Origin of the sequence: Acinetobacter johnsonii, assembly GCF_048551975.1 — a bacterium.
GTDB lineage: Bacteria > Pseudomonadota > Gammaproteobacteria > Pseudomonadales > Moraxellaceae > Acinetobacter > Acinetobacter johnsonii_A.
On the sequence record NZ_JBIMCF010000004.1, the window covers coordinates 1 to 57,671 of the forward strand.

48 protein-coding genes, 6 tRNA genes and 2 pseudogenes are annotated in these 57,671 nt (G+C 41.7%); 27 read left to right on the top strand and 29 right to left on the bottom strand.

Annotated elements, in window-relative coordinates:
* The first annotated feature begins 503 nt into the window (after window positions 1-503).
* The 3 genes from ubiH to ACG9ZB_RS04930 all read left to right on the top strand — a co-directional run bounded on the left by ubiH (window position 504) and on the right by ACG9ZB_RS04930 (window position 3,380).
* Window positions 504-1,712, top strand: a complete 1,209-nt coding sequence (gene ubiH / locus ACG9ZB_RS04920; RefSeq protein WP_419324534.1) for a 2-octaprenyl-6-methoxyphenyl hydroxylase — start codon at window positions 504-506, stop codon at window positions 1,710-1,712.
* On the top strand, window positions 1,709-2,953 hold the full coding sequence (locus tag ACG9ZB_RS04925) for an FAD-dependent monooxygenase (protein WP_419324536.1): 1,245 nt from the start codon (window positions 1,709-1,711) through the stop codon (window positions 2,951-2,953). Before ubiH ends, ACG9ZB_RS04925 begins: the two co-directional genes overlap by 4 nt.
* A 175-nt stretch (window positions 2,954-3,128) precedes the next feature.
* Window positions 3,129-3,380 carry a hypothetical protein gene (locus ACG9ZB_RS04930; RefSeq protein ID WP_004694228.1) on the top strand — a complete coding sequence of 84 codons (252 nt, stop codon included), beginning with the start codon at window positions 3,129-3,131 and terminating at the stop codon, window positions 3,378-3,380.
* Between the two features lie 114 nt (window positions 3,381-3,494).
* Here ACG9ZB_RS04930 and ACG9ZB_RS04935 read toward each other — a convergent pair whose 3' ends face one another.
* The 5 genes from ACG9ZB_RS04935 to ACG9ZB_RS04955 form a co-directional block, all read right to left on the bottom strand.
* Window positions 3,495-4,112 carry a DUF2238 domain-containing protein gene (locus ACG9ZB_RS04935; RefSeq protein WP_419324538.1) on the bottom strand — a complete coding sequence of 206 codons (618 nt, stop codon included), beginning with the start codon at window positions 4,110-4,112 and terminating at the stop codon, window positions 3,495-3,497.
* A 136-nt stretch (window positions 4,113-4,248) separates the two neighbouring features.
* Window positions 4,249-5,637 (bottom strand): adenylosuccinate lyase, encoded by a 1,389-nt coding sequence (gene purB / locus ACG9ZB_RS04940; RefSeq protein WP_419324540.1) that lies wholly within the window; start codon window positions 5,635-5,637, stop codon window positions 4,249-4,251.
* 57 nt (window positions 5,638-5,694) lie between these two features.
* On the bottom strand, window positions 5,695-6,426 hold the full coding sequence (gene hflD, locus ACG9ZB_RS04945) for a high frequency lysogenization protein HflD (protein WP_419324542.1): 732 nt from the start codon (window positions 6,424-6,426) through the stop codon (window positions 5,695-5,697).
* Between the two features lie 13 nt (window positions 6,427-6,439).
* Window positions 6,440-7,573, bottom strand: coding sequence for a tRNA 2-thiouridine(34) synthase MnmA (mnmA, locus tag ACG9ZB_RS04950; RefSeq protein WP_419324544.1), 1,134 nt, complete (start codon window positions 7,571-7,573; stop codon window positions 6,440-6,442).
* 4 nt (window positions 7,574-7,577) lie between these two features.
* On the bottom strand, window positions 7,578-8,063 hold the full coding sequence (locus ACG9ZB_RS04955) for an NUDIX hydrolase (protein ID WP_419324546.1): 486 nt from the start codon (window positions 8,061-8,063) through the stop codon (window positions 7,578-7,580).
* A gap of 142 nt (window positions 8,064-8,205) precedes the next feature.
* Between ACG9ZB_RS04955 and ACG9ZB_RS04960 the strand changes: the two are divergent.
* Window positions 8,206-8,388 (top strand): annotated as a pseudogene (locus ACG9ZB_RS04960) (LysR family transcriptional regulator); the annotation flags it as partial.
* Between the two features lie 78 nt (window positions 8,389-8,466).
* Here ACG9ZB_RS04960 and ACG9ZB_RS04965 read toward each other — a convergent pair.
* The 6 genes from ACG9ZB_RS04965 to ACG9ZB_RS04990 form a co-directional block, all read right to left on the bottom strand.
* On the bottom strand, window positions 8,467-9,003 hold the full coding sequence (locus tag ACG9ZB_RS04965; RefSeq protein WP_205666899.1) for a gamma carbonic anhydrase family protein: 537 nt from the start codon (window positions 9,001-9,003) through the stop codon (window positions 8,467-8,469).
* Window positions 9,004-9,098: 95 nt separating this feature from the next.
* The gene (dacC, locus tag ACG9ZB_RS04970) at window positions 9,099-10,247 is read right to left on the bottom strand and encodes a D-alanyl-D-alanine carboxypeptidase PBP5/6 (protein WP_205666898.1); all 1,149 of its coding nucleotides are present in this window, start codon (window positions 10,245-10,247) and stop codon (window positions 9,099-9,101) included.
* A 117-nt stretch (window positions 10,248-10,364) separates the two neighbouring features.
* Window positions 10,365-10,751 (bottom strand): MCR_0457 family protein, encoded by a 387-nt coding sequence (locus ACG9ZB_RS04975; RefSeq protein WP_205666897.1) that lies wholly within the window; start codon window positions 10,749-10,751, stop codon window positions 10,365-10,367.
* Window positions 10,752-10,949: 198 nt separating this feature from the next.
* Window positions 10,950-11,318, bottom strand: a complete 369-nt coding sequence (locus ACG9ZB_RS04980) for an MCR_0457 family protein (RefSeq protein WP_419324548.1) — start codon at window positions 11,316-11,318, stop codon at window positions 10,950-10,952.
* A 245-nt stretch (window positions 11,319-11,563) separates the two neighbouring features.
* Window positions 11,564-11,839 carry a putative quinol monooxygenase gene (locus ACG9ZB_RS04985; RefSeq protein ID WP_419324550.1) on the bottom strand — a complete coding sequence of 92 codons (276 nt, stop codon included), beginning with the start codon at window positions 11,837-11,839 and terminating at the stop codon, window positions 11,564-11,566.
* Complete coding sequence (locus tag ACG9ZB_RS04990) at window positions 11,832-13,001, bottom strand: catalase family protein (protein WP_419324552.1); 1,170 nt, start codon at window positions 12,999-13,001, stop codon at window positions 11,832-11,834. The genes ACG9ZB_RS04985 and ACG9ZB_RS04990 overlap by 8 nt, the downstream gene beginning before the upstream one ends.
* A gap of 299 nt (window positions 13,002-13,300) precedes the next feature.
* On the opposite strand from ACG9ZB_RS04990, the gene ACG9ZB_RS04995 reads away from it, so the two are divergent.
* The 4 genes from ACG9ZB_RS04995 to ACG9ZB_RS05010 all read left to right on the top strand — a co-directional run bounded on the left by ACG9ZB_RS04995 (window position 13,301) and on the right by ACG9ZB_RS05010 (window position 17,197).
* The gene (locus ACG9ZB_RS04995; RefSeq protein WP_419324790.1) at window positions 13,301-13,897 is read left to right on the top strand and encodes a DUF1003 domain-containing protein; all 597 of its coding nucleotides are present in this window, start codon (window positions 13,301-13,303) and stop codon (window positions 13,895-13,897) included.
* A 532-nt stretch (window positions 13,898-14,429) separates the two neighbouring features.
* A complete protein-coding gene (gene surE, locus ACG9ZB_RS05000; protein ID WP_058869283.1) occupies window positions 14,430-15,200 on the top strand; it encodes a 5'/3'-nucleotidase SurE in 771 nt (256 codons plus the stop codon).
* Between the two features lie 153 nt (window positions 15,201-15,353).
* On the top strand, window positions 15,354-16,172 hold the full coding sequence (locus tag ACG9ZB_RS05005; RefSeq protein WP_419324554.1) for a peptidoglycan DD-metalloendopeptidase family protein: 819 nt from the start codon (window positions 15,354-15,356) through the stop codon (window positions 16,170-16,172).
* 95 nt (window positions 16,173-16,267) lie between these two features.
* A complete protein-coding gene (locus ACG9ZB_RS05010) occupies window positions 16,268-17,197 on the top strand; it encodes a LysR family transcriptional regulator (protein WP_419324556.1) in 930 nt (309 codons plus the stop codon).
* A 215-nt stretch (window positions 17,198-17,412) separates the two neighbouring features.
* On the opposite strand, the gene rsmI is transcribed toward ACG9ZB_RS05010, so the two are convergent.
* On the bottom strand, window positions 17,413-18,258 hold the full coding sequence (rsmI, locus tag ACG9ZB_RS05015; protein ID WP_348960020.1) for a 16S rRNA (cytidine(1402)-2'-O)-methyltransferase: 846 nt from the start codon (window positions 18,256-18,258) through the stop codon (window positions 17,413-17,415).
* A 332-nt stretch (window positions 18,259-18,590) separates the two neighbouring features.
* Between rsmI and ACG9ZB_RS05020 the strand changes: the two genes are divergently transcribed.
* The 3 genes from ACG9ZB_RS05020 to ACG9ZB_RS05030 are packed head-to-tail and all read left to right on the top strand — an operon-like array spanning window position 18,591 to window position 20,616.
* Complete coding sequence (locus ACG9ZB_RS05020; protein WP_419324792.1) at window positions 18,591-18,998, top strand: YraN family protein; 408 nt, start codon at window positions 18,591-18,593, stop codon at window positions 18,996-18,998.
* Between the two features lie 60 nt (window positions 18,999-19,058).
* Window positions 19,059-19,742: a BON domain-containing protein gene (locus tag ACG9ZB_RS05025; protein WP_281963515.1), complete on the top strand. Its 684-nt coding sequence runs from the start codon at window positions 19,059-19,061 to the stop codon at window positions 19,740-19,742.
* Window positions 19,732-20,616 (top strand): alpha/beta hydrolase, encoded by an 885-nt coding sequence (locus ACG9ZB_RS05030; RefSeq protein ID WP_419324558.1) that lies wholly within the window; start codon window positions 19,732-19,734, stop codon window positions 20,614-20,616. The genes ACG9ZB_RS05025 and ACG9ZB_RS05030 overlap by 11 nt, the downstream gene beginning before the upstream one ends.
* 42 nt (window positions 20,617-20,658) lie before the next feature.
* Here ACG9ZB_RS05030 and nudC read toward each other — a convergent pair whose 3' ends face one another.
* The 3 genes from nudC to dnaQ form a co-directional block, all read right to left on the bottom strand.
* Entirely contained in the window at window positions 20,659-21,435 is a 777-nt protein-coding gene (nudC, locus tag ACG9ZB_RS05035) for an NAD(+) diphosphatase (RefSeq protein WP_183175268.1), read from the bottom strand.
* Window positions 21,435-23,078, bottom strand: coding sequence for a chemotaxis protein (locus ACG9ZB_RS05040; protein ID WP_419324560.1), 1,644 nt, complete (start codon window positions 23,076-23,078; stop codon window positions 21,435-21,437). The genes nudC and ACG9ZB_RS05040 overlap by 1 nt, the downstream gene beginning before the upstream one ends.
* 126 nt (window positions 23,079-23,204) lie before the next feature.
* Window positions 23,205-24,629, bottom strand: coding sequence for a DNA polymerase III subunit epsilon (gene dnaQ, locus ACG9ZB_RS05045; RefSeq protein WP_419324562.1), 1,425 nt, complete (start codon window positions 24,627-24,629; stop codon window positions 23,205-23,207).
* Window positions 24,630-24,837: 208 nt separating this feature from the next.
* Between dnaQ and ACG9ZB_RS05050 the strand changes: the two genes are divergently transcribed.
* From ACG9ZB_RS05050 to ACG9ZB_RS05075, 6 genes are all read left to right on the top strand, one after another.
* Complete coding sequence (locus tag ACG9ZB_RS05050; RefSeq protein WP_419324564.1) at window positions 24,838-28,083, top strand: LysM peptidoglycan-binding domain-containing protein; 3,246 nt, start codon at window positions 24,838-24,840, stop codon at window positions 28,081-28,083.
* A 35-nt stretch (window positions 28,084-28,118) separates the two neighbouring features.
* Window positions 28,119-29,960 carry an extracellular solute-binding protein gene (locus ACG9ZB_RS05055; protein ID WP_419324566.1) on the top strand — a complete coding sequence of 614 codons (1,842 nt, stop codon included), beginning with the start codon at window positions 28,119-28,121 and terminating at the stop codon, window positions 29,958-29,960.
* A 21-nt stretch (window positions 29,961-29,981) separates the two neighbouring features.
* Entirely contained in the window at window positions 29,982-31,043 is a 1,062-nt protein-coding gene (locus tag ACG9ZB_RS05060; protein WP_419324568.1) for a microcin C ABC transporter permease YejB, read from the top strand.
* The gene (locus tag ACG9ZB_RS05065; protein ID WP_419324570.1) at window positions 31,043-32,056 is read left to right on the top strand and encodes an ABC transporter permease; all 1,014 of its coding nucleotides are present in this window, start codon (window positions 31,043-31,045) and stop codon (window positions 32,054-32,056) included. Before ACG9ZB_RS05060 ends, ACG9ZB_RS05065 begins: the two co-directional genes overlap by 1 nt.
* Complete coding sequence (locus tag ACG9ZB_RS05070; protein ID WP_419324572.1) at window positions 32,031-33,620, top strand: ABC transporter ATP-binding protein; 1,590 nt, start codon at window positions 32,031-32,033, stop codon at window positions 33,618-33,620. The genes ACG9ZB_RS05065 and ACG9ZB_RS05070 overlap by 26 nt, the downstream gene beginning before the upstream one ends.
* Window positions 33,621-33,738: 118 nt before the next feature.
* Window positions 33,739-34,983: an NADH:flavin oxidoreductase/NADH oxidase family protein gene (locus ACG9ZB_RS05075; RefSeq protein WP_419324574.1), complete on the top strand. Its 1,245-nt coding sequence runs from the start codon at window positions 33,739-33,741 to the stop codon at window positions 34,981-34,983.
* 8 nt (window positions 34,984-34,991) lie between these two features.
* On the opposite strand, the gene ACG9ZB_RS05080 is transcribed toward ACG9ZB_RS05075, so the two are convergent.
* Window positions 34,992-35,441, bottom strand: coding sequence for a glutathione binding-like protein (locus ACG9ZB_RS05080; protein ID WP_419324576.1), 450 nt, complete (start codon window positions 35,439-35,441; stop codon window positions 34,992-34,994).
* A 349-nt stretch (window positions 35,442-35,790) separates the two neighbouring features.
* Between ACG9ZB_RS05080 and ACG9ZB_RS05085 the strand changes: the two genes are divergently transcribed.
* Window positions 35,791-36,327, top strand: coding sequence for a YiiX family permuted papain-like enzyme (locus tag ACG9ZB_RS05085; RefSeq protein WP_419324578.1), 537 nt, complete (start codon window positions 35,791-35,793; stop codon window positions 36,325-36,327).
* 77 nt (window positions 36,328-36,404) lie between these two features.
* Here the strand turns inward: ACG9ZB_RS05085 and ACG9ZB_RS05090 are convergent.
* The 11 genes and pseudogenes from ACG9ZB_RS05090 to pyrC all read right to left on the bottom strand — a co-directional run bounded on the left by ACG9ZB_RS05090 (window position 36,405) and on the right by pyrC (window position 43,203).
* A tRNA-Glu gene (locus tag ACG9ZB_RS05090) sits at window positions 36,405-36,480 on the bottom strand.
* Window positions 36,481-36,527: 47 nt separating this feature from the next.
* Window positions 36,528-36,603, bottom strand: a tRNA-Glu gene (locus ACG9ZB_RS05095).
* Between the two features lie 24 nt (window positions 36,604-36,627).
* A tRNA-Glu gene (locus ACG9ZB_RS05100) sits at window positions 36,628-36,703 on the bottom strand.
* 325 nt (window positions 36,704-37,028) lie between these two features.
* A complete protein-coding gene (locus tag ACG9ZB_RS05105) occupies window positions 37,029-37,514 on the bottom strand; it encodes a hypothetical protein (RefSeq protein WP_279678767.1) in 486 nt (161 codons plus the stop codon).
* A 301-nt stretch (window positions 37,515-37,815) separates the two neighbouring features.
* Window positions 37,816-39,228: an amino acid permease gene (locus tag ACG9ZB_RS05110; RefSeq protein WP_419324580.1), complete on the bottom strand. Its 1,413-nt coding sequence runs from the start codon at window positions 39,226-39,228 to the stop codon at window positions 37,816-37,818.
* A gap of 109 nt (window positions 39,229-39,337) precedes the next feature.
* Window positions 39,338-39,413, bottom strand: a tRNA-Glu gene (locus ACG9ZB_RS05115).
* 175 nt (window positions 39,414-39,588) lie between these two features.
* Window positions 39,589-41,004: pseudogene (locus ACG9ZB_RS05120) on the bottom strand (amino acid permease).
* 137 nt (window positions 41,005-41,141) lie between these two features.
* Window positions 41,142-41,303 (bottom strand): hypothetical protein, encoded by a 162-nt coding sequence (locus ACG9ZB_RS05125; protein ID WP_279688334.1) that lies wholly within the window; start codon window positions 41,301-41,303, stop codon window positions 41,142-41,144.
* A gap of 125 nt (window positions 41,304-41,428) precedes the next feature.
* Window positions 41,429-41,504 (bottom strand) — tRNA-Glu (locus tag ACG9ZB_RS05130).
* Window positions 41,505-41,524: 20 nt separating this feature from the next.
* Entirely contained in the window at window positions 41,525-42,184 is a 660-nt protein-coding gene (rnt, locus tag ACG9ZB_RS05135; RefSeq protein WP_419324582.1) for a ribonuclease T, read from the bottom strand.
* Window positions 42,169-43,203 (bottom strand): dihydroorotase, encoded by a 1,035-nt coding sequence (pyrC, locus tag ACG9ZB_RS05140; protein ID WP_062034500.1) that lies wholly within the window; start codon window positions 43,201-43,203, stop codon window positions 42,169-42,171. Before pyrC ends, rnt begins: the two co-directional genes overlap by 16 nt.
* Before the next feature lie 151 nt (window positions 43,204-43,354).
* On the opposite strand from pyrC, the gene ACG9ZB_RS05145 reads away from it, so the two are divergent.
* Window positions 43,355-44,617 (top strand): GGDEF domain-containing protein, encoded by a 1,263-nt coding sequence (locus ACG9ZB_RS05145; protein WP_419324584.1) that lies wholly within the window; start codon window positions 43,355-43,357, stop codon window positions 44,615-44,617.
* A gap of 55 nt (window positions 44,618-44,672) precedes the next feature.
* Here the strand turns inward: ACG9ZB_RS05145 and argG are convergent, their stop codons facing one another.
* Window positions 44,673-46,016, bottom strand: coding sequence for an argininosuccinate synthase (gene argG / locus ACG9ZB_RS05150; protein WP_419324586.1), 1,344 nt, complete (start codon window positions 46,014-46,016; stop codon window positions 44,673-44,675).
* 625 nt (window positions 46,017-46,641) lie between these two features.
* Between argG and lldP the strand changes: the two genes are divergently transcribed.
* The 6 genes from lldP (at window position 46,642) to ACG9ZB_RS05180 (ending at window position 54,673) form a co-directional block, all read left to right on the top strand.
* Window positions 46,642-48,309 (top strand): L-lactate permease, encoded by a 1,668-nt coding sequence (gene lldP, locus ACG9ZB_RS05155; RefSeq protein WP_419324588.1) that lies wholly within the window; start codon window positions 46,642-46,644, stop codon window positions 48,307-48,309.
* Window positions 48,310-48,341: 32 nt separating this feature from the next.
* A complete protein-coding gene (lldR, locus tag ACG9ZB_RS05160; protein ID WP_004694009.1) occupies window positions 48,342-49,085 on the top strand; it encodes a transcriptional regulator LldR in 744 nt (247 codons plus the stop codon).
* A 2-nt stretch (window positions 49,086-49,087) separates the two neighbouring features.
* Window positions 49,088-50,242, top strand: a complete 1,155-nt coding sequence (gene lldD, locus ACG9ZB_RS05165) for an FMN-dependent L-lactate dehydrogenase LldD (protein WP_419324590.1) — start codon at window positions 49,088-49,090, stop codon at window positions 50,240-50,242.
* 331 nt (window positions 50,243-50,573) lie between these two features.
* Window positions 50,574-52,271: a D-lactate dehydrogenase gene (dld, locus tag ACG9ZB_RS05170; RefSeq protein ID WP_419324592.1), complete on the top strand. Its 1,698-nt coding sequence runs from the start codon at window positions 50,574-50,576 to the stop codon at window positions 52,269-52,271.
* Window positions 52,272-52,458: 187 nt separating this feature from the next.
* Window positions 52,459-54,495 (top strand): FAD-dependent oxidoreductase, encoded by a 2,037-nt coding sequence (locus tag ACG9ZB_RS05175; RefSeq protein ID WP_419324794.1) that lies wholly within the window; start codon window positions 52,459-52,461, stop codon window positions 54,493-54,495.
* Between the two features lie 87 nt (window positions 54,496-54,582).
* Window positions 54,583-54,673, top strand: a tRNA-Ser gene (locus ACG9ZB_RS05180).
* Between the two features lie 104 nt (window positions 54,674-54,777).
* Here ACG9ZB_RS05180 and ACG9ZB_RS05185 read toward each other — a convergent pair.
* Window positions 54,778-55,200: a hypothetical protein gene (locus tag ACG9ZB_RS05185; RefSeq protein ID WP_419324594.1), complete on the bottom strand. Its 423-nt coding sequence runs from the start codon at window positions 55,198-55,200 to the stop codon at window positions 54,778-54,780.
* A gap of 416 nt (window positions 55,201-55,616) precedes the next feature.
* On the opposite strand from ACG9ZB_RS05185, the gene ACG9ZB_RS05190 reads away from it, so the two are divergent.
* Both ACG9ZB_RS05190 and epmA read left to right on the top strand, forming a co-directional pair.
* Window positions 55,617-56,684, top strand: coding sequence for a 4-phosphoerythronate dehydrogenase (locus tag ACG9ZB_RS05190; RefSeq protein ID WP_419324596.1), 1,068 nt, complete (start codon window positions 55,617-55,619; stop codon window positions 56,682-56,684).
* Window positions 56,681-57,664 carry an EF-P lysine aminoacylase EpmA gene (epmA, locus tag ACG9ZB_RS05195; protein ID WP_419324598.1) on the top strand — a complete coding sequence of 328 codons (984 nt, stop codon included), beginning with the start codon at window positions 56,681-56,683 and terminating at the stop codon, window positions 57,662-57,664. The genes ACG9ZB_RS05190 and epmA overlap by 4 nt, the downstream gene beginning before the upstream one ends.
* The last annotated feature ends 7 nt before the right edge of the window (window positions 57,665-57,671 follow it).

Here is a 57,671-nt window from a genome sequence, read left to right on the forward strand (position 1 = left end):
AGAAATGCCACATCTCCGACAAACTAGGCCAGCATCATTGGTCTCTCAAATAATTTAACCCATACGAGTCTTTGTTGAATTTCTCTGTTCATAAACATCAATTATATTGAAATGATGTCTATGAATCACACAGCTAAAAATAACATAATACACCTTATACGTAATCCTTTAAATTGCATTTTAAATTCAATTGCTTATGTTTTGTTGAAGAGCTCAATCTTAAGTGGTTGGGCTTTTTTATGTATTATTCATTTTTCATGATCATTATTTGTTTAAAGTTGCACATTTCTTATAAGTCTGTTTAAACAGTGTCCTGAAGAAGTTTTGATGAAAATCGAAAAGACTGTCTTTTCAGAAATCATGACATGACACTTTACGGTGAAAGTACGTAAAAACATCTATTTCATTATAAAAAAGAAAATCTTTGATGTAATATAAATCCATTAAAACTTAGAGGTATTTGAAGTTTTTGACTTTAGATACGCCATAAAAAGGATAAAAGCATGCAACAAGAAGTCATCATAGTTGGTGGTGGTATGGTCGGACTCAGTCTGGCGTTGATGTTAGCCAAACAAAATATTGCGGTGAAGCTTTTAGAGGCGATCAAATATCCAAATTATGATGATGTAAACCTTGCGCCATACCATTCTAGTTTTGATGCACGAAACAGCGCCTTGTCACGTCGTACAGTTCAAATTTACCAAGAATTGGGTTTGTGGAACGCTTTACAAGAACATGCAACGCCTATTTTAGAAGTGAATATCACCGAACAAGGTAGCTTTGGTAAGGCGCGTCTCAAAGTAGAACAAGAAAAAGTCGAAAGCTTCGGGCAGGTCATAGAAAATGCATGGCTTGGTCGTGTATTACTGGCAGAAGTTCAAAAACAACCATTTATTGAGCTGATTGATGGCGTACAAGTCACCGAACTGACTCAAGATACCGATATGGCATACATAGAAGCGAGTCGTGGAGAAGAACAACTGTCATTGCAAGCAAAACTTGTCATTGCTGCAGATGGACGTGATTCATTCTGCCGTAAAGCCTTAGGAATAGGCGCTTCGGAGCATGACTATGATCAAGTCGCTATTGTGACCACGGTACAAACCTCAAAACCGCATAACCATGTGGGGTTTGAGCGTTTTAGTAGCTTAGGGCCATTGGCACTGTTGCCGCTTCCGGGTGAATACCGTCGTTCAGTGGTTTGGCCTGTGAAAAAAGGTACAGAAGGTGAATGGTTGGGCGATGAAAATGATCAACATTTCTTAGATGCTTTGCAAGAAACCTATGGCGACCGTGCAGGAAAGTTTCAAAAAACAGGTAAGCGTTTTAGTTTTCCATTGTCACAAGTGCTAGCCGAAAAGCAGGTCGTAGGACGGGTGGTGTTAATGGGCAATGCTGCGCATACCATTCACCCCGTCGCGGGGCAAGGTTTTAACCTGTGTATGCGAGATGCGCACGTCTTAGTACGTTATTTAACAGAGCAAATTGCGCAAAATGCCGACTTGGGCGATGCTGAAATGCTGCAAGCTTATGAGGCTTCACGTTTGACCGATCAACAACGCGTAATTAAGTTCTGTGATTCGGTGGTACGAGGCTTTAGCAATAGTAATCCAATCTTAAAGTTTATTCGGAATACTGGTCTGATCGCATTTGATACGATTCCAGGCATTAAACCGCTCGTTGCCAACTATGCCATGGGGCTAAAAGCATGAGTCATGTTCAAACTGATGTTTTAGATGTGGTGATTATTGGCGGTGGTTTAGTTGGTGGACTTACCGCCTTGCTTTTGGCACAAGGCGGTGTGCAAGCTACCGTATTGGATGCTGCACCTATTTTAGATGAACACAAGACCTTAAGTGTTGCTAATCCGCGTGTCTTGGCACTCAGTCAAGCGACGATACACCTACTTAAAACCGTTAATGTTTGGGATAAAATTGCCCGCCAGATGCCGTATACTGGCATGCAGGTGTGGAATAAAAATGGCTATGGTGAAATTAACTTTGGTCATGCGTCCAAACAGGAACCACATGGCGAACAAGCACTCGGTTCTATGGTTGAGCCAAGTTTGCTTAATTTAGCGATTCAACAGCAGATGCTTGTTGTACTCAAAGATTACCGTACCCAAGTTAAAGTTGCCCGTGTCGAAGAAGGTGTTGGGCTATGGTATATCCATTTGGCAGATGGCACGGTGTTGAAAACCAAACTGGTGATTGGTGCAGATGGCGCAAACTCTTTTGTACGGGAACAAGCGTTTATCGATATTGATGTGCTGGACTACAAACAGGCTGGTTTAAGCTGCGCCATTCGTACTGCACAGCCTCATCAACATGTTGCACGTCAGATTTTCTTAGAAACAGGGCCTTTGGCTTTTTTACCAATGGCGAGTTTAAAACCAGAGCAAGCAGGGCATTGGCAGTCCATCGTATGGACGCTCCCCGATGATTATGCAGAAGAATATGCTGCACTTTCAGATGCTGAATTTACCCAGCTATTAACGCGAGAAAGTCATCACATGTTAGGCGAAGTGTTGGAAGCGACACCGCGTGCCACTTTCCCACTCAAAGCACGTGCTGCACAGCAATATGTTAAAGCGGGCTTGGCTTTAATTGGTGATGCGGCTCATGTGATTCATCCGTTGGCGGGGCAGGGGGTGAATATTGGTTGTCTTGATGCGGCTGTACTGTGTGATGTATTACTACATGATCTAGCACGTGGCGTGTGGGCACATGAGCAAACACTGAAGCGTTATGAACACAGCCGTAAAGGACAAAATGATGTCATGATGCATAGCATGTCTGCCATCGGTTGGATGGAAACAACACAACTCTTTCCTGTGGTGTGGGCGCGAAACTTTGGTTTGAAACAGGTTGAAAAACTACCTGTATTAAAAGATGCTTTTATGGCACAGGCCAATGGTTTAGGGTTGCTCAAAGAGACGCGTTATGCTGTCTAAGAAAGGAAGTGTTAATTTTTAGCCAGTCGTAAAATAAGATTACGATTTTGATTAAAAAAGATACGTTTTTCCGTTGAATAAGACTATGCGAAAGGCTGAGAGCTTGTTAAATTTCAACATAATTGGAAACCAGTAATTCATGGGAACCTAAAATGTCATTTGTGGGGAGATTAAGATGACTGATTCAAATGATTATGATGATGTAGAAGACTCAGCAGTCGACGAAGACGAAGCTCAAGCAGCGGAAAAAGGCGCATCAGATTCTTCTGATAATGCTGCAAGCGATGGTGATGTTGCCGAAGCTGAAACACTGACGGTGACTGCAAAATTAAAACAACGCCAAGCACTTGAAGACGAAGTTGCGGCATTCCTTGCTCGCGGTGGCCGAATTACTGAAGTGCCAACAGATGAGTCTGCGAAAGACTAAGAGTTAAAAACACCACGCCTGACGTGGTGTTTTTTATTGTATTTTTAAAACTGATGCACAAATCACTTATACTTGAATGAGTCCTGTCGTTATTTTTTATGGTAGACAAAATGACTACTTTTTCAATAGATAGGCTATGCCTGTGATGATTGCACCAACGGTGGCTAAAAGCATGTCTTGGTGTGCGTCCCAAATATCACCTTGTTGCCCATTGTAGTTTTCAGCATCTTCAGGCGATAAGCTCATCGCAATAAACCATTCAATCCATTCGTAAATGAGGCTACTTGCCATCACAAATTGAATGACCAACAAGAATAGGGTGAGTTTAGAAAGTTGGGGTAACCACACTTGAAACAGACGATAGAAAAATGGGTAGAGCAGTAGACCGTACGCTAAATGTACAAAGCGATCATACATATTCCGTGTCCAACCTAAACTCTGGTTGAGGTCTAGATTTAAATACTGCAGCGACCATTCATTATAGGGAACATAAGAATATAGATAATGCGCACCGAGTATATGAATCAGCAAAAACCCAATATAAAGTATAAAGCTGATTAAGCTGAGCCCCATTTTATAAAGACAAATGATCAGCGTCACCAACATGAATACGGTTCCGACCTGATGCAAAATATAAGAGCTGAGTTCAAGGGGATGGATCGATGCGAAAGCAATGGCGACAGCAAGTACAATGAGTGCAATCCGATGCGGCTTTTTCAGTTGATAGTCCACGTGAGTTTATGTTGTTGTATTTTTCAAGATAGTCATCATTTTTATTGGTTTTTCAATTATGCATATAGGAGATTCTTGTTTGCATTATAGATAAAAAAGCGAAGCCGAAGCTCCGCTTTTTTTCAATTTCTAAAAATTAGATTTTAGAAATTAAGTCAGCAATTTGTTTTGCTTGTTCAGCTGCATTACCTGTATAGGTTGCAGGTGTCATTTCCGCTAAACGTGCACGGTCAGCAGCAGGAACAGCTTCAAGCTCGTTACCATTGACGAAGTCAACCATCATGTCACGAGTCATGGCTTGACCACGCGTTAATGCTTTTAGTTTTTCATATGGTTTTTCAACGTTGTAACGACGCATTACCGTTTGAATTGGTTCAGCTAGAACTTCTTGCGCATTGTTCAAGTCTTCATCAATACGTGCAGCATTCAGTTCAAGTTTACCAATACCTTTTGAACACGCTTCAAAAGCAATCAAGCTTTGTGCAAAACCAACACCCATATTACGTAGTACAGTTGAGTCTGTTAGGTCGCGCTGCCAGCGAGAAATAGGAAGTTTTTCGCCAAGGTGTGCCAGTACTGCATTGGCTAAGCCTAAGTTGCCTTCTGAGTTTTCGAAGTCAATAGGGTTTACTTTGTGTGGCATCGTTGAAGAACCCACTTCACCATCTTTAAGTTTTTGCTTGAAGAAACCAAGCGAGATATAACCCCAAACGTCACGGTTAAAGTCGATCAAAATCGTGTTGAAACGACGTAAAGCATCAAACAGTTCCGCCATGTAGTCATGTGGTTCGATTTGAGTAGTGTATGGGTTAAAGCTTAGACCTAAAGACTCAACGAATGCTTGTGAGTGTGCAGGCCAGTTAATGTCTGGGTAAGCAGAAAGGTGAGCGTTATAGTTACCTACAGCACCGTTAATTTTGCCTAAAAGCTCAACTTGTTTGAATTGTTTGATTTGGCGCGCAAGACGGTACGCTACGTTTGCCATTTCTTTACCCAAAGTGGTTGGGCTTGCCGTCTGACCATGTGTACGAGATAACATAGGTTGGTCAGCATGCTGTTCAGCCAATGCCACGATTGAGTCAATGATTTGCTGCATAGATGCGACCAATACATCACGACCACTTTTCAGCATTAATGCATGAGACAAGTTGTTGATGTCTTCAGAAGTACACGCAAAGTGAATGAATTCACCTGCATTTTTAAGCTCTTCGATGCCTTCAATTTTTTCTTTCAGGAAGTACTCAACGGCTTTGACGTCATGGTTCGTGGTACGTTCGATATCTTTAATACGGTTGGCATCGCTTTCAGAAAAGTCAGCAACAATTGCATCAAGTGCAGCATTGGTCTCAGCACTGAAATCAGGCACTTCAGTGATTTCTGGACGGTTTGCAAGCGCTTGTAACCAACGCACTTCAACAGTCACACGAGCATGGATTAAACCAAACTCAGAGAGGAAAGGACGAAGCGCATCACATTTGCTAGCGTAGCGTCCATCTAATGGAGAAAGTGCGGTTAAAGCGTTCATAGCGATTCCTTAAACTTTGGAATTAAACGTAAAACTAAAAAGCCCGTCGATCATGTGTTAAATCACCTGATACTGTAAACGAGCGAGATCTTGAATATCTTTGAGCAATTTGCGTTTACTAAACACCATGCCCCATGAACTTCCACCGAGCTGACGCCATAAATGTGCCATTTGTAAGCCAGTGAAGAGGGAAGCTCGAATGCGGTTGGTATGCGATGAGTCTTTAAATGCTTCTGCATTGCCCCGCACCATAATGCGTGGGTTAATTTGCCCGGCGGTATCGACGTAGGTTTGTGCGAGGTTGGCAATGATGCTTGGGTGTAAATAGTTATTATCGAAAAAAGAAAGCTGTCTTAATATTTTTTGTTGGGACTGTTCAATAATTTCAACGAGTTTGGGGTTGCTATACACTTTCTTTTCGAGTTGTAAGAGTGCCATTGCATAGGTCATGGGAAGTTTAGCAGTAGATAGTTTAGGAATTCGAGTTTTGGGTGAGGTATTAAAGGGTTGGATAATGCTACTTTCTAAGGTTTTTAGTCCTAAGGAGATGTCCGCCAGCTGATGAAAAAAGTCTAAAGTTTGTCCGCTTTGGTTGCCCTTCGGTCGGATATTTAAACTGGCTTTAATCAATTGCTCTAAATAGAAGTTACCGCTTTCCCCAATACTTTGCTGACCACTCAAGGCAGTCATATGCGTCAGTTGCGCGGACTGAAAAACAGCCGCTAACGCCAAAGCTCTATTTTGACGATCGTTCAAAGTTTGAGGCTGTTGAAACGGTAACTCAGCCATGTCTTAAAATCCTTTAAATAAAATCAGGTTTAGGAGCATTGGTATGATGAATCACGCCGCCGCCTAAACAAACTTCACCTGAGTAGAATACGACACTCTGACCCGGAGTCACGGCACGTTGGGGCTCATCGAACTCAACACGTACGCCACCTGGGGTAGTCGGATCATTAAAGATCACACAATCTTGGTCATCTTGGCGATAGCGCGTCCGTGAGGTACAACGGAAACCTGTTTCAGGAATCTGCATTTCACCTGCGACCCAGTCAATCGTTTCACTCCAAAGTATAATACTTTGCATGAGTGGATGTTCATGACCTTGACCAATCACCAAACGGTTGTTTTCAATATCTTTATGTAGAACGAACCATGCGCCTTCAGCTACACCTTTCAAACCGCCAATACCAATACCACCGCGTTGACCGAGCGTATAGTACATTAAGCCGTGATGTTCACCAACCTCTTTGCCATCATCTAAGACGATTTTTCCAGCTTGTGCAGGCAAGTATTGTTTTAAGAAGTCATTAAAACGACGTTCACCAATAAAACAGATGCCCGTTGAGTCTTTTTTCTTCGCCGTGATTAAGTCATATTGTTCCGCAATCTTACGTACTTCAGGCTTTTCAATTTCCCCTACAGGGAACAACGTCTTATTAATTTCACGGCCATGCACAGCATGTAAGAAATAGGTCTGGTCTTTGTTTTTATCTAAACCACGCAGTAAAGGTGCGTATTCCTCACCTTTAGAGTTGGTCATAGTTTCGCCGCGACGCGCATAGTGACCAGTCGCAATAAAGTCTGCGCCCAGTTGCATGGCATGATCTAAGAACGCACGGAATTTGATTTCTTTATTACATAAAATATCTGGGTTTGGAGTACGACCCGCAGCATATTCCGCTAAGAAATGCTCAAATACCCGATCCCAATATTCCATAGCAAAATTGGCGGTGTGTAGCTTAATTCCTAATTTGTCACAGACTGCTTGAGCATCGGCTAAGTCTTCCATAGCCGTGCAGTATTCCGTACCGTCATCTTCTTCCCAGTTCTTCATGAAAAGACCTTCAACTTGATAACCTTGTTGAAGAAGAAGAGCAGCAGAAACAGATGAATCTACACCACCCGACATACCGACGATGACACGTTGTTGCATAGGACTAGGCATCCAAACTTGAAATAAGGGGAGAATTTGGGTGCTCATAAACGAGCGATAAAGGATATTTTTGACCTACGAGTGCGTCTTGAACCGCTTTAATCACCAATGGACTACGTGCACGAGCCGTTTCGAGTAGCTCCTCCAAAGTCATCCATACTGCACCCAAGATACCTGTATCGAGTTCGGCGGTTGGACTGTGATGAAGTGACTGCGCTAAAAAGCAGAAACGGTAATAGGTACGATCTGGAAACATGGGTGGTGTATAGGTATAAATGCCTAATAACGCATCTATAGACACTTCATGTCCAGTTTCTTCCATAGTTTCACGAATGGCAGCTTCGATGAGTGTTTCACCTGATTCAACATGGCCCGCAGGCTGGTTAAATACAGTGTGTGTCACACCCGCAGTATGCTCTTCTACAAATAGAAATTTTCCGTCTTTTTCAACAACAGTTGCGACGGTGACGTGAGCTGTCCAAGCGGTCATGTAAAAGCACCATGGGGTAAAAGGAGTATTCTACAAAATTTAGGCGGTGGTGGCTATGTTATGAATATAAAATTAGTAGCTTAGTTCCGCTTTAGGTATTGTCTTCATCCGCTATGCTAGGTAGGTATTGTGGTGGGCGTGGATTGCCAAGTTACCAGAACTGATTATTCATAATGATTTAAAAGTAGACCGTTTGGTCAAAGTGATTCCATACTGAGAGCCAACACCTGAACTGATTCAACTGGCTTATACCTCTCGACGTGGCTTATTACCATCTTTAAAAGCCCTAATTGATTTTTTAGTGACAGCATTTGAGAAGGATTAATCCGCAGATTCAACATTTTTGAAGGTAATGCTTGTTATTTGAGCCGATATTAAAAGGGAAGAAAAATACCCCCAATGATTATGACTCTAAATAATGCCCTGAAACTTTGACATAGTTTTGTGCTGAATACGGCAAAAATGCCAACTCTTTTTCTGTTAGGGGACGAACTTTTTTGGCAGGACTACCGACATATAAGTAGCCACTCTCAAGCACTTTCCCTGGTGGAACCAGTGTTCCTGCGCCAATCATGACGTCGTCAGGAATGATGACATCGTCCAAAACAATGCTATTGATACCAATTAAAACCCGATTGCCGATGGTACAGCCGTGTAAGGTGACATGGTGACCAATGGTGACATCATCACCAATGATTAAAGGCGAGCCATTTGGCTTATCTGATTTTTTATGACTAACATGCAGCATTGCATGGTCTTGTACATTCGAGTTTTTACCAATCCGAATATGGTTTACATCACCACGAATCACAGCAAAAGGCCACACAGAAACATTTTCAGCCAAGATAACATCACCAATCACTACCGACATTTCATCGATATAGCAGTTGTTACCAAGCTGAGGAGTGTTGTTCAAATAAGGGCGAATATTTTTAGCCATGTTTGTGTTCTGCTTTTATATAGGTGTCCATTATAAAATAAAAAAGCACCCAGACTGAGGTGTGGATGCTTTAACTTAAGTCTAAGTGTTACTGCTTAGAATAAGTTTGAGAAGAATTGTTTGATGTGGTCCAACATACGTGCAAAAAAACCTGCTTCTTCAACATCTTTTAGCGCTACAAGTGGTTTTTCAGCAATTACTTTACCATCAAGGCTTGCTACATATTTACCAACCACTTGACCTTTTTTCAAAGGTGCAGTCAGTTTCGGTTGAACCACCAGTTGTGTTTTGATTGCGTTGGCTTGGCCTTTAGGCATAGTCACGTTGAAGGTTTCAGCTAACCCAATTTGTACGTCACTTTCTTTACCAAACCATACTTTTGATTTTGCTAAAACTTGGTTGGCAGCTTGAACATTTTTAGTTTCAAAGTTTGCATAACCCCACGCTAAAATTTCACGTGTTTGCGTTGCGCGTTCTTGCATGCTTGGCGCACCAAAAATCACAGAAATCAAACGCATTGGGCCACGTTTAGCCGAAGTTGTTAAGCAATAACCCGCTTCGTCAGTATGACCAGTTTTTAAACCATCGACACTTGGGTCAGTATAAAGCAGGGCATTACGGTTGCCTTGTTTGATACCGTTAAAAGTAAATTCTTTTTCAGAATAAATCGGATAATATTTTGAACTGTCGTGAATGATGTGCTGTGCAAGCGTTGCCATGTCTTTAGCTGTCGAGTAGTGACCTTCAGCAGGCATACCTGTTGAGTTCATGAAGCTGGTATTGGTCATGCCGATACGTTTTGCTTCAGTGTTCATCATATGAACAAAAGTACCTTCGTTCCCAGCAATGTGCTCAGCCATGGCCTTAGATGCATCATTACCTGATTGAATGATAATGCCGCGTAACATCTCTAATGCAGTCGCAGTACCATTTAATGGCACATACATACATGATTCTGAACTACTACCACGACACCAAGCAGACTCGTTCATCCGAACTTTTTCATTTTCGGTGAGTTCGCCCGCCAACAACTTTTGCTCAATAATGAAACTCGTCATCATTTTTGTCATTGAGGCAGGTGCTAATTTTTCATTTTCATTTTTAGATGCCAGGATTTGCCCAGTCTCATAATCCATCAGCACATATGATTTATTATTTAGTTCTGGCGGTGAGGATAAGACAGTTGCTGCAAATGAAATGCTTGGTACGAGTAATGCCGCAGCAAGGGCGCTTTTTTGAATCATTCTAAGAGCTTCCGATTTCTTTAGTATAAGCACGAGAGCTTTGCATTTTAGGACAAAGTTCTGCCGACTTCTACGGGAGAAATCGGCTTATTTCAAAGATATTGTAACCAATTGGTATTATTTGCTGTAAGTGCTCAATTCTTTACAAATTTCTTGGTTTTTAGCTTTACCTGCTTTTTTTGCATCGGCTTGAGCTTCGGCTAAAATAGGTTTAAATTTTTTCTCTTTGCTGAGGCTTTTAAGGTATTCAGTCGGGTTTTTCTGTTGCGGTAGATACTCTTTGGCCAAAGTATTATAGCCATTTTCAAACTGAGTCTGGTCTGAAACGAGACTTGGACAAACTTCTGATAGGACATAAATTGCAGCCAACTCTTGCTGCGTCACTTGTTGCAGTGGAGTTACTTCAATATTTTCGTCTTTATTGGCTGCATGAGCCGAACCGATGGCAATCAAAGAAGAACCACAAACTGCCAAAATCACTTTTTTCATTACATTTAAATTCATTCTAAACCCTAAGTGCATACATGTTTTTGCCATAATAGGATGAGCTTAAACAAATTTTAAGTAAATGTAAGCGCAAAAATGTATAGAAGCTGTTGAAATCACTTCATCGTTTTTACATTTTTCAGTCCAATAAAAAAGGATGAATAATTCCATTATTCATCCTTTTTTATCAATACAGATGTAGAACTTGAATTAACCTTAAAAGTTTACAACGTCATCACATACTGACTTTTGTTCTGCTTTGTCTGTGCCCTTTGCATCTGTACGAGCTTCTTGCAGAATCGACTGGTATTCGCTGTCTGACTGCAATTTTGCATAGGTCATCGACTTATCTGAGTAGTCTTGTAAATAGGTTTGAATTAAAGTTTGAATGTTGCTTTCAATTTTAGAGCCTTGACCCACCAAAGCAGGGCAAAATTCTGTCATGACTTGCGCTGCTGCAATATCTTCTTTTACGATGGTATTGGCTTCTTCTGTGCTTAATCCCTCTAGTGCAAAAGCAGATTGAGAGATCATGATAGCCATGCCTAATCCGAAGAAATTACGTAATGTTAAGCTTTTAATCATTTTTTTAAAATCACATATTTATGGTGGATGCCGAGACTCAATATATATTTTTTTAGTTAGAATTCAATGAAAAGTTCTGACCAGTCATTTTTTAATAAAGTTTTTTGTTTCGAACTTTTTAATCGCCAATGATCATCCTAACGACTTCTAATCTTCAGTTTTGGCGGTCTTTAGTAGGTGCAAGGGGGATAAGATTTAGGTATAAAATGCTTATACGTGTAAGCAAGCTGTGAACCCCATAATCGTTAATCACCGTCAGATATTTTGTACTGCCGTTTAATATTTTGCGTTTTCACTCCCCAAATGGATGAGGCCCTTCTACTTTGGTGATGCTTAAAACTTTTCATGCTATCAAACACTTCTAGCACCTCCCAGATAAAAGGGTCGAGGCATTGCTTGACTTCAAAAGAAATGCAGCCTTCTTCTTGATGAGTTAATTCAATATGTGCTGGAAGGAGTTCTATCACCATACAGACTTCTTCTTTAGACACACAGATTAATAGGCCATTGAGTTTAACCATAGGACTCCTTATTGATCTCCGACATTGTTAGCGTTGTTTTTTTAGCAGAATTCATCTCATGTCTGACGCGACTAATCTGGTCATATATGACTTTGCGCATTCGGTTTATCGCACCCAGTGGTTTATGTTCAGCTAATGCATGCCATGGTGTAAAGGATAGATTTTCACAAAACTTATTTTGCTCAGGGGTATCAAAAACTTGCTGAGGAATACGAATTGTAGCCACCTTATAGAAAGGAGCTTGGTCTTCTTTCCATTCCGTCATCGAGTCTTCAACAGACATTGAGCTGGATGTCCGAGGTTGTACTAGAAATTCCATGCAGGCATCACGATCTTGTAACGTCGTTCGAAGTGCCGCTCTTAAAAAGTCCTTTTGAGGAGTAGCTGGAATCGGGCTAACAACGGCTGAACATGCACGAGCAGAGTACTTTACCGCTTGACGATGATCGCCGACTCCTAACTGATAGGGCACCATAGACCAGTATATGGTTTGCAGTGGATTTGAAATTTTATTTCTAGTGTTCAAGGCAATCCAAGTTCCTTTGGCTCCTAATGCAAAAGGGACATGCAGTTTTTTTAGAAATCGATCGCTATTGATATCTTGTATAAATGATAGATAACGAGCGGGGTCATTTACAAAGAATACAGGATGATTGATCATAATGAAGTCTTGCGTAGCCGCAGTTTCATCTAAAAGGTTTTTCTCTGGCACGGCTAAAAGTTTGATCGCCATGCCGCGTGCATCTTTTTTTATATCCGCCTGTTTTGCATTACTCGATCCATTCGAAAAACGAATCCACGCTGGATAAGTTTTTCCTGGAATAAAAACACCATAAGCCATGTTTTGAGGCAATGTTTCGTTTATCTTAAATTCTGCACGTACGCAACCATGTGCTTTAGGGTGCGCATCACGTAGCGCGATATCTGTGGAATATTGTTTTCGGATTGTCATTTCAATGATGTTCGCGATTTCTTTAGCAGTGGCGGCCTCATTTGGATAAAGACTTTCACTTAGATCATGATCTACATCTGGGTATATAAAATCTTTAGGAGAAGTCAACATTATAGGTGGTGTATGCGCTTCTACGTTAGCGGTGATACGCGTGAGCAATATGGTATGAAAAAGTAGACCCAAAGGCATAGGCTTTGCGGAGTTAGGCATTGATTGTCTCCTTGCTCTAAAGCTGGATTTTTTAATTTTTAACCTGATGATATGAACTTGTTTAGCCTTATTTAAGATACAGAATTATGATTATATCTGTGGCATTTTTTTATTCATGACTACTGTCTAGAAAAAACTTAATGAGGAGCTACGCTGAGTGGCGCTGAAAATTTGACATTGGTTTAAAATTTGTTCGATGATGTTTATCTCCCCAAAACCAATAATGATTATAAAAGAGAACGAGCATGAGCAAAAAAAATTAAAGTCATGAATGTTTAGTCTGTGGGCAGAAATTCCTCATTAAAAACCTCATTCCTATGGGGGCAATACGAAAATCTATTACCGAAGAAATTTCACATGATTTTCCACAATGGTCACCGCAAAGTTATATATGCCAAGCAGACTTAACCAAATATCGAATTCAGTATGTTCATTCACTGTTAAAGTCGGAAAAGGGCGAAGTGACTGATCTTGAATATGAGGTGATTAAAAGTTTGCAACAACATGAAGTGATCACCAAAAATGTTGAAAAGCAGTTGGAGCAAAATTGGACTTTAGGGGAAAAGCTGGCAGATAAAATTGCGACCTTTGGCGGTAGTTGGGCTTTTCTTATCTGCTTTGCGACTTTCCTCGCCATTTGGATTATTGTCAATACAGTGGTCATGGTTACGCACCTTGCCGATCCATATCCCTTTATTTTATTAAATTTAATTTTATCCTGTATTGCAGCGATTCAAGCTCCTGTGATTATGATGAGCCAAAATAGGCAAGAGGCCAAAGACCGGTTACGCTCACAAAACGACTATAAAATTAATTTAAAGGCAGAGTTAGAAATTCAACATTTAAATGAAAAACTAGATCATCTGTTGATGCATCAGTGGAATAGGTTAGCCTAAATACAAGAAATACAACTGGATTTCTTATCCGAAATGAGTAAAAAACGCGAATAATTTAGCTCGATATCCAAACACTTAAAAGAATGTTCTGTAATAGTGAGTGATAGCTAAACTCGCTCTCTTAGATTTTTTAACTCTTTGCTTTATAGTTATTTTTTATGTAAGAGAAAAGTGGTTTTACAGAATCAAGAGATCTATATTTTATCTTTTTGAAGGCGTTCTCTTCAGTAAACACTTTAAACGTATGCTTAGCTTCTTCTATTTTTAGGCTCTCTCTTTTTTGTACCCTGCTCATGCAAGAGTGAAGTACTCACCTAGATCAATGATTTCATCTTTTCAGATTGCCTGATCTCAATGTATAGTCTTTCTGCATCGAGGACTCTATAGCTTTTCTTTTCACTTTAAAGATTTAGTTTTTTTCAAGCTACCCCCACATCTACCTGTTTGAATTGAAGATTAAAAAGATGAAGACGAATGCAAAATAGATGTATAAGGCTTTTACCGACTCATATAGATTGAAGAAGATCCATCAGTGAATATTTTAATAGCCAATGACGATGGCGTTTTTGCACCAGGTATTCAAGCACTTGCACATGCTTTACGTCCATTAGGTCGGGTGGTGATTGTAGCACCTGAAAGTGAACGAAGTGGTTTTTCTAGTGCTTTGACTTTAGATCGCCCCTTACGCCCAATCGAAATTGCACCCGACATGTGGGCAGTCAATGGAACACCGGCGGACTGTGTTTATTTGTCCATGAATGGCTTATTTGACTTTGAGTTTGATCTGGTTGTTAGTGGCATCAATAGCGGGGCAAACTTGGGTGATGATGTACTCTACTCAGGTACAGTTGGAGCAGCATTTGAAGGGCGTCTAATGAAACAGCCAGCCATTGCGGTATCACTTGCAGGCCCTGAAGTGCGTTCGTACAACCGACCAGAAGATTATCATCATGCTGCACAGTGGGTGCATGACTTTGTGAAACAAGGTTTGCCAGCACTGCCACCACGCCATATTTTAAATATTAATATTCCAGATGTCGCTGAGTTACAGGGCGCTAAAATTACTTATCAAGGACGTCGTCGTCAGTCTAAGCCGATTACCAGTCATGTTGACCCACGTGGTCGTCAAGTGTACTGGATTGGGCTTGCAGGTGAAGCTGTGGCGGAACCGAAAAGAGGCTATGATGAGGTGGAGTCAGACTTTTTCGCTGTGGCAAATGGTTTTGTCAGTATTACGCCTATTCAGATGGATGCAACCAACTATGAAGTTTTGCATGCATTACAAGGGCAAATAAGTGCTTAAAAGTCACTACAGTTGAGCAATACAAGGAATGTATTCAGCTGTTTGTTATAACTTTGTGAAAATACGCGCAGAGATACTATTTTCACATACTTTTTTGCTAATCTTAGCGCAAATTAAACTGATTATTTTTTGTATTTTTAGAGAGTAAGATAAATGTCTGTGTTGTCTCAAATTCGTTTTATTGTAATTCCCACAGCACTGTTGAAAACTGTCGTATTATCTACAGCTGTAGTTTCAACTGTTATTTTGAGTGGTTGTGCTTCTAAACCACAGGTTAACAATGCAACACGTTTTGCGAAAGCACCAGACTATTATACAGTTCGTTCAGGCGACACGCTGAGCGGTATTGCAACTCGTTATGGGCTGAGTTATACCTCTGTTGCAGACATGAATGATATTGCTGCGCCGTATCGTATTTATGTGGGGCAGTCATTACGTTTAAAAGGTTCGGGTAGCCCACGAACAACTACGACACAACCTATTACACAAACCGCTCCAATTCAACGTCAAAATGTTGGTCTCCCGAGTCAAAATACAACCACCACAACCACAAAAACTCCTGCTAAAGTACCGACCGCACCTGTTGCGAGCTCGAAAAGCTCAACTTTACGCTGGGTAAAACCAAGTAATGGCGCTGTTTTACAAGGTTATAATTTAGCAAATAATGTGAAAGGTATTCGCTATGCTGGTAACCAAGGTGATCCAATTTATGCAGCAGCAGATGGCCAAGTGGTGTATGCAGCAGACGGATTGAAAGAATATGGAAACTTAATTTTGATTAAGCATATTGATGGTTATATCACAGCATATGCACACAACAGTGCAGTGAATGTGAAGAGTGGTCAAAATGTGACGGCAGGGCAGAAAATTGCAGAAATGGGTTCCACAGGTGCAACACGCACCATGTTAGAATTCCAAGTACGCTTAGATGGCAAGCCAATCAATCCGACTATAGTTTTACCATTAAATTAAAAAATCTGGATGCAACGCAAAAAATTCACCGTATAATACAATGAGTTGTTTTTATCAAATAGATGAAAACTTCTCATGAATCCAGAGAGAATTTTATGTTAGATCAACTACGGGCAATGGGTGTTTTTGCTTGTGTTGTCGAAAAGAGTTCATTTAGTGGTGCCGCGCGTGAGTTAGGCATCACTACAAGTGCTGTGAGTCAGCAAATTCGTTCTTTAGAGCAAGAGATGGAAGTTGTTCTTTTACATCGCTCAACAAGAAAGTTGAATTTAACTGAAGCAGGCCAGGCTTTTTTCCACAGCTGTCAAGAAATGCTCGCCGCTGCTGAACGTGGCAAAATACGTATCAATGAATTGCGCGATGATCTTGTGGGTGAGCTGCGAATAGCCACTACGCCAGAGTTAGGTGCCAATCACGTGATTCCTGCCTTGTCGCATTGGATGTCTGCACATCGTGGATTATCTATTCATATTGAAGCAGATAATCATTATGTGGATTTGATGAATGGGCGAATTGATATTGCCCTCAGAATGAGCCCAACAGTTGACGATCAAAGCGTATATGTCGTGCCATTGGCGCGCGTGGAACAGATTTTGGTTGCTTCACCGAGCTATTTGAATCAGTCTGCACCAATTTCACGACCTGAAGATTTGAAAAATCATGATCTTATTCCGATCACGATTATGAAAAATAATCATGATTTTGATTTTAAAAATGTGGTGACAGGTGACGCAGTTAAACTTGAGATGAAATCAAGAGTAGCCAGTAATAATATTTTAGTGACAAAGACTTTATGCCAACATGGGCATGGGATTGCACGTATTTTATATTTGGATGTTCAAAAAGAATTGGTTAACGGTTCTTTAGTGGAAGTTCTTCCAGAGTGGAAGCTCCCTAACTTTACGCTATACGCCATCATTTCAAAGCATGAACAACAGCCGATGAAAATCCATCGTTGTTTGGATGCATTGAAACAATACTTTTGCCAACTACCCGGCGGTCGTATTTACCAAGAAGCAAGCTAATTCGATAGAGATTGTAACTGACGATCAGTCAACCCATATACATGCTTATAAATTTTAAATGACATAACTACATAATTTGAGTTAAGCGGTTCACATGGAACCGCTTAACATGGAGAGCAGCAGAGAAAGGCCAAAGCACTTATGTCTGTTGCTCTTTATTTTTTTTCCTTCAAAAAAAAAGCAATACTTTTATTTCAAGCTCAAGCTATCGAAGCCTATTCAGCCTGATCTTGTGTTAATTCTAAAGCGCGTTGGTAAGCAATTTTCTTTTTGATGCCGGTCAAATCAGCCGCTAACTGTGATGCAGCTTTCACTGATAAATCTTGTAAGAGACGTGTTAAAAGCTGGTCGAGTTTTTCTTGTGCCATATCTTTTTCAGTGGTTGCGCCACCAACAACCAATACAATTTCACCTTTTTGTTGATGATGATCGTTTGCAATAAATTCAACCAACTCACCTAAGGTCATCTTCTTGATGGTTTCAAAGGTTTTGGTAATTTCACGAGCAAAACCTACAGGGCGGTTAGCACCAAAGACTTTAGCCATGTCACTGACACTGTCTAAAATACGATGTGGTGCCTCATAAAAAATCAGGGTTTGCGTTTCGTCTTTGAGTTTTTCCAAGCTTGCCAGTCGTTGGGTTTGTTTAGAAGACAAAAAACCTTCAAAGCTGAAACGATCACTTGGTAAGCCCACTGAGCTTAAAGCAGCAATCGCAGCACAAGCGCCCGGTACAGGGATTACGCGGATATTATGCTCTTGTGCGGCACGGACCAATTTAAAGCCCGGATCACTGATAAGAGGTGTTCCTGCATCACTGATAAGCGCCATATCTTCACCCTTCAACAAACGCTGAATAAGGATGTCAATTTTGTTGCTTTCGTTATGATCGTGGCATGCGGTGAGCGGCGTTTGAATATTAAAGTGTTTCAGTAATTGTGCTGAAGTTCGTGTATCCTCAGCAGCAATGATTTTGACTGATTTTAATACATCAATTGCGCGGTAAGTTATGTCATCTAAGTGCCCTATAGGGGTTGCGACTACAAATAACTGGGCACTCATGGGTTTTCTCCGCGTTGCAAAATAATAAAATGATGGGTTGAGTCGTGTGCTTTGGTGCATTCAACCGATACCGCGATAAGCATTCTACCTGAATTGTCCGTCGTGGCGTGAGCTAGAATGTTGTGGGCGATGGATTTGCAGGAGTCGGGAAGACTTCGATTGAAATCTAAACGCCAAGAAGGCTTTAAAACGTAGAATGAAATGCATTGTTTGGTTCGAGAGACTCACAGCAGTGGTTTTAAACATCAAGGCGTGAGATTTTTGATCGAAATTGTGCTTTTCGAAATGTGATGATTAAAAAAATAAAAAAAGGAGTGGGGGAAGATAAAGAGATGAAACTGGGACAATGGGCAGAGCAACAAGCTTTGACTGTGCTAGAAGAACAGGGTTATGTTTATGTGCAGTCCAATTATCGCTCGCGCTTTGGAGAAATTGATCTGATTGTACAAAAAGGACAGGAATTGGTTTTTGTTGAGGTCAAAGCACGCTCAAAAACGCGTTTTGCGCAGGCTATTGAAACAATTTCCTATTCAAAACAACGCAAAATAGCAAAAACGGCCATGTTATTTTTACAAGATCATCCACATTTCCAGCAATATTATTGCCGCTTTGATGTGATTTGTTTTGATTTTTTTAAAGAAATTGCAAAAACCATACAGCAAGATTTTTCAAAATTCACTTATGATCAGCAATGGATAGAAAATGCTTTTACTTTTGATCAAGACTTTATTAATCTTTGAACAAAATCAAAGCTGAAATACTGAATTAAAATAGTTTAAAAAGTTGAGGAGTCTTGCTGAGTGTTCAATCGTATTGCAATGACCGTATTATGCGTCGCAAGTTTATCTGGATGTGCAAGTTTCATTTCGGGTGGGACAGGAACAGCCGCTGTAGGAACAGAAAGCGGTGCACGTTCATTAGGGCAGGTTTTTATTGACTCTTCAATTGAGCGTACTGCAAAAATTAACTTATATAAATTGGATAGTCGTTTTAAACAGTCACGCGTCAATATCGAAAGTTTTCATGGCAATGTCTTATTAACAGGACAAGTACCCGATCAACACTTACGTCAATTGGCTGAAGACAATGTACGTGCGATGTCGGATGTCAAAACCGTCCATAACTACATTACAGTTGGAAACCAAATTAGTTATAGCACCATTATGCAAGACACCTCAGTTACAGCAAATACACGAGGCTTGATCATGAAAGCTGCTGTTGTTTCAGATGCGAAAGTGCGTATTCACACCGAAGATGGCGTGTTATATGTGATGGGACGTTTAAATGGTGCTGAAATTACCGATTTAAACCAAGTGTTACAGCAAGTGGGGAATGTGACTAAAATTATCACACTGGTGGATAATATAGAGCAACAGTCGCAAACGACTAGTGCATTTGCATCGCCAATGATTAATTCAACACCGACAGAGCAAACACCTGTTGCGATAGACCCAGACCAAGTTGAGCCAAGTAATGTTCAATAAGTTTCAGCCTTTTGTTAAAAGACTGAATCGTTCGGTAGAGTATGCAAGATTACTTTATCGTGACTTCCGTATTTATGATGTCGGTAGTTATGCCTTAAATCGTTTAACACCGCGTAAGGGTTATTCGGTCCAAGAAAATGTGGCCTATGGGTTACGTGCGCGACATCGTTTAGATCTGTTTCGTACACAAACACCGCGTGAACACCGTCCTCTGATTGTATTTGTGCATGGTGGCGCATGGATGCATGGTGATAAAAAAGATTATCGTTTTATTGGTGAAGCATTTGCAAAAGAAGGCTTTGATGTGGCGGTGATTAACTACCACTTGGCGCCTGAGCATATTTTTCCTGCCTCTATTGATGATCTCAGCTTGGCTTTAAATTATCTCAATGTGCATCAGCTTAAATATCAAATTTCAACGGAAAAAGTGGTGTTGATGGGGCATTCTGCGGGCGCGTTTAATGTGATGTCTGCGCTCTATCATCCGCAACCATATGAAATACAATGCCGCAGTCAAATTACTGCCATTATTGGTTTGGCAGGCCCTTATCATTTTGACTATAAAGGTGATCCGATCTGTGCGGATGCTTTTGATCAGAACAGACCTTATCAAGAAGTGATGCCATATTATTTCGTCGAGCCGAATACGGTTAAACATTATCTATTGGTTGCGGAGAATGATGATGTCGTCGGGTTAAGCAATGCCGTTGATTTGGATCGTAGGTTGAAAGAAAAAGGCAACTATAGTCAACTTTGGACGGTGCCACGCATAGGCCATATTTCAATGATTGGTTCGGTATCGAGTTTGTTTAGTCGTTACTTCACGACCAAGCAAAAAATTATGCAGGCGCTCGAGGATGCGCTTAACCACTAATTGGGTTTTAACGTGTATTTGTTGTAGAGATGGTGAGTGAGCTTAGAGCCACTCACGTGTATCATCTGCGACCGTTGTGCCTTCTGTCGCATGCATGATCATGGCATGTGCAATACTGCCTTTGAACGGAATTTCAGGCAATTGATCAAACTTAAAGAATTGTGCATCGCTGATTTCTTCTTCTTGTAAGCAAAGTTCACCCGATGCGTATTCTGCTTTAAACGCAATCATTAAGTTACTTGGGAAAGGCCAAGGCTGACTGGCTAGGTATTGAACATTTTTAACTCGAATGCCGACTTCTTCCAACGTTTCGCGGCGTACAGCTTCTTCTAAGGTTTCACCGACTTCAACGAAGCCCGCAATCAAGCCATACATATTGCTACGGGTATTACGTGCATTTTTTGCCAACAGAATCTCATCTTCACCTCGTGTAATGACGGTGATGACACAGGGTTGTACCCGTGGATACTGATGATAACCGCAGGCAGGACAGATCATGGCATATTCACTGGCATGTGCTTCTGTGGCGTGGCCGCAATGACTACAAAATTTATGATTGCGACGCCATTCTAGCAGTTGAATAGCTCGGCTGGCCTGTTCGAATTGTGCGGTGCTCCAAAGTGGAAGCAACTGGCGAATTGGGATGAGTTCTAAGCCTTCAGGAATCGGCTCATTGTCTAGCAGGTCTCGTGCAATCACTTGATCACCCGAGTGAAAACTTAAATCACTTGCTAGTTTTTCTACACGAGGCAATTGAAAATTATGGTCCACCAACAATTGTTGTTGGTGGAAAATATATGCGAGTGAAAGTTCTGACATTAGGCAACAGTCTTTAGTTTTTGGCTACTGTTTAATGCTACATCAAACATACTGTGTAATACAGGCTGTTTGTTTTTTAAATTATCAATCAGCATATCTGCACTTGCGAGTGCATCAAGTACATGATTCACCTGACTGGCAGTGAGCGCAGTTTCAGCCGTGATTTGTTGTTGCACAAAATCTGCTGAAATATTCAGAGCGGTTTGACCATTTTCTGCGCCTAAGAACAACATTGCGCCCGCAACTTCACGTAGTTGCGCAGGAGTATTCTCAAGAGCAGTTAAATCTTGTTCTTGCTGATATTGCGCCAACGCTTGACTACTTAAGTCAATAGACGTTTTAGCCTCTGTCAATAATGCAGCATAGGCTTCATCTAAACGGTCTAGTGAAATGTTCATGTTGTTGACACGAAGCTGTAGGCGGCTTGAAGTATGGTGACGTTCTAGCACTCCAATGGAGTTCATTGCCGACAAGATCACATTCATCAACTGCTGTGCAAAACCTTCATCTTTCAGCATATCTGCTTGACTAAGCGATGCTGCCTGACGGCTTAAGTCATTATGTGCTTCATTTAAGTTCAATACTTTGAAGATGTTCGCCAAATCGACCAGTTTTGCTTGGAGCTCTCGGGTCTTCTCAGGGGTCATGGTTTGGTAGTTGTACTCAATGTCATTGCGGATTTGCGACATTTCGGTGGTTACCAAATCACTAATGGTATGCATTGTGTCGAAATCAGGGCCATACAGATGACGACTGAAAACTTGTAGCTGCGTATCTGTGAGTAGGTCGTCGCCAATATTGAGTTTGCCGCGGATGTGTTGAGACACTTCGTCTTCTTGGCTAATACATAAGCTGAGAATGTTGGCAAGATCTGTGAGGTTGGCTTTGAAACGTTTAGGTGCAGTAAAGAACTGAGCAATGTTACGTTCGATACTAATCAAAGTGCGTAAACGTGGTTCATTAATGAGCAATTTTTCAATTTGATTGAGTGCAACATAGACCAAGTTCCAGTACTGTTTACTCGGCGTTTGTTCTGCTAGACCCGCTAAATAAGTACCCACTAATTTCATTGCTTGTAAATCAAGTTCGCTTTCTTCTTGTTTCAGCATTTGGCTTAAAGACAGCTTATACAGGCGATGAACATATTGAGATTTTTCAAGACTTGGTGCTTGAGGGAGGCTGAAATCTGGGGTGATACAGTCTAGTAATGACTCGATGTGCTGACCTTCTTGTGTTAAAGGCTTTGCTAGTGCAATTTCAAGACGGTTTAAGGTGTCGAGTAAAAACTGTGGAATTTTCACTTCTCTTAAGCAAATGAACTCAATATATCGCTTCAGCATGGTCGTGCCTTCGCTGAGTGCAATCACATCTTGCGTATTAATCTGTGCTGGATTCCCCATGATCTTGCGCATAAGCTCTGCGGAATATTCAGCAATTTTGGCTAAGCTCGACATATCAATCAAGGCAAGCACTTGAGCACATTGCTCAAATTGGTTTAATGCGTCGTCAATTCCAAAAGGTAAAGTATGATCTTCTGCTAAGGTGCTCACAGCTGATTCAACTAGCTTAATGGAGTTATCCACTTCATTTTTTATTATCAGCAGCGCTGTTGGATTAAAATGAATAGAGGTTTGGTAAGACATTGATCTGCACCTATCCTAGTGTTTTATCGTGTTTATATGCTGCCCAATAGAGGCATAGCAACTTATTTATCACTATAGCCTAACTGAAAAATCTTGTAATACAAAAGTTAACATAAACTTTAGATTTTATTTGGCAAAAAGGCAGGGTGTGCCATGTTTTTCTTGGTATTGTTTGACCCAAGTCTCATGTGCTTCAAGTTCTTCGGCTGAAGGGTGAATTACCGCCAGTTCAATATCCAGTGTTTGACGCTGACTTTGCCCATTTTCTTCTTCACTATTCGACAGGGCGTCCATATCAAAGGAAACCTGACCACCTGTCATAGCCAAGTAAACATCGGCTAGAATTTCAGCATCCAGTAAGGCCCCGTGGAAGGTACGGTCACGTTGTGGAATTTCGTAACGGCGAACTAAGGCATCGAGTGAGTTTTTTTGCCCCGGATGCTTAGATTTTGCCATCGCGAGGGTATCTGTTACTGCACAAACTTCAGAAAGCGCAACAAATCCTGCACGCTTGAACTCCATGTCTAAGAAGTTCATATCGAAGCTTGCATTATGCGCAATGATTTCCGCACCTTTGAGATAGGCAAATAAAGTGTCTGCAATCTCTTGATACAGTGGTTTATCTTTTAAAAAGTCATCAGATATCCCGTGGACATTTTCAGAGTCGCCCACAGGTTTTTTCGGATTGATGTAGATATGAATAGAGCTTCCAGTGAGCTTTCGATTGACCATTTCAATCGCACCTACTTCAATAATGCGATCGCCATCTTGATAGTAGAAACCGGTGGTCTCTGTATCGAGAATGAGCTGTCGAGGTCCAAAGACGTCAACATTACGTGGAGTAATCACAATTTGCGGATGTTGTTTAAGTTGTGTTAAATCCACACTTACCGCAACTTCAGGCATTTGTTCAGTAGAACACTGAGTTGTTGTATCAAGTTCTGGTTCAGCGACTAAACTTGGCTCTTGTTCTGCAACGTGTATTTCACTTTCGGTTAAATCTTCGCTGTCATCGGCTTCTTCGTCATCGAAACCCAAACCAAAAGGGTCGTTTAATAACCAGTCTGGTTCAATTTTTTTTTTATCTACAGATGGTTCTGTTGTCGCTGTTTTAGACTGACGAAGTTGAGCCTGTGTTTGATCGGCACCAAGGTTCGCCAATTGATCTGCCATTTCGTTACCTTCATGACCTGCATGGCCTTTGACCCAGTGCCAATCGATATCACGGCCTTGGCAGGCTGCATCGAGTTTTTTCCACAAATCTGGGTTTTTAACGTCTTTCCAGTTTTTCTTTTTCCAACCCGTAATCCACTCGGTAATGCCGCGTTTGACATAGGTTGAATCTGTCCAGACGACCAACTTCGCATCGGTTGGGCAAAAAAGAATGCCTTCAATGGCCGCGGTGAGTTCCATACGGTTATTGGTGGTGTTGTCTTCACCGCCACACAGTTTATGTTCTTCAGTCTCTGTAATAATGTACGCGCCCCATCCCCCAAGACCAGGGTTTCCACGACAAGCACCATCGACATACAGGGTAATTGTTTGTGACATACACAACTTCCGTAAACTGAAAATTAAAACTAGGTGAGCACCATTGTATAACGCAAATGCACTAGAGAAGTGTATAACATGCAGCTTTTTAATTTCTTGTAACATTTATACTGATTTCAAGTTAAATTAACGCCTTGTGTCTGCGGCGTGCTTTACTACAATGGCAGATCTAAAAAATAAATTTTATACGAGTTGTTTGGATTTTCTTATGTATAAGTCAGCTGCGATTTTTGGCCAACCGATGTTACCGACATTATTTAAAATTACAGTACTCGGTTCAGCACTCGCGACACTTGGACTGGCTGGTTGCTCCTCGACGCAAAGTGCAACGCAAACATCTAAATCCAAACAAGTCGGATCGAACTACCTAGACGCAAACAGCCTAGATTCTTTAGAAGATTTACTTTCTGCAACCGACATGCGTGCGGTGGAAGGAGATCGCCTATTGGTGTTAAAGCACGGTGATGTTTGGAAGCGTATGACCGTGGGCTTTAAAATGAACACCGATCATTGGAATCCGCGTATTGATGCACAGCGCGGGTGGTTCATTTCACGCCAACCGTATTTGGATCGCTTAAGTGCACGTGCTTCACGTTATTTGTATCACACCGTTAAAGAAGCCGAGCGTCGTGGTTTACCAACAGAGCTGGCTCTACTGCCTGTGATTGAGAGTTCGTATGATCCTGCTGCAACCAGTAGTGCTGCAGCTGCGGGCTTATGGCAGTTTATTCCAAGTACAGGACGTATTTATGGCTTAAAACAAAGTAGCCAATACGACGGTCGCCGTGATGTGGTCGAGTCAACGCGTGCTGCGTATGAGTTCTTGGGCAGTTTATATAACCAGTTTGGTTCGTGGGAACTTGCACTAGCGGCTTATAACGCAGGTCCGGGCCGTATTCAACAAGCAATTAATCGTAATAAAGCCGCAGGTTTGCCGACAGATTATTGGTCATTAAAACTGCCTGAAGAAACCATGAATTATGTGCCACGTTTCTTGGCGGTTGCACAGATCATTAAAAATCCAAATGCGTATAACATAAATTTACCGCCGATTGCGAACCGTCCGCACTTTAGAGAAGTTACTGTGGGCGCGGTGAGTCTAAATGAAGTTGCGTCGATTACCGGTTTAAGTCGTGCCGAGCTGTATCAGTTAAATCCGGGACACCGTGGTGAATGGATTGATGGTGCAAGTCCAATGCGGATTTTAATTCCTGCGGATTTGAGTCCTTCAGTGGATGTACGTTTGAAAAAATTACAGGGTGGTTCAGGCGGCTTGTGGGCATCTGCAAATACCAAACTGCCTGAAAATAACCAAACGATTCAACCAAGCAAAATTGAACCGCCAACGTTAAACACCAAAGCGATCACACCGTCGAAAACAACACCGCCTGTTCTAGCGACGACAACCACAAAAACCACAACAGGAAAGCCTACCACTTCATCTGCTATTACGTCGCCGCCTCGTGGTTCAACGCCTAAGGGTTCTAATGCCCTGGCTGCTTTTGCTGCTAATAGCGATATTCCAAGTGCCCCGCGTATTCCAGTTGCGGTTACGCCAGCGACCCCAGTGAAACCCGTTTCCGTTGAACCACCAATTTCAGCGGCAGAACGTGAGCAGTTAACCGCGGCAATTCAAGCCGAAGGTCAAAGCAAAACTGTCGATGAAGTTCTTAAACCCGTTGCGACGAAAGCAGAGCAAGCTGAAGTGGTAGCTGAAATTCAGGCTTTAGCCCCTCAAGGCACAGAAATTGTAGATCCTCTGGATGGTAAAATTAAACTCACGGCAATTCAAACCAGTCAGTCAGTGGCTGAGCTGCAAGGTAAAGAGTTGACCAAAGGTTTTGCTTATCCAAAGTCTGTGGCTGACAATACCCGTTTAGATTCAGATGAAGTGAAGCGGAATCAAGGCAAAAATTTTGTTAAGACTGACTCTGAAATTGTGATTGTACCGCCAAAAGGTAAACGTTCAACTTATACCGTACAACCGGGTGATACTTTGGCGCTGATTGCTGCCAAAAATGGGGTAAACTGGCGTGATGTGGCGAAGTGGAACCAAATGGATGCCAATGCCACACTTTATGTCGGTACATCGATTTATTTATATGATGCAAAACCACAAGCTGAAAAAGTTGAAGTGCGTTCTAACGTGAAAGCTGAGACTAAACCCGATAGTTATACCGTTCGTGCCAATGATACCTTAACAGGCATTGCAGATGAATTCGGTTTAAGCTTAAAACAGTTGGCTGACTATAACGGCTTAAGTGTGACCAGTGGCGTACGTGTGGGACAAAAGCTTTCCTTAAAAGAAACAGCACAATCGCGAGCAAAAACTAACGATGAGAAAGCTACTAGCCAAACTAAAGTAGCAACTCAGTCGTATATGGTAAAACGTGGCGAATATCTGAAACTGATTGCAGACCGCTATGCACTGTCAAATCAAGAATTGGCAGATTTAACACCGGGTTTAAATGCGGGCAGCAACCTGTTGGTGGGACAAAAAATTAATGTGCCATTCAATGATGTCAAAAGCTTAACGATAAGTAGTGCCAAAGCATCTCCGGTCAAAGCTGAGCCACAGTTCAAAGTTGAAAGTTATAAAGTACAACGTGGTGATACTCTGTATAGCATTGCATCAGAGTCGAAGATCAGCCTGTCGGAGCTGGCTGATCTCAATAATCTTTCAACCAATAGCGGCTTGCAAGTGGGTCAAAGTATTAAGATCCCTGCGGGTTCAACGGTGCCAGATATTTATACCGTTCAGTCTGGGGATTCGTTAACTGCGATTGCTTCGAAATATAATTTGGGTATGGATTATATTGCTGACCTCAACAACATGAGTCGTACAGCGGGCTTACGTGCAGGTCAAAAACTCAAATTAACGGGTGAAGTGCCTACTGTTGAAACGACGAAAACAGTCGAAAAACAAACCACTGCAAGCAATAACTCAACAGATATTCACGTGGTGAAATCGGGTGAAACCCTAAATAGCATTGCGCGTAAATATCACTTGCAACTGAACTATTTGGCTGAATTAAACAATCTAAGCCGTACGGCGAATGTTCGTGTTGGTCAGCGTTTAAAAATTGAAGGTGATGTTGATTCAGCTCCAATCAAAACAGAAATAGTGGCAGCAAAGCCACAAGCAACTTCTAACCGTGCAACTGAAGCTTATAAAGTGAAGTCAGGTGAGTCGTTAAACTCAATTGCAAACCGTGCTGGGATGTCGGTGTCAGAGCTTGCTAGTTTAAATAATCTGAGTCCGCGTGCGGGCTTACAAGTTGGGCAGACCATTCAAATTCCAAAACTGATTTCACAGTACACAGTGAAACGTGGCGATACCTTAATTGGACTGGCAAGTCGTTATGGTATGGACGCCTCGCAATTGGCTGAACTAAATGACATTAAGCCGAATACGCAGTTGCGCATTGGTGATGTAATTAAGGTGCCGAATTAGTATTGAGTTGAAATGCAATTTCAGAGAAAGTCCCGATGAAGGTTAGAACAACTCTCTTGCTGTTCAGCCTTGTAGCGATTCCATTAAAGGCATGGTCTGCACTGCAGACCATGCCTTTTATTGCACCTTATGGTACGCCTAAATATAGCCAGTTGGATCATCTGCCTTATGCCAATGTGCAGGCACCAAAGGGTGGTGAATTAACACGTGCAGTCATCGGGGATTTTGATAACTTAAACAGTATGAATGGTCGCGGTACTGCGGTCGAGGGAACCAACTATTTATTTGACTCACTCATGAGTAGTTCTTTGGATGAGCCTGCGGTGATGTATCCATTGCTGGCAGAAAAGGTCAGCTATGACCCGAAAAACTTTAACGCGATCATTTTTCATTTAAACCCAAAAGCACGGTTTAGTGATGGCAGTTCTGTTACCGCAGCCGATGTAAAGTTCAGTTTTGATATCTTTCAAACCAAGTCCAATTTTGGTTTACAGATGTATTTGTCGGATTTAGCCAAGACCGAAGTGTTGTCCAAATACAGTGTCAAAATGCATTTTAAAACCCGAAATAATGTGGAAATGCCTTTGATTGTGGCCAGAATGCCAATTTATTCCAAAAAAGACTGGCAAGGCAAAGATTTTAGTAAAACTTCAGTCAAGCCGATTTTAGGCTCAGGCCCTTATCTCTTAGAGAAAATCAATGCAGGGCAGCGGGTTGTTTATAAGCGTAATCCAAAGTATTGGGCCAGAGATTTAAAGGTTAACCAAGGGCGCTATAATTTTAACCGCGTGGGTTATGTATATTATCGTAGCAAAGATATTGCTTTTACTGCGTTTAAGGCGGGTTTATATACCTTGCATGAGGAAGAGTCCGCACGACAATGGGTGACAGCCTATAACTTTCCCGCAGCGAAACAAGGTCTCGTTAAAAAATATCGATTTAAGCATTTCAATCCGATTCCAACGCAAAGTTTTGTGTTTAATACTCGCCGTCAGCCCTTTCAAGATATTTATTTTCGCCAAGCTTTAACCTATGCCTACGATTTCGAATGGCAAAACAAGGCGATGTTCTATGGGCAATATCAACGCCTACAAAGTTATTTTTCTAATAGTGAACTAGAGGCGAAGGGTGTGCCTTCGGCTGTTGAAATTAAAATTTTAAAGCCTTATTTAGCGAAATTGCATACTGTGCAGCGAGATGGTGTTTTAAAGAATTGGCATTATTCAGTTTCGGATGGATCGGGCTACAATCGAAATAATTTGCTGATCGCACGACAGATCTTATTAAAAAATGGCTATACATATAATGCAAAAAGGCAATTGTTGGATCGGAAAAATAAGCCGATTCAGTTTGAGTTTCTGATTCAGCCGAGTGATGCTGTGCGTGAAATTACGCCTTTTGTTCGCCACCTAAAGCGCCTAGGAATACAGCTGAACATTCGACAGGTTGATACACCCCAGTATTATGAGCGGATGCGGACTCAAGATTTTGATATGACCCTACAAACGATGCCACAGTCTTTGACACCAGGCAAAGAACAGGTGCAATTGTGGGGCAGTGCTTCAGCCCATCAGGTGGGAAATTATAATTATTCGGGTATTCAAAATCCGGTGATTGATCAGATGATCCGACAGTTGATTCAAGCGCATGATCGTAAGCAAGTGGTCGTTCAAACGCGTATTTTAGATCGCTTGCTACGTGCGGGTTATTATCAAATACCGACCTATGGTAAAGCTGATCAATGGTATGCCTATTGGAATATGTATCAAAAACCAAAACAGAGTCCGCAATTAAATGTCGGTTTGGATTATTGGTGGAGTGATGCCAAACAGGTTAAAAAGGTGAGTCAGTATTTAGGCTGGGCAGCCAAGCCATAAGCAGGCATAGGGGTTTTTGAGATGTGTATGTATATATTCAAAAGGCTGTTGCTGATCGTTCCGACCTTATTTCTGATTTTACTGATCAATTTTGCTGTGATCCAAATTGCACCCGGTGGTCCTGTTGAGCAAGCCATTCAACAAGCGGAAGCTATGCAAACTTTGGGTAATCTGGGTGGTGCCGGTGCAGGCTCAAATGTCTATCAAGGCGCGCAAGGACTCAGTGATGAAATGCTCGCAAAGATCAAAGCACATTATGGTTTTGATCAGCCTATGCATATACGCTTTTTTGAAATGGTGAAAAATTATGCGCAACTGGACTTTGGCACCAGCTTTTTTAAAGACCAGCCCGTTACAGCACTGATTAAGGATAAATTACCTGTATCATTGTCCTTAGGGCTGTGGAGTACCTTGCTGATTTATCTGATTTCGATTCCTTTGGGCATCAAAAAAGCCCGATTGCACGGCACGGTGTTTGATCAGTCGACATCGCTACTGTTGGCAGTGGCTTATGCGGTTCCTGCGTTTATTTTTGCAATTCTCCTGATTGTGTTTTTTGCAGGCGGTTCTTATTTCCAATGGTTCCCCTTACAAGGTTTGGTCTCGGAAAATTTTGCGGATTTGTCGTTATGGGGCAAAATTAAAGATTATTTTTGGCACATGGCTTTACCGCTTTTGGCGATGGTGATGGGTGGCTTTGCCACGTTGACTTATCTCACCAAGTATTCGTTTATGGAAGAGCTAGGCAAGCCTTATGTGCTGACGGCACGTTCTAAAGGCTTGACTGAGTCGCAAGTGTTATATGGCCATGTGTTTCGCAATGCGATATTGATTGTGGTGGCAGGCTTACCTGAAGCTTTAATCGCTTACTTCTTTGTGGGCAATTTATTTATTGAGATCATATTTAATCTGGATGGTTTAGGTTTATTGGGATTTGAAGCCATTGTGCAGCGTGACTATCCTGTGATTTTTGGCACCTTGTTCATTTTTACTTTGTTGGGCTTGCTGCTGCGTCTGATTGGCGATGTGTTGTATCAGCTGATTGATCCGAGAATACATTTTGATTCGCAAGGGAGAGGCTGATGTCACCCATTTTACAGGCAGGTTTCAAACGATTTAAGCAAAATAAGCTCGGGCTCAGTTGTTGTATTTTATTTATCTGTGTTTTTGTACTGTCTTTAGCCTCAGATCTAATCGCGAATGATAAACCACTATTGGTGAAGTATAATCAGACCTTATATTTCCCTGTATTGAAACACTATCCTGAAACGACTTTTGGCGGTGTTTTCGAAACTGAAACTGAATATAAAGATCCAGTGGTACAGCAGCTGATTCAAGCAAAAGGTTGGGTTGTTTGGCCGTTGATTCGATATTCATATCAAACCCCCAATGTAGATTTGACAGTCCCTGTACCGTCACCACCCACAATGCAAAATTGGCTCGGGACAGATGACCAAGGTCGTGATGTTTTGGCACGAGTATTATACGGCTTACGTGTCTCATTGCTGTTCGGTTTTATTTTGACTTTCAGTTCAACTGTATTGGGCATTGTGATTGGGGCAATACAAGGCTATTACGGTGGTTGGGTCGATTTAATCGGGCAGCGCATTTTAGAAGTGTGGGGTGGCTTACCCATGCTGTTCATGGTGATGATTTTAGTTAGTATGTTTAGCCCAAATATTTACTGGCTGTTTTTAATCATGCTGTTATTCAGTTGGATAATTTTAGTTCCACTGGTACGGGCTGAGTTTTTGAGGGCGCGCCAGCTGGACTATGTCCGTGCCGCGCGAAGTTTAGGTGTCACCAACCGAGCTATTATTTTTCGGCATATTTTACCCAACGCGATCAGCTCTAGCCTGTCACAACTGCCTTTTATTTTAACAGCCAATATTACAGCGCTAACCGCACTGGATTTCTTGGGTTATGGCCTACCGCCTAATGCGGCATCATTAGGCGAGCTTTTGTTACAAGGTAAGAATAATTTAAACGCACCATGGTTGGCCCTGTCTGGCTTTTTTAGCTTGGCTATCGTGCTTGCGTTGCTGATGTATATCGGGGAGGCTTTGCGCGATGCATTTGACCCTAGATGCCAATAGTACAGCCTCCATACTTAAAGTGAATGCTCTGAGCATTCACATTCCAGAACGGGTATTGGTCGATCAGCTCAGTTTTGAACTGCATGCTGGGCAGACTTTAGCACTGGTTGGAGAGAGTGGTTCAGGAAAATCGGTCAGTGCTTTAGCCTTGATGGGTTTATTGCCGAAAGATTTACAAGTGCAAGGCTCAGTACTATTAGACGGAAAAAATCTCTTAAAGCTGAGCGATGCGCAACTTAGGTCTATTCGTGGGCAAAAAATCGCGATGGTTTTTCAAGAGCCAATGACCGCTTTAAATTCTTTGCATCGGGTGGAAAAGATCATTGCCGAGACTTTATGGTCACAGGGCTGGTCTAAAACACAAGCGCGACAACGAGTGATTGCCTTGCTAGAAGATGTGGGCATTCCAAATCCAAAAAGTGTGTTGCGGCGTTTTCCATATGAGCTGTCTGGCGGGCAGCGTCAGCGGGTCATGATTGCCATGGCACTGGTGCAAGAGCCTGATATTTTGATTGCTGATGAGCCCACCACGGCACTAGATGTCATGCTGCAAGTTCAAATTTTAGACTTGCTGAAGTCTTTACAACAGCGCCATAACATGGCCATGATTTTGATCAGCCACGACCTCAATTTGGTGAAACATTATGCTGATGATGTCGTAGTCATCCATCAAGGCAAGGTCGTAGAGCAAGGGGCAGTTGCGCAGATTTTTGAGCAGTCGCAGTCTGCTTATACTCAAAACTTACTCAATCATTCTTTTGGTCAAGCTATTAACGTACAAGATACTGCTCCTTTGCTCCGCTTAAAACAACTCGAGGTTAAATTTCCGATTAAAAAAGGCTGGTTTAATCGCACGACACAGTATCTTGCTGCGGTTGAAGCTTTAGACTTGGACTTAGCTCAAGGGCATTCTTTGGGAGTGGTGGGGGAAAGTGGTGCAGGCAAAAGTTCTTTGGCTCTGGCTGTAGCAAGGTTGATTGAAAGTCGAGGACAGATCCAGTTTGGAGAACATGATTTAAACCAACTCTCGCAAAAGGCATTACGTCCGCTACGTCGTGATTTTCAAATCGTGTTTCAAGACCCATTCGCAAGTTTGAACCCACGCATGAGTGTTGAACAAATCATTTCAGAAGGTTTGACTTTAAAGCCTTTGTCTTCGTTTGAGAGGACACAGCGTGTTGAGAATGTCTTAACTCAGGTGGAGTTGCCAGTCACATTTAAAAGCTATTATCCACATGAGCTATCTGGTGGACAGCGGCAGCGTGTAGCTTTGGCACGAGCTTTGGTGCTTCAACCTAAACTATTGATTTTAGATGAACCGACTTCGGCTTTAGACCGAAGTACGCAGCGTTCAATTGTGGCGTTATTACGCCTTCTACAACAGGAGCAGGGCATCAGCTATTTGTTTATTAGTCATGACTTACAAGTGGTGCGGGCACTCTGCCAACAGGTTTTGGTCTTGCGTCATGCCAAAGTGGTGGAATTGCAAGCCACTGAACAACTTTTTGAGCAACCGCAGTCTGACTATACGCGTCAATTGATTCAAGCCAGTCAGTATCAGTAAAATCATTTTCTAAATAAAAGATCAGAAATTTTGACAAAATGAATTGTCAAACTCTCTTGACTGTAGCTAAAAAACACATAGAGTAAAAACACTAAAAAATATTAAAGGATGAATTTTCATGAGCCAGCTTGCAAGCGCAATCGACATTGGGCAGGTCCATTTTAAAAATAAGATGATTAAAGGGGCGATGAGTGAAGCACTGGCTAATCATGCAGGCCAGCCGAATCATTTGCACTTAGGCTTGTATGAGGCTTGGGCAAAAGGAGGCCTAGGCTGTGCCATTACAGGTAATGTGATGGTGGACTTCCGAGCTAAAAATGAGCCAGGCGTGGTGGTGATTGAAACCGAGCATGACTTAGAACCACTAAAAAAATGGGCTGCGATTGGTAAAAAACATGGCATGGTGCAATTGGTACAGTTGTCACATCCGGGCCGTCAATGTCCTAAGGGTTTAAATAAGGAAACGGTTGCACCTTCAGCAGTACCGTTTAGCCCTGCTTTAGCAATGAGCTTCGGAACACCGCGTGAGCTACGTGAAGATGAAATCCTTGATATTATCCAACGTTTTGCAACTTCAGCCGCCATCTGTGAAAAAGCGGGCTTTGAAGGCGTGCAATTACATGGTGCGCATGGTTATCTTATCAGTCAGTTTTTATCACCTTTGACCAATAAACGCCAAGATCAATGGGGTGGCTCTGCTGAAAACCGCATGCGTTTTTTATTGGAAATTTATAAAGCGGTACGTGCAGCGACCTCGGATCAGTTTATTATTTCGGTCAAACTTAATTCAGCAGATTTTCAGCGTGGCGGAATCTCGGAAGAAGATGTCATTGCGACATTTAAAGCCATTGATGCGGCTGGGATAGATTTGATTGAGATTTCAGGCGGCAGCTATGAAGCACCTGCGATGGCTGGGGTGAAGCAAGAAAAACGTAAGGCATCGACTATTGCACGTGAGGCTTACTTCTTAGAGTTTGCTGAAAAAATTCGTGAACAAGTCCAGTGTAAGTTGATGGTGACTGGCGGTTTCCGTACAGTGGTGGGTATGAACGCAGCCTTAGAAAGCGGCGCGTGTGACTTTATTGGGATGGCACGTCCGTTTGCGGTAGAACCTGACGTGACCAACCGTTTAATTGCAGGACAAGATGTGCGTTATGCAGTCGATAAGATCAAAACAGGCATTTCGATGATCGATAAAATGGCGATTATGGAAGTGATCTGGTATGCCGCGCAATTTAAGGATATCGCAGAAGGTAAACAGCCAAATCCGAAACTGTCACCGCTTAAAGTGTTTTTTAATTATTTAAAAGGCAATGTGAAAGCCGTGATTAAAGGGCAAGTTAACTCTAGAAAGTCAGCTTAAGCATAGCCTCACTGCGTGATAGAGCAATAGTGTTCAAAATAGGAAGCAGACGACTGCCCATTTGCCATTGCAGCATTGAAGGCATGTCTGCTTTGTATTTGGGTAAAATAGTGTTGAATGGACTGATACTGAGCAAATTGTGGTGTGGCATAACTGGCCGCATAGAGTGGAAACCACATCAAGATATCGGCATAACTAAACACATCGCCTGCAAAGTATGAATGCGTGTTTAAGTGGGTATCAATTGCTTTAAGTTGTCGATCTAGCTCAGGGTTTAAATAAGCGTGATTGAACGCACTGTAAAAGGCCAAACTCACAATGCGCAAAAGCAAATGTGTTTGTTGTTTAATGTGTTGGAAAACTTGTTTCAATGCCAAATTGGGCATGAGACTGGCATCGCTATAATGGCTATAAAAACAGAAGTTCCAATACTGTGTATGGTCATGAGGAATAATCAACTTTTGGCATAGTTGGCATAGGTATTCTACGATTGCACTGCTTTCCGTAAGTCGTATCGTCTGAGTATTATGTGAAATGTCGAACGTTCGAAATTTCAGATTTGTTTGTTTAGCTTGTGCTGTATCATAAAGTTTGAGTTCATAAGACTACTCAAGTTCCTCAACTAGCCAAAGAATACGTTGTGAACGCGAGTTTTGAAGATGATGTAAGATCATAAATATTTTTAGTTTTAAGTGATTGATCGTATATATAAAAGAAGAATAAAGGAAAGCTAGAATGAAAAATAGAAATGTTGCGATTTTAAGTGCTGTTTAACTGTTCGTAAGTCCTCAACTGCTATGGACGAATATGTCCTATCAAACGGGCGATATTATTTTTCATGTTTCGAAGTCTCAGCAAAGTTTAGGGATACAAAAAGCGACCAAGTCCCGTTATAGCCATAAGAGTTTAATTGTTAATAGAAATGGAAAAGCATGGGTTTTAGAGGTGGTTCAGCCTGTGAAATATACTGCACTTCAGCAGTGGATTGATCGCGGGGTTGAGTGTCATTACGTGGTGAAGCGCTTTAAAACGAATTTGACTGTTCAGCAAAAGCAGCACTTGATCAAGAACGCAGAACAATACTTAGGCCAGCCTTATGATCTCTATTTTGAGTGGGACAGTCGTGCGCTATATTGCTCAGCAATAGTCTGGAAGGCCTATCATGATGCTTTAGGTATTGAGTTGGCGCCGTTATCCAAACTGAAACAATTTGATTTAAGTTCGTCTGAAGTCAAGCAACTCATGCAACAGCGATATGGGCAAAACATTCCCTTGCATGAAACTGTGATTACGCCACAGGCTATTTTTGCCTCGACCGCTTTAGTTGAAGTTGATCGTAAATAGAAAAGCAATAAAAAAGCCCAAGTATTATGACTTGGGCTTTTTTATGAGATTACTTTAGGAAAAATCAATCTCGAATATGGCGTCCCTACGGGGATTCGAACCCCGGTTACCGCCGTGAAAGGGCGATGTCCTAGGCCTCTAGACGATAGGGACAGTACAGAAGTGATGTTCTAAAACCGATTACTTTTGATCTTAAGTAATGGCGTCCCTACGGGGATTCGAACCCCGGTTACCGCCGTGAAAGGGCGATGTCCTAGGCCTCTAGACGATAGGGACTTAATAAAACTTTACTTCTGAAATTGGCGTCCCTACGGGGATTCGAACCCCGGTTACCGCCGTGAAAGGGCGATGTCCTAGGCCTCTAGACGATAGGGACGTTTCAGAGGTGCGCGTATATTAGGGTGAAAATAGAGGGGTGTCAAATGCTTTTCTCTAAATAATTCCAGTTTTAAGTGTTGAGTGCATAAATTTACAACAATCTAAATAAAATGATTAAAAATCATATGATTTGAGTCGATTTTTTAAGCAACTTAAGCACGTTGTTAATGAATTCGGCATGGCGTAAATAGCCTTCGATCAGATGAGGATGAGCAATATCAGTGGTGATTTGCTTGTTGATAATGGCGGGAGTAAAAGCAAACGGTTTTTTGTTTAGTGGAAACGCACTTAGAAAATCAGCATCTGAATAAAAGTTGATCTAATCACCGTATAAAGCAGCGGGCCGTTGAATAGGTTGCTGCAAATGACACTGAATAACGCGAAAGGCAAAGTGGTGAACCGAGGGTAATCAGTGCTTGAATCTTAAGCTCAGGGTGTTGAATTAAATAATTATAGGCAATCACGCTGCCTATAGAGTGGGCAATCACAATATTGGGTTTCGTACCATGTAAGTGCTCACGCAGACGTATATGTGCGGTGTGGATGAAGTGTGGATTGGATAAATATAGATACGCTTCCATCAAAAAACGATGAATAAAGCTGCTATGCAACTCTGGGAAATGGTTGATTAAACTAGCTAAGTCACGCAAGGCCAGATCTTTGCCGAGGAGGCTGATGTATTTAATTTTATTATTGAATGAGAATTCATCTGAAAGTGTGAGCTGAGGATTTTTAGAAATTTCAGCTTGATGTTCAATATTGGGTGCAGCGGTGTGAGTTAGGTGAATAGGATGTAAAAAGGAAACCAATGTTGCGGCATGAGGTTGCTAGCGCTGAGGGTGTTTTCTAAATGCTGACGTATTAGAATATCTCCGTAAAAGTCCAGCCGACTGTACCGCTGAAGATAAGGTAGGTCATCTGCGCGGCCAAGTTCGCTCAGTACCTGTTGTAAGATCACAAGTCAATGTTGAAGCAGGGTACGTGCAGTCTTGTGCTGCTGATTCATTTCATGAATCCATACAATATTCATCGTGTATGCACCGATGATGTACTTGATAAAAACAGTATAAAAAAAGAGCGACCGGAGTCGCTCTTTTTTAACAATACGGATTAAGATTTCTTGTGATAAAAGGTGTAATAACTGGCATAACATACTGCAATAAACAGTAAACAACCAAAGAAGCTAATACGCATACTTGGGTCAAACACCATACTAACGCAGGTGATAAAGCAGAAGATAAAGCCAAGGATTGGCAAAATAGGAAACAGGGGTGCTGCAAAACCTAATTCTTCTTTTTTACGTCCTTGTTTATACCATTGGCGACGGAAGTTAAATTGGCTTAAGCAAATACTCATCCAAACTACGACCATGGTAAACGCTGCTATACCCAGTAAATTGGTAAAAATAGCTTCAGGTGCAAACTGTTCAGACAGTAAACCCGGCATTCCACCAATCATGGTCACAATGACTGCAACGTAAGGGACACCACGTGCATTGATTTTTGAGAAGACTGCTGGCAAATGTTTTTGGTAAGACAACGACCACATCATACGCGAAGCGGCAAATAGTCCTGAGTTCGCAGCAGATAGCAACGCAGTGATAATCACAAAACGAATGATATCTTCAGCATAAGGAATCCCAATGTGTTGGAATACGGTTACAAATGGACTGCTACTCACGCCTTCAGCCGCTAAACCTGCCTCTTGATGCGGAAGGAGTGAAGTCACGACTAAGATGGTACCTACAAAGAAAATCAATAAGCGGAAAATTGCAGTATTGATGGCTTTGGGGACATTCTTAGCAGGATCTTTGGTTTCACCCGCAGCAACACCAATCAGCTCTGTACCAGAAAATGCAAAGTTCACGATCAACATGGTGGTAAAGATAGGGAACAAGCCTTCTGGGAACCAACCCTGAGCCGTTAAGTTGCTAAATAAAGGCGCAGCTTCATAGCCTCTGTAGCCAATCACGCCAAAAATAGCGAGTAGACCCAATAAAATAAAAATAACAACGGTGATAACTTTGACTAAAGCTAACCAAAACTCAGATTCAGCGAACCATTTGGTCGAAATCATATTTAAACTAAATACAAAAGCACCAAAAATTAGGGTCCACATCCACATTGAACTATCTGGAAACCACTCCTGCATGAGCAGTGCGGCAGCTGTAAACTCGGTTCCTAGCGTGACTGACCACGTTAGCCAGTACAGCCATGTGATGGTATAACCTGTACCTGGTCCGATATAGCGTTTGGCATAGGCGCCAAATGAGCCAGACTCAGGCATATGAACAGCAAGTTCCCCTAAACACAGCATGACCATATATGCAATGATCCCGCCGAGGAAATAAGAAATAATGGCACCTACAGGCCCCGTTTGTGCAATGACTTCACCCGACCCTAAAAATAGGCCAGTCCCGATTGCGCCACCAAGCGAAATCATAACCAGATGTCGAGTACTCATAGCGCGTTTTAAAGGCGCAGAATTGCCCTGATGCGAAGCATCATTCGGAGATGAGTGCATAAGCGTTAATAAGTTCAGGAATGAAGCGGGCTATTGTAGTGAAAAACTGCAAATCTGCAATGAAATAATAGTAATTATGAATAAGTGTTGATCGGATAAGAGCAAGATATGGCGTCCCTACGGGGATTCGAACCCCGGTTACCGCCGTGAAAGGGCGATGTCCTAGGCCTCTAGACGATAGGGACGTTGTGAGGTGATGCGTATATTAAGGATTAAAGGCCTATTTGTCAAAAGGGTTTTTGCTCTGTGATGGTTGAAAGTTCAAACATTGGGCAAAACAAGTAATTAAATTGAATGAATTTTTTATTGTTGCAAAAGTGAGCCCAAAAAATAAGCTTAAGCTCACTTTGCTAAAGATGCTTAGTTTTTATTGTGATAGAGCCAATAGTAACTAGCATAGCAAGCCACCATAAAGAGCAAGCAACCAATAAAACCTGAAAGCATTTCAGGGTCAGCCGCCATACTTAAGCCTGTTTCTGTACAGCAGATAAAGCCTATGATCGGAACCAAGGGGTACGGAATTACAGCTCCGATAAAGCATGGCCCTGCTTTAACCATTGGCGACGAAAGTTAAACTGACTAGCAAATACTCATCCAGACAATCACCATAGTGAATGCTGCAACACCCATTAAGTGCTTAAAAATGACATCTGCACCAAACTGCTCAGAGAGCAAGCCCGGCAAGCCACCAATCATGGTGACCCAAATGGCAATATAAGGCACCCCAGATTTACTTACTTTGGCAAATAGCTTGGACAATTGGTTTTGTGAGGGCAGGGCCCACATCATCCGTGATGCAGCATATAAGCCTGAGTTTGTGATTGATAATAACGCTGTGATAATCACAAAACAGATAAAATCCTCGGCATAGGGAATGCCCATTTGGGTGAATACAGTTACAAACGGGCTGCTGCTTAAGCCGCCATGTCCGCCCACTTGCAAACCGGTGTTGCTATAGCTAAGTAGCGAACTGATGACAATGATGGTACCAACAAAGAAAATAATGAGGCGCCAAACCGTGACATGAATGGCTTTAGGCACATTTTTTCTGGGTTTTTAGTTTCACCTGCGGCAATGCCAATCATTTCTGTACCATTAAAAGCAAAGTTCACAATTAATAAGGTGGTAAACAAAGGAATAAGACCATTTGGTAGCCAGCCTTGTGCTGTTAAGTTGTTAAATAAGGGGGCAGATTCATAGCCCTGAAAAGGAATGATACCGAAAATACAGGCAAAGCCTAAAAGAATGAAAATGAGTACAGTTGCGACTTTAATCATGGACAGCCAAAACTCAGACTCTGCAAAAGCTCGGGTTGAACTGAGGTTTGAAATCAAAACGCCACTGGCAAAGATTAACGTCCATAACCAGATTGACGTTTGCGGGAACCATTCCTGTACCAAAATGGCTGCTGTTGTAAATTCTGTGCTGAGTGTTGCCGACCAGCCGAGCCAATACATCCACGACACCATATAACCTGTGCCAGGGCCAATATAAAGTGTTGCAAAGGCACCAAATGAACCAGAAACAGGTAAATGTACTGCAAGCTCCCCGAGGCAAAGCATGACCATATATGCAATCACCCCCCAATAATATAAGCCAGCACAGCACCAAGAGGCCCTGCTTGTGAAATCACTTCGCTTGAGCCCATGAACAGACCTGTACCAATGGCAATGGCGCCACCAAGCGATAACATGACATGATCAGGTGGCTTGTGCTCATGGCATGTTTTAATGAGGTATTTTGGGGTGAATCAATTGAAGACTGCGAAGGTGGCATTGCAGATTGCATAGAAAATCAAACAATGGGCTTAAAGTTATATTCTAGATTTTAATAAGATGAAAAATCACGTGAATTGAAATTTTCTGATGAACTCTCAGTATTAATTTAAAAAACAAATGTTTAAAGTCAATTTTTTAGTGGTCGGGTGTTGGATAAGAAGGGCTATTTTCAGCACTTGAATGGATTTCTTGTACAACAGGGTCTTGGTTGGTGTTATTGGTCTCTTGTTGGACAAACCAGAGGTAAAAAATAGAAGGTGATAGAATCAATAAAAAGATTAAAAATTTCTTAAGCATAACAATCAACCTTGAAAAACACGAACTATAGTATAGCTAGTGAATTGTTAAAATTGAAATGAAACATCGGTGGTCAATCAGAACCGATTAAATGAAAAGTAGTGTTTTCTAGAAATAGAATAAGATGGCGTCCCTACGGGGATTCGAACCCCGGTTACCGCCGTGAAAGGGCGATGTCCTAGGCCTCTAGACGATAGGGACGTTGCGAGGATGGCGGTATCTTATTGATCCGCCACCAGAGTGTCAAGTAGGTGTGGTGCGAGTTTGTTCAAAATATAACAGAACAGTTCAGCGGTCTTTTGAGTGTCGTATAAAGCCGAGTGGGCCTCTTTACCATCGAACTCAATCCCAGCTTGAATACATGACTTCGCAAGAACAGTCTGACCAAACATCACAGCACTTAGGGTGACGGTGTCAAATACTGAAAAACTGTGAAATGGGTTTTGATTTTTGGTTCCTGTACGTGCAATCGCTGCTTGTACAAAGCCTAAATCAAAGTGGGCGTTATGACCAACCAAGACCGCATGTGTACAGTTATGTTGGCGACGAACTTCATTGACGGCTTTAAAAATACGTTTTAATGCTGTTTTTTCGTCTTCAGCCATAGCCATGCGCATGGGATTAAAGGGATCAATACCAATAAAGTCCAATGAGCGACGGTCTAGATTTGCACCTTCAAAGGGGTTGATATGCGCATGATGTGCAGGACCCGGTACAAATTGACCTTCTTCATTATAAATAATCGGAATTGCAGCAATTTCCAATAAGGCATCGGTCTGTGCATTAAAACCTGCTGTTTCGACATCGACAACAACAGGTAGAAAACCACGGAAACGCTGACCAATTATTGGCAATGTTTCATTTGTCACACTTTTCTCCATTGAATGGTTTTACCCGCATACAGCGGAATAATGTGTTCACCATCCAAATAGTCTAAACTCTCAGGGATGACTTGGTCTTCTTTTACCAGTGTAATTGTTGAAGTATTGCGCGGTAGACCGTAGAAGTCTGCACCAAAGTGGCTGGCAAAACCTTCAAGGCGTTCAAGTTTACCCACTTGATCGAATGCTTGAGCATAAAGTTCAATTGCCGTTGGTGCGCTGTAGCAACCTGCACATCCACATGCATTTTCTTTGGCATTTTTAGAGTGTGGTGCACTGTCTGTGCCTAAGAAAAACTTAGGGTTGGCACTGGTCGCAACTTCGAGCAAAGTTTGCTGATGCGTTTGGCGTTTTAAAATGGGTAAGCAATAGAAGTGCGGTTTAATGCCACCAACCAACATATCATTACGGTTAAACAGTAAATGCTGCGGAGTAATGGTTGCTGCTACATTACGATCTTGTTCTAAAACAAAGTTAGCCGCTTCGCTGGTGGTAATGTGTTCTAAAACCAACTTCAGTTTTGGAAATTGTTTCAGCAAAGGAGAAAGAACTTCGTCTAAGAAACGTTTTTCACGATCGAAAATATCGACATGATTGTGTGTAACTTCGCCGTGCAGAAGTAATGGAACCTGATGTTCTTCAAGTTGCTCAATAACAGCATAGACTTTACGTATGTCACTGACGCCATTGTCTGAATTGGTGGTCGCGCCAGCAGGGTAGAGTTTAATGGCATTTACAAACTCAGAGTTTTTAATTTTCTTGACTTCTTCAGGCGAAGTTGTGTCAGTAAAATACAACACCATGCGCGGGTCGAAGGCATTGCCTTCTGGTACATGCGCCATGATGCGTTCACGGTAGGCATTCGCTTCCTCAACCGTTTTAACAGGCGGTACGGTATTTGGCATACAAATAGCGCGTGAAAACTGTTGAGCTAAATCGGGAACCGTACGTTGTAATGCAAGACCATCACGAAGGTGAGCGTGCCAGTCATCTGGCTGGAGGATCGTAATCGTATTCAAGGCGATTTCTGTCAAAGAAATAAAACAGATGATAATGCATATACGCCAAAAATGATAATGACAAATAAAGGCATCTTGTCTGATTATTATGATTCATCTTTGTAAATTTGTGTTATTTTTAAGCAACCACAAGAATTAAATCTGGTCTGGTATGGAATATAAATACAACCTAGCCAAACTTCAGTACGATAAAGAAAAAATGGAAGAGCTGATTACACGACACAACCGTCGTATTGGTCAGGTTTTTCCTCAGAAATTAGAACAAGAGTTTTGGCGATTAAACTTAGAGCGCGCGCGTCGCAATATAAATGACTTTCTGTGGTCGGGTGTTTTGGCTTATTTTATTTTTGCCATTTTAACGATTCCAGGGGATTATTGGATTATTGAGCAGTCTCATTTTAAACAAGATTTTATTCATTGCTTGCTGGGCCTGCTAAATGGTGCAGTTTGTCTTTTATTCCTTTATGTTTTTTCACATTATACCAAACTAAAGCCTTTTTTTGCCTATGCAGCCATGTTTGCTGTGTTTTGGGCCGTAGTCTCGACGACTTGGTTGACCATGTCGGTACATACCGAAGCTTTGCGCCATCAAGCAATGATGATTATCTGCATGATTTATGTATTGGGGTTTTTACTGACTGGAGTAAAACCAGGATATGTTTTTATCGCAGGCATAGTAGCTGCTGCCGTTTCATTTTTAGTGCTCATTTCAACTTTAGTTAAGTTTGATGCGATCGTGATGGGGCGTGTGATGCTTGGTAGCTGTTTGCTGGGGTATATCATTAGTCGTATGATTTATGCTCGCGAGCGCATCATTTTTTTAAATATTCGCCGTGCTAAAATTAGTGAAAAAATACATCGAATACATACTTCAGAATTGCTGCATTTGAGTCAGAATGATGAGCTGACGAAGATATCAAATCGGCGTAATTTTGACGAAATGATGGATACATATTATGAGCAATCACGTCAGGATGAAACACCTTTGTCGATTTTGTTTATTGATGTTGATTTTTTCAAAAAATATAACGACTGTTATGGTCACCAAAAGGGTGATGATGTGATTTCATCGATTGCAAAGTCTATTAAAAATGCGATTCGACATATGGATTTTGTGGCACGTTATGGTGGCGAAGAGTTTGTGGTGTTATTGCCAGAAACCGACGCACATGGCGCTTATGCGGTGGCTTCAAATATTTACCGAGCGATTGAGCGTTTGGAAATTCCTCATGAAATGTCTGAAGTATCACCATTTGTGACCATTAGTTTAGGGATCACGGTCTTTAAAGGTGAGGTGGATTTGAGCAAAGTCGAGTTACTGGGGATCGCAGATCAGGCTTTATACCGCGCCAAGCAATTGGGGCGTAATCAAATTTATTATCAGCCTTTAACCACATCGACGTGTATAGAATGAATCGCTAAAATAAAAAAACCGCTCTTATGAGCGGTTTTTTTGACATTCAACAAACTTATTTGTTTTTGTCTTTTAACTGTGGAACAGCAGAACCAGTACCTACAGCTAATAAACCAGTATTGGTATAAATACCAAGTTTCGCACGAGTATCGGTAATGTCCAAGTTACGCATCGTTAACTGACCAATACGGTCCATTGGCGTAAACATTGAATCGCCTTTCTCCATCGTCAAGCGCTCAGCTTCATAAGTGAGGTTTTCAGACTCAGTGTTCATGATGGTGTAGTCATTACCACGACGAAGCTCTAAAGTTACTGTACCAGTGATGGCTTTCGCAACCCAACGCTGTGCAGTTTCACGAAGCATTAATGCTTGAGAGTCGAACCAACGACCTTGGTAAAGTAAACGACCTAAACGTAGACCGTTAATACGATACTGTTCGATTGTGTCTTCGTTATGAATACCAGTCACCAAGCGCTCATAAGCAATATGTAGAAGTGCCATACCCGGTGCTTCATAAATACCGCGAGATTTTGCTTCAATAATACGGTTTTCGATTTGGTCAGACATACCTAGACCATGACGACCACCAATACGGTTTGCTTCAAGAATGAACTCAACAGGGTCTTCGATACGTTGACCATTGATTGCAACAGGGAAGCCTTCCTCAAAGGTAATTGATACTTCTTCAGCATCAATTTTTACATCATCTTTCCAGAATGCAACACCCATGATTGGGTCAACAATTTTGATCCCTGCATTGAGGTATTCAAGATCTTTTGCTTCATGGGTCGCACCCAACATGTTTGAGTCAGTTGAATACGCTTTTTCTTTTGACATTTTGTAGTCAAAGCCGTTGTCGATGAGGAATTGTGACATTTCCGCACGACCGCCCAACTCATCAATAAAGGTTTGGTCTAACCAAGGCTTATAGATTTTAAGTGCAGGGTTAGTTAACAAACCATAACGGTAGAAACGTTCAATATCGTTTCCTTTATAAGTTGAACCATCACCCCAGATGTTGACGTCATCTTCTTTCATTGCGGTAACAAGCATAGTCCCTGTTACTGCACGACCCAATGGCGTCGTGTTGAAATACGGTACACCACCAGTTGAAATGTGGAACGCGCCACATTGAATCGCAGCAATACCTTCAAGTGCAAGCTGTAAACGGCAGTCAACTAAGCGAGCTTTTACTGCGCCATACGCTTCCGCTTTTTTAGGAATCTCATCGTAGTCGTCTTCATCAGGCTGACCTAAGTTTGCTGTATAAGCATAAGGTTCTGCGCCTTTTTGTTTCATCCACAAAAGTGCAGCTGAAGTATCTAGACCACCAGAGAAGGCAATACCAACTTTTTTGCCAACTGGGACATTCTGCAAGATAGTTGCATTATCAGTCATTGTTAATCCTAACGATATAAATATAGGCACCGAGAATGGGTGGCCTGAAAGAATACATATGTCCGAGATTGTAGCACTTTTCCAAATGGTTTTTCTAAAAAATCATAGGACTTCAAAAATATTAAAGCTCATGTGCATATCGATACTGTTGAAAAATTTCTGGATAAAATCGGTTTCTATATTGTGTGCTCACTTTTTGTCTTTTTAGGAGGCGTTTAAGCTGTAAATTAATCAGAAAAGAGGCGAAATTAGTTGGTTTTAAATTGGTATTACCAATATTGTGTGATTTTTCCATTTTTTGAGTATTAAGCTGGATTTAAATTCGGTGATTATTTTTTATATTATTAGACTAAAGTCTAAAGTTGGCATTATTTACATAAAAATATCAGCAAAAACAATGATTTTAATTTGATTGAAATATGATCTAGTTTGTAAAGGTAGTTAATATTGGTCATACCAATATTAACTTTTAATTGAAGTTTTACTTCATTTTAAATCAAAATAAGCCAAGCATAAGTCATTATTGGTTTGTTTCTCTTTACGGTTGCTTATATTGGTCTGTCCAATATTGGCAAAAGTGCCAATAATATGCTCAAAATTAAATCTTAGTAAGCATTTCAAGGAGATGACAATGCTTCAATGGCAGCAAATGTATGACCCGATGGGGAATATTTGGATTTCAAGTCTAATTGCACTGATTCCGATTATATTCTTCTTTTTGGCGCTCGCGGTATTTCGTTTAAAAGGCAGTGTGGCAGGTACGATCACTGTTGTACTTGCACTTCTTGTCTCTTTATTTGTCTATAAGATGCCGGTGCTGATGGCATTCGCATCGATGGCTTATGGTTTCCTCTACGGTCTATGGCCGATTGCATGGATCATTATTGGTGCGGTATTCCTGTATAAAATTTCAGTGAAGACAGGCCAGTTTGACATCATTCGTTCTTCTATTCTCTCAATTACTGAAGATCAGCGCTTACAAATGCTGTTGGTGGGTTTTGCTTTCGGTACCTTCTTAGAGGGTGCTGCAGGCTTTGGGGCTCCTGTGGCGATTACCGCAGCATTATTAGTCGGTTTAGGCTTTAAACCGTTATATGCAGCAGGTCTATGCCTAATCGTAAACACAGCACCTGTGGCTTTTGGTGCGATGGGTATTCCAATTATCGTTGCTGGACAAGTCTCTGGTGTCGATACGATGGAAATCAGCCAAATGGTGGGCCGTCAGCTACCATTTATGGTGCCAATCGTGTTGTTCTGGATTATGGCAATCATGGACGGCTGGCGCGGCGTTAAAGAAACATGGCCAGCAGTTGTGGTAGGTGCAAGTAGCTTTGCAATTGCACAATACTTAACTTCTAACTTTGTTGGTCCAGAATTACCCGATATTACGGCTGCAATTGCATCCCTGATTTCTTTAACAATTTTGTTTAAATACTGGCAGCCGAAGCACATTTTCCGTTTTGCAGATCAAGATGCAACGATGAGTGAAGATGTGGCTGCACAAAAACAGAAAAAATACACTGTAGGACAAATTGCAAAAGCATGGTCTCCATTCGCAATTTTAACTGTGATGGTGACGATCTGGAGTGTGAAACCGTTTAAGGATTTATTTGCCAAAGACGGTGCATTGCATGATCTCGTGATTTCAATCAAAGTACCATTTTTGCATCAAATGATTCAAAAAATGCCACCTGTGGTTGCTGAAATTAAAGACTATGACGCGATTTACAAGTTTGATTGGATTTCAGCGACAGGAACTGCGATCTTTATTGCAGCATTGATCACCATTGCCTATTTGAAGATGAAACCGAAAGATGCTGTGGTAACTTTTGGTGAAACTCTGAATGAGTTGAAAGTTCCCATTTATTCAATTGGTATGGTGTTGTCTTTTGCTTTTATCGCAAACTATTCGGGTATGTCTTCGACCTTGGCTTTGGCCCTTGCACATACAGGTTCGGCATTTACGTTCTTCTCGCCTTTCTTGGGTTGGTTGGGTGTATTCCTCACGGGTTCAGATACTTCTGCCAATGCACTGTTTTCAGCACTTCAAGCCACTACGGCTCAGCAAATTGGTGTGCCAGAAGTTTTACTGGTGGCAGCAAATACCAGTGGTGGTGTGACCGGTAAGATGATTTCACCTCAATCGATTGCGATTGCGTGTGCGGCGGTAGGACTGGTTGGTAAAGAGTCTGATTTATTCCGTTTTACCTTAAAACACAGTATAACGTTCACAATTATGATGGGTATTATGATTACCCTACAAGCCTATGTGTTCCCATGGATGATTCCGTAACACAAATGGTGTATCAACGTTAAGGAAAGCAGATGAAAGTCTCTGATAAAGCTGTACAAAGCCTGCGTGTATTGATTGAACAAAGCAATATGCAAGTTGGAGACCGTCTGCCTGCTGAAAGAAAACTGTGTGAACAGCTTCAAGTCTCTCGCTCTTCTTTAAGAGAGGCCATTTCGCAGTTGACCAGCATGGGTATGTTGGTCAGCAAAGTGGGGGCGGGGACTTTTTTAAAACAATTACCAGCAACTTGGTCCAGTTATCAAATCGTACAACCGATTAGTAATTTGATGAGTGAGGATCCTGCCTACCGATTTGATGTGCAAGAGGCGCGCATTATTTTAGAAGGTGGAACAACTTGGTATGCAGCACAACGCGCAACCCAAGAAGATCTGGTGAACATCCGACATCATTATGATCAGATTAACCATTTTCAGGCTTTGGGAAATGATGACGAGGCGGCTCGCGCAGATGCGAAATTTCATTTGGCGATTGCTGAAGCATCTCATAATTTGGTTTTGATTCAGATGATGCGTGGTCTGTTTGATTTGTTGCAGTTCAACGTCGCTTTGGGACGCCGAAAAGTCTATAGCGAAGCACACCGTTTTGATCAATTGCATGATCAGCACTTTCAAGTCATGAATGCAATTGAACGTCGTGATCCAGAAGCTGCACGTAAAGCAGTCTGTGGACACATTGAGTTTGTAGTACAACAGGTGCGAATGATTGATGAGGAAGAAGCTCGTCGTCAGCGCGCCAGTCGATTAAACAGGATATAAGCATGATTATTTCTTCTGCCAATGACTACCGTGAAGCGGCACGACGTCGTTTACCGCCATTTTTATTCCATTACATCGATGGTGGTGCGTATGCAGAATATACCCTGAAGCGTAACGTAGAAGATTTATCAAAAATTGCTTTGCGCCAGCGTGTACTGAACGACATGTCACAGTTAAGTTTAGAGACAAAACTGTTTGATGAAACTCTGTCGATGCCTGTTGCATTATCTCCTGTGGGTTTAACAGGCATGTATGCACGCCGCGGCGAAGTTCAAGCTGCGGTCGCTGCAGATAAAAAGGGTATTCCGTTTACACTGTCTACCGTTTCAGTATGTCCAATTGAGGAAGTGGCACCTGCGATTCAGCGTCCAATGTGGTTCCAGCTCTATGTACTACGTGACCGTGGTTTTATGAAAAATGCCTTGGAACGTGCTAAAGCAGCAGGCTGTTCAACCTTGGTGTTTACCGTGGATATGCCTGTTCCGGGCGCGCGTTACCGTGATGCCCACTCGGGTATGAGTGGCCCAAATGCAGCAATGCGCCGTTATATGCAGTCATGTTTCCACCCACATTGGGCGTGGAATGTCGGCATGATGGGACGTCCGCATGACTTGGGCAACATTTCTAAATACTTAGGTAAGCCTACAGGCCTAGAAGATTATATTGGTTGGTTAGGTTCTAACTTTGATCCGTCTATTTCATGGAAAGACCTTGAGTGGATTCGTGAGTTTTGGGATGGGCCAATGGTCATTAAAGGAATTCTGGATCCTGAAGATGCCAAAGATGCAGTGCGTTTCGGTGCAGATGGGATTGTGGTTTCAAACCACGGTGGTCGTCAGCTGGATGGCGTTTTATCTTCTGCACGTGCACTTCCGCCAATTGCAGATGCAGTCAAGGGTGATATTAAAATCCTCGCGGATTCGGGTATTCGTAATGGTTTAGACGTGGTACGTATGCTGGCGTTGGGTGCGGACACGTGTATGCTCGGTCGTGCTTTTGTTTATGCACTCGGTGCAGCAGGCGGTGATGGTGTTTCAAATCTATTGGAACTGATTGATAAAGAAATGCGTGTGGCAATGACTTTAACAGGTGCAAAAACCATTGCTGATATTACGTCTGACTGTTTAGTGAAGTTAGAGCGAGAGTTGGCTGAGTAAGTTTTTAATAATTTCTATTGTATGAAAATGGATAGTGTGAAGTTGTTTTAATTCACAATGTAAATCTCCCCTGACCCCTCTTTATAAAAGAGGGGAATATTGCAAATTAATTGATTGTAAAATTTGCAATACTCTCCCTTTGTAAACGGAGGGGCTTGTTTTTACTTGAATTGATCTAGGTAAAAGAAAAGTCCCCTTTTGGAAAAGGGAGATATAGGGGGATTTCAAATATGGAATTGATCTTTGCACTTTGAATTTGAATATAAGAAGTTAAATAAATGAATAAATAAACATTATTCCTTAATTAAAATTTGGAATAGGAAAACTCCTTATGCAAACTCAATTATCTCCACAGCAAACTATTCAAAAACTCATCACCATTGTTGGTAAACAACACGTTTTAACTGACGATAAAGACACACGTTTATACCGCCAAGGTCGTCGTTACGGTGCAGGAAAAGTACTGGCTGTTGTTGCACCTGGGTCATTACTGGAACAGTGGCAAGTATTGCAAACAGCTGTTGATGCAGATTGTATTGTAATTATGCAAGCAGCCAACACAGGTTTGACTGGTGGTTCAACACCTTTTGGCGATGAATATGACCGTCCTGTGGTTTTGATCAGCACGCGTCGTTTGGTTGGCATACAGGTCATTAATGACGGTCAGCAAGTGATTTGTCTACCCGGTGCAACACTAGATCGACTTGAAAAAGAATTGGTGCCATTTAATCGGGAACCACACTCGGTGATTGGTTCATCGTGTATTGGAGCTTCAGTTTTAGGTGGTGTCTGTAATAACTCAGGCGGTGCTTTAGTACGTCGTGGTCCTGCTTATACTGAACTGGCATTGTATGCCCGTGTCAATGATGATGGTCAGTTAGAGTTGGTGAATCATTTAGGGGTAAATCTCGGAGAAACACCTGAAGAAATCCTGAGCAAACTTGAAACAAAAGATTATCAAATCGGCGATATTATCAATAACTCAGGCTGCTGCGCATCGGACCATCGTTATGGACATGATGTTAAACAAGTGGATGAAAATACGCCCGCGCGTTTTAATGCCGATCCTTCTCGTTTATATGAAGCATCGGGTTCAGCAGGTAAAGTATGTGTCTTTGCCGTACGTTTGGATACGTTTGAAAAAATTCCAAGTCAGGTATTTTACGTGGGTACAAATTCACATGATGATTTGACTGAAATCCGCCGTTTTTTACTAAAAGATTTGCCGCGATTGCCGATTGCAGGGGAATATATCCACCGCGTGGCTTATGACATTGGGGCGGAGTACGGTAAAGACACCTTCATGTTCATTGAAAACCTAGGCACAGCTAAAGTGCCTGCTGCATTTGCAATGAAAGATAAAGTCGATGCGTACTTAGAAAAATTTGGTATGAAGGGGCTGTCAGATAAAGTCCTGCAATTGATCACCAAATTTTTGCCCAATCATTTACCGAAACGGATGAATGCGTTCCGTGATTTGTATGAACATCATTTGGTTATCCGGATTGAAAATCAAGATGTCGAGCAAGTTGAAAGCTTTTTAAAACGTTATTTCCAAGACAAAACCTCAGGTGATTTTTTCCACTGTAGCGAGGAAGAAGGACGTAAAGCATTTTTACATCGCTTTGCTGTTGCTGGTGCAGCAATTCGCTATCGGGATACGCACCGTTCAGAAGTTGAAGATATTGTGGCTCTGGATATCGCATTGCGTCGGAATGATCGAGAGTGGGTGGAAACCTTACCCAAAGAGATGGATGAGCTGATTGTTCATAAACTCTATTATGGTCACTTTTTATGTCATGTTTTTCATCAGGACTATATTGTGAAAAAAGGCGTAGATCCTTTGGCGATGGAACACCAAATGTGGCATTTACTGGATGCTCGTGGGGCAGAATACCCAGCCGAACATAATGTCGGACATTTATATGTAGCAAAACCTGCACTACGAACGCATTATGAAAAGCTTGATCCTACCAATAGTTTTAATGTGGGCATTGGTCAAACCAGTAAGCTGAAGCATTGGCAGTAAAGGGCTTTGGTCTAAAAAACTAAACCAGTGAGGGCAACGTCACTGGTTTTTTATTGCCTATGTTTTTGAGCGCTCAGTTGAATTGACCGTAGATGCCAAGAATTTTTTATAAATTGTCATCCCATTATTTTAAAAAACAGCTAAAGTAGTATGCAACAAGTTGCAAAGCCAAAGATAAGGATTCATGATGACAACCAATAGCTATGCACATATTTTAAAACCCTTACATTTGGGTTTTACCACCATTAAAAACCGTGTGGTAATGGGCTCCATGCATACGGGCTTGGAAGATCGTTTTTATAATTATCCAAAATTGGCAGCATACTTCGGTGAGCGTGCTAAAGGTGGAGTCGGCCTGATCATTACAGGTGGAATTTCTCCAAACCGTCAAGGTTGGCTGCTACCTGCGGGTGGAACGATGAATACACTGGGGGATATTGCTCCGCATCGTCTAGTGACACATGCCGTACATAAGCATGGTGCAAAAATTCTCATGCAAATTTTGCATGCTGGACGTTATGGCTACCAACCCTTTGTGGTTTCTGCCAGCCCAATTAAATCGCCAATTTCGCCTTTTAAACCGCGTCAAATGTCTGAAAAACAAATTTTGAATACCATTAATGACTATGTTAACTGTGCCAGTCTTGCCAAAAAGGCGGGCTATGACGGTGTGGAAATTATGGGTTCAGAAGGTTATTTACTGAATCAATTCTTAAGCCGTCATGTGAATCAACGTGAAGACCGTTGGGGTGGACCGATTGAAAACCGTATGCGTTTTGCGGTCGAAATCGTCAAAGGGATACGTGCACAAGTTGGTGAGAAATTTATTATTTGCTTCCGTTTGTCATTGCTAGATTTAGTGCATGATGGCAATACCATGCAAGAAGTGATTACCATTGCGCAAGCAATAGAAAAAGCAGGCATTACCTTATTGAATACAGGAATTGGCTGGCATGAAGCGCGAATTCCGACCATTGTGACTTCTGTGCCACGTGCTGCTTTTGTTGACTATACTGCGGAAGTGAAAAAGCACGTGGCTGTGCCAGTGATTGCTTCAAACCGTATTAATATGCCAGACACGGCAGAAGAGATTTTGGCATCTGGCAAAGCTGATATGGTGCAAATGGCGCGTCCCTTATTGGCCGATGCTTTTTGGGTGAATAAAACAGCAACCAATCGTGTAGACGAGATCAATACGTGTATCGCTTGTAACCAAGCATGCTTAGATCATACTTTTAAAAATCAGCGTGCAACCTGTTTAGTCAACCCACGTGCAGCGTTTGAAACAGAGTTGGCTTATTTGAAAGCGAAACAACCGAAACGAGTTGCAGTTGTTGGTGGTGGTGTCGCAGGTATGTCTGCAGCGACGGTTGCAGCCAGTCGTGGACACCGAGTGACTCTGTTTGAAGCAAGTCATGAGGTGGGTGGGCAGTTCAACTTGGCAAAAGTTGTACCCGGTAAAGAAGAGTTTCATGAGACCATTCGTTATTTCAAAGTACAGATTGAAAAAACTGGCGTCGACTTACGTTTAAACACCAAGGTGAATCGTGAGCAGCTTGAGCGTGAAGGCTTTGAAGAAATTATTATAGCTACAGGTGTTGTGCCACGTGCATTACGTATCGAAGGGAGTGATTCACCGCAAGTCTTGTCTTATGCAGAAGTGTTACGCGGTGCACCTGTCGGTCGAAAAGTTGCGGTGATTGGTGCTGGAGGGATTGGTTTTGATGTGTCTGAGTATTTATTGAAACCAGAGCATCAACCTCAGCCACAACCACTTGCAGATTGGCAACGTGAATGGGGCGTAGATCCAAACCCGAATTATGTTTCTGAAGGAGGCACGCAGGTCGCAGAAGTTCATCCGCGTGTTCGTGAGATTTATTTATTACAACGTAAAACCTCTGCACTTGGAGCAGGTTTGGGTAAAACTTCGGGTTGGGTACACCGTGCACAGTTGAAAAAGCATGCAGTACGTATGTTGCGTGGAGTTCAGTACAAAGCTGTGACTAATGAAGGGCTTTGGGTGGGTATGGCAGGACAAGATCAATTGCTACGTGTTGATACTATCGTTGTATGTGCAGGACAGGAGTCAGTGAAAGATCTGATGCCAAGTGCTGAGCAAAATACGTTAGCCAATTATCACATTATTGGTGGTGCTAAACTCGCAGCTGAGTTAGATGCAAAACGTGCCATTCGTGAAGGTGCAGAAGTTGCTGCAAAATTGTAAACGTTTGATGAAACAATATGCAGTTGGTTGCTTCAAGGTGAATTTTCACTTGTCATTGAAACAAAAGCTCCGTATGATGGCGCACATGGAAGCGTGGCAGAGCGGTTTAATGCACCGGTCTTGAAAACCGACGAGGGCTTATACCCCTCCGTGAGTTCGAATCTCACCGCTTCCGCCAAATTTGAAAACAACAAAGCCCTGACAATGTCAGGGCTTTGTTGTTTCTAGGCTTATGTAACGTAAGCCTTTAGTAAGAATAATAAAAACTTGTTTGAATTTAAATTATTTTTCAAGATTAAATACAATCTCAAATTGGATACCGTCCCAAATAGTTAATTCACCGATCCAATTGGTTTTTGCATTAAATCTTTTGGGGTATTGGCTGCCATCTTTACCATCTAAAATATTTTGAAAATCTGAGCTTTTATCGAGCATAGCTATAATGGGTCTAATTTTTAATTTTTCTTTTAATGCAAAATCAAGGTTTTTCTTAAATTCATTACGTCCATTACCAGTCCATCTATCAATACGGTCACGATAAACTTGTTTTCTTTCAGTTGGATGTTTAGATAATAAAGGTTTATGACCCCATAAACTAACAATTAGCTCATTATTAGAGCTAATTGAAGATACTGACCAGTTCGGATTTTTCAGATCAGCATCAAATTTTTTAAACTCAGAAACGATACCCACAATAATACTCATATTCAAATTAATCCTTATTTAAGATATGCTGATCGGCATAAATTACAAGTATTTAAGGTTAATAAATGTCTGATACTCCGACTGTTTGGGGTGTACACATGGGCGTACATGTTGGAACTGAGCCAGTTGAAAAAAATTACATTGTTAGTGGCAGTGAACTTTGTTTCACCAATATCTAAAATTATGATTTTATTATATTTATTTTTATTGAAATTTTAGAAAATCCATTGAAAATCAGTATCTTGCAAAATATTTATGCAACAAAGCCAATCTATATTGAACTAGCCTTTCAAGGATTCAGTTTTTCAGCATGAAGATAAAACATCGTGACAGTTTATTCAGATGTATTGCTGAGCAACATAGTGTTGCGCTTGTGCAACGGTTATCATAGAGTCAACAAAGCGTTGGAAGACATTATGAAAATCGTGGCAGATGAAAATCTCGCATTTACCGATTATTTTTTTGCCGAATTTGGTGAAATTGAGCACAAAGCAGGGCGTACTTTAACGCATGCCGATGTTGTAGATGCCAAAACACTGTTGGTGCGTTCTGTGACACGCGTCAATCAAGCATTAATCAATAACACTACACTTCAATATGTAGGTAGTGCAACCATTGGTACAGACCATTTAGATATTGAAGCTATTGAGAAACAGAATATTCAATGGGCGAATGCCGCAGGTTGTAATGCACAGGCGGTAGCTGAATATGTGATTACTGCTTTGCACCATCTCAAGCCAGCATTGCTGAATGCTGAAGAAAGTTTTACTTTGGGCATTATTGGTCTAGGAAATGTCGGTTCTCGCTTAGCTTATATGGCCAAACTATTGGGCTGGAATGTGATCGGTCATGATCCTTTTGTACGGCAAGATGCGATTCAGCAGGTCGATTTAAATACCTTATTAAGTACTGCCGATGCGATTTCATTGCATGTGCCTTTAACCAAAATAGGATCACATCCAACCTACCATTTGTGCAACGCCGAAGCTTTGGCTGCGATGAAAGCGACAGCAATATTGATTAATTCTGCACGTGGGCCTGTGATTGAAGAGCAAGCTTTATTGGCCGACATCGAAAAAACACAGCGCAAAGTGGTATTAGATGTCTTTGAACATGAGCCTGTGATTTCTGAACAAGTGTTGAATGCGGCGAGTCTGGTGACGCCACATATCGCAGGTTATAGCTTAGAAGGCAAAGCGCGTGGTACACAAATAATCTATGAGGCTTTCTGTAAAACCTTTCACTTTGAAGCACATAAAAGTTTCGAGTCGCAGTTGCCTGTATGTGCTCAATATTTTGAAGGGCAAGATTTGAAATCTGCACTTCAACAGCATTTAAATGAAATTTATCCAATTTTACGAGATGACCAAGCCTTACGTTCTTGCTTAAAAGAGGGAATGATCGATCAAAAAGCCTTTGATCATTTAAGAAAAATTTATCCATTACGCCGTGAATGGGCTGCACACGGAGGACCAAAGGCATGAGTCACGACGTGATCCATTATCAGCCAACCTGTGACTTAAAAGCCATGCGTGCTCGCGCGCAAATGTATAGCCAAATTCGCCAGTTTTTTGCTGAACGTGAAGTACTTGAGGTTGAAACCCCGATTTTATCTCAGGCTGGTGTGACCGATGTGCATTTGGCTTCAGTTCAAGCGCAGCGCCATCTACAAGGCAAACAACAAACGCATTATTTGCAGACTTCACCTGAGTTTGCCATGAAACGCTTACTCGCTAGCGGTAGTGGGCCGATTTATCAAATCTGTAAAGTTTTCCGTGATGATGAACATGGCCGTAAACACAATAGTGAATTTACCATGCTGGAATGGTATAGACCGAATTTCAGTTTGAAGGATTTGATGTTTGAAGTGACAGATTTATTAAATGTCACATTAAAGCAGCGTTTTGGTGAGGTCCGTCCTACCATTTTGAGCTATAAGCATGCGTTTATGGATCGTTTGGATTTGAACCCGCTACAAGCCAGTTTGAAAGAGTTAAAAGACTGCTGTAACCGTGTAGGTTTAAATTTGGACTTGGGTGATGACCGACTTGGCTATATCGATTTGCTCTTTTCACATTTTGTAGAGCCAAGTCTAGGTTTTGATACGCCTGTATTTCTGACCGATTTTCCGCCAGAGTTGGCCTCGCTTGCCAAAACTAAAACGGATGAAGACGGTGAATTAGTTGCAGCACGTTTTGAGTTGTATATTGAAGGTTTGGAACTCGCCAATGCGTATGATGAATTGATTGACGCGAAGGTGTTGCGTTCACGTTTTGAAGTCGATAATGCTGAACGTGAAAAATTAGGCTTACATGTGATGCCAATCGATGAGTTTTTATTGGCTGCTTTGCCTCAAATGACGGCATGTGCAGGTATTGCGTTAGGTGTGGATCGTTTGTTAATGATTGCAACAGAACAGATGCAGTTGGAAAAAGTCATTACTTTTCCCGCATCCATTTCTTAAGTGAAAT

Coding starts and splice junctions, on each gene's coding strand:
- ubiH (WP_419324534.1), top strand. CDS start 504: ATGCAACAAGAAGTCATCATAGTTGGTGGTGGTATGGTCGGACTCAGT.
- ACG9ZB_RS04925 (WP_419324536.1), top strand. CDS start 1,709: ATGAGTCATGTTCAAACTGATGTTTTAGATGTGGTGATTATTGGCGGT.
- ACG9ZB_RS04930 (WP_004694228.1), top strand. CDS start 3,129: ATGACTGATTCAAATGATTATGATGATGTAGAAGACTCAGCAGTCGAC.
- purB (WP_419324540.1), bottom strand. CDS start 5,637: ATGAACGCTTTAACCGCACTTTCTCCATTAGATGGACGCTACGCTAGC.
- hflD (WP_419324542.1), bottom strand. CDS start 6,426: ATGGCTGAGTTACCGTTTCAACAGCCTCAAACTTTGAACGATCGTCAA.
- mnmA (WP_419324544.1), bottom strand. CDS start 7,573: ATGCAACAACGTGTCATCGTCGGTATGTCGGGTGGTGTAGATTCATCT.
- ACG9ZB_RS04955 (WP_419324546.1), bottom strand. CDS start 8,063: ATGACCGCTTGGACAGCTCACGTCACCGTCGCAACTGTTGTTGAAAAA.
- ACG9ZB_RS04965 (WP_205666899.1), bottom strand. CDS start 9,003: ATGGCTAAAAATATTCGCCCTTATTTGAACAACACTCCTCAGCTTGGT.
- dacC (WP_205666898.1), bottom strand. CDS start 10,247: ATGATTCAAAAAAGCGCCCTTGCTGCGGCATTACTCGTACCAAGCATT.
- ACG9ZB_RS04975 (WP_205666897.1), bottom strand. CDS start 10,751: ATGAATTTAAATGTAATGAAAAAAGTGATTTTGGCAGTTTGTGGTTCT.
- ACG9ZB_RS04980 (WP_419324548.1), bottom strand. CDS start 11,318: ATGATTAAAAGCTTAACATTACGTAATTTCTTCGGATTAGGCATGGCT.
- ACG9ZB_RS04985 (WP_419324550.1), bottom strand. CDS start 11,839: ATGGTTAAACTCAATGGCCTATTAATCTGTGTGTCTAAAGAAGAAGTC.
- ACG9ZB_RS04990 (WP_419324552.1), bottom strand. CDS start 13,001: ATGCCTAACTCCGCAAAGCCTATGCCTTTGGGTCTACTTTTTCATACC.
- ACG9ZB_RS05005 (WP_419324554.1), top strand. CDS start 15,354: ATGTCTGTGTTGTCTCAAATTCGTTTTATTGTAATTCCCACAGCACTG.
- ACG9ZB_RS05010 (WP_419324556.1), top strand. CDS start 16,268: ATGTTAGATCAACTACGGGCAATGGGTGTTTTTGCTTGTGTTGTCGAA.
- rsmI (WP_348960020.1), bottom strand. CDS start 18,258: ATGAGTGCCCAGTTATTTGTAGTCGCAACCCCTATAGGGCACTTAGAT.
- ACG9ZB_RS05020 (WP_419324792.1), top strand. CDS start 18,591: ATGAAACTGGGACAATGGGCAGAGCAACAAGCTTTGACTGTGCTAGAA.
- ACG9ZB_RS05030 (WP_419324558.1), top strand. CDS start 19,732: ATGTTCAATAAGTTTCAGCCTTTTGTTAAAAGACTGAATCGTTCGGTA.
- nudC (WP_183175268.1), bottom strand. CDS start 21,435: ATGTCAGAACTTTCACTCGCATATATTTTCCACCAACAACAATTGTTG.
- ACG9ZB_RS05040 (WP_419324560.1), bottom strand. CDS start 23,078: ATGTCTTACCAAACCTCTATTCATTTTAATCCAACAGCGCTGCTGATA.
- dnaQ (WP_419324562.1), bottom strand. CDS start 24,629: ATGTCACAAACAATTACCCTGTATGTCGATGGTGCTTGTCGTGGAAAC.
- ACG9ZB_RS05050 (WP_419324564.1), top strand. CDS start 24,838: ATGTATAAGTCAGCTGCGATTTTTGGCCAACCGATGTTACCGACATTA.
- ACG9ZB_RS05055 (WP_419324566.1), top strand. CDS start 28,119: ATGAAGGTTAGAACAACTCTCTTGCTGTTCAGCCTTGTAGCGATTCCA.
- ACG9ZB_RS05060 (WP_419324568.1), top strand. CDS start 29,982: ATGTGTATGTATATATTCAAAAGGCTGTTGCTGATCGTTCCGACCTTA.
- ACG9ZB_RS05065 (WP_419324570.1), top strand. CDS start 31,043: ATGTCACCCATTTTACAGGCAGGTTTCAAACGATTTAAGCAAAATAAG.
- ACG9ZB_RS05070 (WP_419324572.1), top strand. CDS start 32,031: ATGCATTTGACCCTAGATGCCAATAGTACAGCCTCCATACTTAAAGTG.
- ACG9ZB_RS05075 (WP_419324574.1), top strand. CDS start 33,739: ATGAGCCAGCTTGCAAGCGCAATCGACATTGGGCAGGTCCATTTTAAA.
- ACG9ZB_RS05085 (WP_419324578.1), top strand. CDS start 35,791: ATGTCCTATCAAACGGGCGATATTATTTTTCATGTTTCGAAGTCTCAG.
- ACG9ZB_RS05110 (WP_419324580.1), bottom strand. CDS start 39,228: ATGCACTCATCTCCGAATGATGCTTCGCATCAGGGCAATTCTGCGCCT.
- ACG9ZB_RS05125 (WP_279688334.1), bottom strand. CDS start 41,303: ATGCTTAAGAAATTTTTAATCTTTTTATTGATTCTATCACCTTCTATT.
- rnt (WP_419324582.1), bottom strand. CDS start 42,184: ATGGAGAAAAGTGTGACAAATGAAACATTGCCAATAATTGGTCAGCGT.
- ACG9ZB_RS05145 (WP_419324584.1), top strand. CDS start 43,355: ATGGAATATAAATACAACCTAGCCAAACTTCAGTACGATAAAGAAAAA.
- argG (WP_419324586.1), bottom strand. CDS start 46,016: ATGACTGATAATGCAACTATCTTGCAGAATGTCCCAGTTGGCAAAAAA.
- lldP (WP_419324588.1), top strand. CDS start 46,642: ATGACAATGCTTCAATGGCAGCAAATGTATGACCCGATGGGGAATATT.
- lldR (WP_004694009.1), top strand. CDS start 48,342: ATGAAAGTCTCTGATAAAGCTGTACAAAGCCTGCGTGTATTGATTGAA.
- lldD (WP_419324590.1), top strand. CDS start 49,088: ATGATTATTTCTTCTGCCAATGACTACCGTGAAGCGGCACGACGTCGT.
- dld (WP_419324592.1), top strand. CDS start 50,574: ATGCAAACTCAATTATCTCCACAGCAAACTATTCAAAAACTCATCACC.
- ACG9ZB_RS05175 (WP_419324794.1), top strand. CDS start 52,459: ATGACAACCAATAGCTATGCACATATTTTAAAACCCTTACATTTGGGT.
- ACG9ZB_RS05185 (WP_419324594.1), bottom strand. CDS start 55,200: ATGAGTATTATTGTGGGTATCGTTTCTGAGTTTAAAAAATTTGATGCT.
- ACG9ZB_RS05190 (WP_419324596.1), top strand. CDS start 55,617: ATGAAAATCGTGGCAGATGAAAATCTCGCATTTACCGATTATTTTTTT.
- epmA (WP_419324598.1), top strand. CDS start 56,681: ATGAGTCACGACGTGATCCATTATCAGCCAACCTGTGACTTAAAAGCC.